This is a genomic window from Polymorphospora sp. NPDC050346, assembly GCF_040655695.1.
Classification (GTDB): Bacteria; Actinomycetota; Actinomycetes; order Mycobacteriales; family Micromonosporaceae; genus Polymorphospora; species Polymorphospora lycopeni.
In genome coordinates, this window is record NZ_JBFAKM010000036.1 from 1 (window position 1) to 57671 (window position 57671).

Sequence of the window (57671 nt, forward strand, 5' to 3'; positions counted from 1 at the left end):
CCCGCCCACACTGGTGGCGGGGGGCCCGGGGGGGGGGGTGGTGCGGCGGGTGGGCGGACGAGGGGCCACGGCCGGCGGCGGGGCGCTGACCTCGATCGGGGTCGACTTCGCCGACCCGGTGGTCGAGGCTTCGGTCCTGCGTGTGCGACATATGGTGCGAGTCGGGCACGCTTTGTCCTCGATCGAGCCTCGTTGGCGTGCGGCGCCGCCCGGGCGAACGGCAGCGGGCCGCGGCTAGGGGCGGAGCAGCGCGGTACGCGGTGACAAAAGGGCTATAAAGGGTGAATGGCATGGTCGTGGTCCTGGCTGACCCACAGTTACCAGGAGCAGATCGTCGCGCCCGGCAAGCAGGCCGTCCTCCTGCTGCTCGTCGGACTCGTCCTCGGCTTCGCCTTCATCCGCACCAGCACCCGACTGATCCGCGCCCAGGTCCGCTGGTGGCCCGGCAACGTGTCGGCCGGCGGGGTGCACCTGCACCACGAACTGTTCGGCGTACTGATCATGCTGGTCGCGGGCACCGTCGGCTTCGCCGTACGCACCGACGGGCCGGCCCGCGACCTGCTCGCGTTCGCCTTCGGGGTCGGTGCGGGGCTGGTGCTCGACGAGTTCGCGCTGCTGCTGCACCTCGAGGACGTCTACTGGACGCGGCAGGGCCGGACCTCGATCGACGCGGTCCTGGTCGCCGTCGCCGGCACCGGCATGCTCCTGGTCGGTGCGGTCCCCTTCGGGCTTTCCGGCATCAGCGACGCGGAGGCCTCGGCCCGCTGGCTCGCCGTGGCGGGTGTCGTGGTCAACCTGAGCCTGAGCGTCGTCACCGCGCTGAAGGGCAAGCCGTGGCTGGCGCTGCTCAGCGTGGCCGTGCCGCTGGCCGGGCTGCTGGGCGCGATCCGGCTGGCCGCGCCCGACAGCCCGTGGGCCCGGCGGTTCTACCGCGACCGGCCGGATCGGCGGCGCCGGGCCACCGTACGGGCGAGGCGGTGGACCCGGCGCAAGAACCGGCTGGTCGACCTGCTCGGCGGCCCGTTGCTGCCGCCCCCTCCCCCGGACCGCCACCCCGACGTCCCGGACTGACCCCGCGGCCGTGAGTGGAGCGCCGGCCGATCACGGAGAAACCGTGCCCGGTCCGCACGATATGTCGCGCAACAACTCCTTGATCAACGCGGCGAGCCGGCAGCCGGGGGCCGGGGCGGTCAGCTTGCTACGCGGCCGCCGGTCACGGCCAGGGTCTCGGCGGTGATGTAGCTGGACTCCTGCGAGGCGAGGAAGACGTACGCCGGCGCCAGTTCGGCGGGCTGCGCGGCCCGGCCGAGCGGGGTCTGCTCGCCGAACGACGCCACCTTGTCCGGCGGCATCGTCGCCGGGATCAGCGGCGTCCACACCGGACCGGGCGCCACCGAGTTGACCCGTACGCCCTGGCCGATGACCTCCTTGGCCAGCGCCCTGGTGAAGTTCACGATCGCCGCCTTGGTGGAGGCGTAGTCGAGCAGGTTCGGCGACGGTTCGAAGCCCTGGATCGACGACGTGTTGATGATCGTGGCGCCGGGCGGCATGTGCGGCAGCGCGGCGCGGCAGAGCCAGAACATGGCGTACACGTTGGTCTTGAAGACCCGGTCGAACTGTTCGGTGGACAGCTCCGCGATCCCGTCGACCGACATCTGGTAGGCGGCGTTGTTGACCAGGATGTCGACGCCGCCGAACTCTTCGACGGCCCGCTCGACGAGCCGGCCGCAGTGCGCCTCGTCGCGTACGTCGCCGGGGACCGGTACCGCGCGCCGGCCGGCGGCCTCGACCAGTTCCACCGTCCGCTTCGCGTCGTCCTCCTCCTCGGGCAGGTACGACAGCAGCACGTCGGCGCCCTCCCGGGCGAACGCGAGCGCGACGGCCCGGCCGATCCCCGAGTCGGCGCCGGTGACGATCGCCTTGCGGTCGGTCAGCCGGCCGCTGCCCCGGTACGTCTCCTCGCCGTGGTCGGCCTCCAGCCGCATCGCCTCGTCGGAGCCGGGTGCGGACTGCTGTTCGGCGCCCTGCGCCTGCGGCCGGGGGTACTGGGTGCGCGGGTCCTGCCGGGTGAACTGGTCGGGCATGCTCCGGATCTCCTCGTCTCGCCGGGCGGTGCCGGACGCACCGCGGTTGATCTTCTTCCTTTCCTGTCCGGACCGGTTCAATCCCCGATCCGTCACGCCGCCTCAATCCGCCGCGCCTTTTCAATCCGCCGCGCTGCCTCGATCCGCCGCCACGAGGTGGTCGAGGGTGTCGCGGCGGCGGGTCGGGGCGCGGCCGGCCGGGGCGGGCGGCTCGGCACCCGGGTCGGCCAGCGGCGGCACCGGCCGGGTCACCGGCGCGGCGCCGGTCACCGTGAGCGGCTCCCCGTGGTGGCACAGGTCGACCGACGCGTCCGGCCCGCCGCCGTCGAGGCGGTACGTCACCGAGCCGGCGGGGCTGCCGGGGCCGGTGCCGGCGGTGACCGCCACCCGCAGCCGCAGCCCGCGCCAGGCGATCGAGAACCTCAGCGCCGGCAGGTGGCTGGGCAGCCGGGGCGCGAACGACAGGCTGCCGTCGTGGTCGCGCAGGCCGCCGAAGCCCATCACCACCGCCGTCCACGCCCCGGCCAGGGACGCCACGTGCAGCCCGTCGCCGGTCTTGTCGCCGAGGTTGCGCAGGTCCTGCAACGCCGACTCGGCCAGGTAGTCGTGGGCGAGTTCGAGGTGGCCCACCTCCGCCGCCAGTACCGCCTGGCTGGACGCCGACAGCGAGGAGTCGCGTACGGTGCGCTGCTCGTAGTAGGCGAAGTTGCGGGCCTTCTCCTCGGGCGTGAACGACTCGCCGCAGCACAGCATCGCGAGGACCACGTCGGCCTGCTTCACCACCTGCTTGCGGTACAGTTCGAAGTACGGGTAGTGCAGCAGCAGCGGATAGTCGTCGGCGTCGGTGCCGGCGAAGTCCCACTCGGCGAGCCGGGTGAACCCGGCCGCCTGCTCGTGCACGCCGAGCTTGTCGTCGTACGGCAGGTGGGTCGCCGCCGCCGCGGCCCGCCAGGCGGCCGTCTCGTGCCGGTCGACGCCGAGTGCGGCGGCCCGGTCCGGGTACCGGTCGGCGGCGTCGGCCGCGGCCCGCAGGTTGCGGCGGGCCATGACGTTGGTGAACAGGTTGTCGTTGACGACCGCGGTGTACTCGTCGGGCCCGGTCACCCCGTCGAGGTGGAAGCCGCCCTCGTCGTCGTAGCGGCCGACGTGCCGCCACAGCCGGGCCGTCTCCACCAGCAGTTCGAGGCCGGGCCCGCGCGCGAACCCGGTGTCGCCGGTCGCGGCGACGTAGCGCAGCACCGCGTCGGCGATGTCGGCGTTGATGTGCAGCGCGGCCGTGCCGGCGGGCCAGTAGCCGGAGCATTCCGGGCCGCCGATGGTCCGCCACGGGAACGCGGCCCCGGCCAGCCGCAGTTCGCGCGCCCGTTCACGGGCGGTCGGCAGGTTGGCGTGCCGCCACCGCAACGCGTCCCGGACCGCGTCCGGGCAGGTGTACGTCAGCACCGGCAGCACGAAACTCTCGGTGTCCCACAGCACGTGGCCGTCGTAGCCGTTGCCGGTCAGGCCCTTGGCGGGGATCGGGGCGACGCCGGCCCGGGCGCCGGACTGCAGCACGTGGAACAGGTCGAACCGGACCGCCTGCTGCACCTCCGGGTCGCCGTCGAGTTCGACGTCGGCGAGGTCCCAGAAGTCGTCGAGCCGGGCCCGCTGCTCGGCGGCCAGCACGTCCCAGCCGGCCCGGCGCGCGTCGTCGACCGCCGCGGTGGCCTCGGCACACAGTGCGTCGACCGGCGCCGTCCCGTCCACCGCGGTGGTGGTCCACGCGTACCCGATCAGTTTGCGGATCCGCAGCGTGCCGCCGGGCGGCAGGTCGGCGGTGACCGTCGTACGCACCAGGTCCGGCCGCGCCGTCGACGTGCAGGTCACGCCGTCCGGGCCGGTGACGTCGTGGTCGACGGCCGACACGACCGGCAGCCGGCTGCGCCGCGTACGGTGCGCCAGCAGCCCGCCGGTGCGTCCGGCCCGGTGCCGTACGGCGCTCAGCGGCGCGGTGAGCGCGGTCGCGGCCCGCGGGTCGTCGCGGTCCCCCGGGGTGTCCTCGTCGGCGAGCAGGTCCGACTCGATCCGCAGCCGGACCGGGCGGTCGACGGCGGTCACCTCGTAGTCGATCGCCGCCACCGACGGCCGGGTCAGCGACACCAGCCGGGTGCTGCGCAGCCGGACGGCCGCACCGGCCGGGCTGACCCACTCCACGGTCCGCCGCAGCGTGCCGGCCCGCAGGTCGAGGACCCGTTCGTGGTGCGACAGCGTCCCGGTGCGTACGTCGAACGGCACCTCGTCCACGTACAGCCGGATCAGCTTGCCGTTCGGCGCGTTGACGACGGTCTGGCCGCGCTCGGGGAAGGCGTAGCCGCTCTCCGGATAGTCGAGGTCGTACTCCTCGTACAGCGAGTTGAGGTAGGTGCCCGGCACGCCGGCCGGATCGCCCTCGTCGAGGTTGCCGCGCAGGCCGACGTGCCCGTTCGACAGCGCGAACGTCGACTCGGCCTCGGCCAGCCAGTCCAGGTCCAGGTCGGGTTCGCGGACCTGCCACGGCTCGACCGGGAAACGCGGCCGCGCCCTCATCGGGCCGCTCCGGGCGCGGCGGAACCGGGCGGCGGGGCTGCTGCGGCGGGACTTGCCATCCGGTGGGGCCTTCCGGTCGGGTGTGATCGGTATGCCCCGGAACATCTCCACTCGCGGGCCGGCTGAATCCCACCGCCGGGCGGGTGACAGGAAACTCCCAGGTTCGCCGGCCGGCGAACCTGGGAGTTCCGGCGCTCAGCCGGCTCAGCCGGGCTTGCGGGCGACCCCGGCCCAGTAGTAGGCGGCGTTCGGGTCGGCCGGCGGTGGGCCGTCCGGCCGCCACGCCAGCACCGGCACCACGCCGGGCTCGACGAGTTCCCAGTCGCCGAAGAACCGCTCCACCTCGGTGCGGGCGCGGGGCACCAGGGTCATGCCGCCGCGGCCGGCCGCCTCGACCACCTTCGCCATCGCCGCCGGGTCGAAGTCCTGGCCGGGGTGGGTGATGACGACGTAGCTGCCGGGCGGCAGGGCGTCCATCAACGCCCGGGACGTGGCCCACGGGTCGTCCTCGTCGGCGATCAGCATCAGCATCGCGACCAGCATCAGGGCCACCGGCCGGTCCAGGTCGAGGGTGCGGGCCAGCACCGGGTCGGCCAGGATCGACGCCGGCTCGCGCAGGTCGGCGTGGATGTATTCGGTCGCGCCGGCACCGGCGTCGCCGATCAGCGCCCGGGAGTGGGCGAGCACGATCGGGTCGTTGTCGACGTAGACCACCCGGGCGTCGGGGACGCTCCGCTGGGCGACCTCGTGCAGGTTGGGGCTGGTCGGGATGCCGCTGCCGATGTCGAGGAACTGCCGTATGCCGGCCTCGCGCACCAGGTGGTCGACGACCCGGTCGAGGAACCGGCGGTTCTCCCGGGCCATCGTGCGGATGTCCGGGATCGCCTCGGCGAAGGCGGCGCCGACCGCCCGGTCGACCGCGAAGTTGTCGGTGCCGCCGAGCCACCAGTCGTACATCCGGGCCGAGTGGGCCACCGTGATGTCGACGCCGGGCGGGGCGATCTCGCGATCGGCCCGGACGTCCCGATCACCGGAGTCGTCCACTGTGGTGTCCCGCGCCGCCACCGCACCGCTGTCCTGAGCCACGATCACGCCTCCCGTCGCATCGCCGTCGATCCAGCCGACCTTAGCCGGCACTCAGTCCCGCCGGCAGCCCCGCCTGCGCACGAGACGGGCGCGGTGCGCGGACGCGGCCCGCCAGGCTAACCGGCATAGTCCCGGGCGAACTCCCTCGCGTCGATGTCCGCGTAGACGTCGTCGCCGTTCTCGTCCAGTTCGCCGACATCGTCGAACCGCCGGCTGAACTCACGGACCACTTCCAGCGGGTGGCCGACGTGGTCCGCCATCATCCGCCAGAGCGCCCTGGTCCGAACCGGATCCACCGAACCCACCCCCGCCGGGGTCACGTACGCGGTGATGCGATCGGAGTGCTCCTCCTTCACCGCCTTGCCCAGGCAGAGGGTCACCCGGCACTCCCAGCAGACCAGCCACGCCGCTTCCGACACTTCGCCATCATCCCGTCCGGGGCCGCACCGCCGGCCCGTGGTCGTCGCATACCCCGCCGTCGCCCACCCACTGCCTCCCACGGTCGCGGCGGTCACCGGATGCCGAGGGCGTCGGAAACTCTATCGGGAAGGTGGGGCGGTCCGGGGGGTCGGCAGGTCCGTTGTGGACCGCCCGGGACCCGGCCGTGTGCCCCGTCCGGGGGCTAGGGTCCAGGGACGCCCGCGACGTCGGCGGGCACTCGGGAAGGGAGACCGCCGGTGACGACGCCCGGTCCACGCACCGACGCCGACGTGCCCGGCTACCTGCGGGGACTCGGCCTGCCCGGGCTGGCCGACGTGCACGTGCACTTCCTGCCCGAGCCGATGCTGCGCAAGGTGTGGGCGTACTTCGACCGGGCCGAGCGGAACTACGGCCTGCCGTGGCCGATCCACTACCGCACCGACGAGGCCGACCGGCTGCGCCGGTTGCGCGCCCTCGGCCTGCACGCGATCCCCGCCCTGTCGTACGCGCACAAGCCCGGGATGGCGCGCTGGCTCAACGACTGGGCCGCGGACTTCGCCGGCCGGGTCCCCGGTGGGCTGCACTGCGCCACCTTCTACCCCGAGCCGGACGTCACCGATGTCGTACGCGACGCGCTGCGGCGTGGGGCGCGACTGTTCAAGGTGCACGTCCAGGTCGGCCGGTTCGCGCCGGACGACCCGTGCCTCGGCGACGCCTGGAGCCTGCTCGAGACGGCCGGGGTGCCGGTCGTGATCCACGCCGGCTCCGCGCCGCTGGCCGGCGAGCACACCGGCACCGCGCCCGTACGCCGGCTGCTCGCCGAGCACCCGCGGCTCACGCTGGTGATCGCCCACCTCGGCATGCCCGAGTACGACGGGTTCGCCGACCTCGTCGAGGCGTACCCGAACGTCCACCTCGACACCACGATGGCCGGCACCGACTTCAGCGACCGGTTCGCCCCGCTGCCGCGCCGGTACGTCGACCGGCTCGCCGGGCTCGGCCACCGCGTCGCGCTCGGCAGCGACTTCCCGAACATCCCCTACCCGTACGCGCACCAGCTCGCGGCGCTGGCCCGGCTGGATCTCGGCGACGACTGGATGCGCGACGTGCTGTGGCACACCGGTGCCCGGCTGCTGCGGCTGCCCGGCTGAGCGCGCCGGGAGTCAGCGTCCGGTCAGGGGTAGCTCGCCGACGGTCTGTCCGCCGCTGGTCTCCCCCGTCGGGCGGAAGCCGAGCCGCAGGTAGAACCCCTCCGGCCCGGAGTCGCCCGGCTCCCAGGTCACCGTCGCCCGGTCCGCGCCGCGCCGGCGTACCTCGTCGCACACCGCGCCGACGGCGAAGCGGCCGTATCCCCGGCCCTGGTGTTCGGCGGCGATGTTCAGCCGCCAGATGCCGGACCGGACGTCGTCCGGGTCGTCCGGGGTCCACGTGACGGCGAGGAATCCCATCACGAAGCCGACGAGCCGGTCGCCGTCGTAGACCAGCCGGGGCCAGGCGACCTCGGGCCGCGCGTACGCCTCGGCCAGCGACCAGGCGACCGGCTCGACGAAACGCTCCTGCCCGGGCCGGATCGTCAGGCGGCAGGCCGCCTCGACGTTGTCCGGGGTGACCTTCTCCAGCCGTAATGACGAAGACATGCCGGCACCGTACAAACCCCACCCCGGTGGGTTCGACGGATTAACCGCCGGGCGGCGGCCCGGGGCGTGCCGGCGGAGGGTCCAGCGGCGGGAGCGGACGGCCACGCAGGACGGCGGCGAACAGCAGACCGAAGCCGAGCGCCATCAGCGGCAGCCCGGGCCCGAACGGCAGCTCGCCGACCCAGTTGCTGCTGCTCCGCTCGGGCATCGCCCCGAGGCTGACCGCGACCACGGCGAGCGCGAGGAACATGCCGGCGACCCCGGCGGTCACCGCCGTCATCGCCGCCGCCACCGAGCGGCCGGCCCACAGGCTGGCCACGACCGCCCCGGCGAGGAAGGGGATGGTCAGCAGCGTCCACCCGCCGCCGGTGCTCAGGGTCGCGTACTCCCATCCCGAGTACCACCACCGGTACGACGGGCCGACCTTGAACCACGGCAGCAGGTAGCCGGCGAGGGCGGCGACGGCGCCGACCAGCATCGCCGCGTCGGGCGCCGGCCGGTAGGGCCGCTCGTGGGCAGTCATCGCGGTCGACGGTAACAGCGCCCGACCAGGCCGCCCGGCGTCGCGGGACCGGTCCGGCGCCGGCCGGCCTACGCGTCGAGGAACTCGTCGACCATCGGGGCCAGCCACCCGGCCCGCTGCGGCAGGCTCGTGTGCGTGGTGCCGGGCAGCACCGCCAGCCGGCACCGCGGCAGCCCCACCAGGTCGCCGGCGACGCCGCCGCCGAGCAGCCGGAACATCTCCACCGCGTGCTCCGGCACGACGATGTCGGAGTCGGCGAGCACGACCATGGTCGGGGCGGCGAGGGCGCGGATCTGGTCGGCGGACCAGCGCGGCGGGTCGGCGTCGAGCCGCTTCACCTTGCCGACCAGGTTCGCCCATCCGGCCGGGTCCGGCGCGGTGCGCAGGTACTCCTCGTGGAACTGCGAGCCGTGCAGGTGCTCGGGCCGCAGGTCCTGGATGCCGTCGAGCAGGCCGGGGTGCAGGCCGGACTCGTCGAAGCTTCCCGAGGCCAGGACGAGGCGGCCGACGCGGCCGGGGTGGTCGGTGCCGAGCCGCAGGGCGACGCCCGCGCCCATGCTCCACCCGAGTACGTCGGCGACGTCGACGCCCAGGTGGTCGAGCAGGCCGACGACATCGGCGGCGAACCTCTCGTACGTCAGCGGCCGGTCGGCGTCGGCGGTGCGGCCGTGCGCCTGGAACTCGACGGCGACGACCCGCCTCGTCTTCGCCAGCAGCGGCAGCAGGGCGCCGAACGAGGTGCCGATCGCGGAGAGCGCGCCGTGGAGCAGGACGAGAGGCCGGCCCTCGGCGGTGCCGTGCTCCTCGTAGTACATGCGCAGGTCGTCGACGGTCGCGTAGCTCATGGCGGGTTCCCCTCGGTGTGGCGGTGCGGGCGACGTCCACACCGTGCGGCACGCCGCTTACGGCCGGCTTCAGCTCGGCTTACCGCTTGTAGGGTGGCCGGCATGCAGTTCGGCGTACTCGGGCCGCTCGCCGTCACCACCGACGCCGGCGGGCCGGTCACCGTACCCGGTGCCAAGGTCCGGGCGCTGCTCGCCGACCTGCTCGCGAACCGCAACCAGGTCGTCTCCGCCGACCGGCTCATCGACGACCTGTGGGGTGACGCCCCGCCCGCGAACGCCGCCGGTGCGCTCCAGGTGCGGGTCTCGCAGCTCCGCAAGGCCCTCGACGACGCCGAACCGGGCGCCCGCGACCTGGTCGAGTCCCGGCCCCCCGGCTACGTCCTGCGGACCACGGCGGTCGACGCGGACCGCTTCGCCGAACTGGCCGGGGCGGGCGACGTCGAGCGGCTGACGGCCGCGCTCGAACTGTGGCGCGGCGAGCCGTACGCCGACATCGCCGACGCGGAGTTCGTCCGCGCCGAGGCGACCGGCCTGGCCGAGCGGCGGCTCGCCGTGCACGAGCGGCTGGCCGACGCCCGGCTCGCCCGCGGCGAGCACGACCTGGTCGCCGCCGACCTCGCCGCGCTGGTCGCCCGCTATCCGCTGCGGGAGGGCCTGCGGGCCCTGCACCTGCGCGCCCTGTACGCCGCCGGTCGCCAGTCCGAGGCCCTGGACAGCTACACCGACCTGCGTGACCGGCTCGCCGACGAGCTGGGTCTCGACCCCGGTCCCGGCCTCGTCGACCTGCACCGCCGGATCCTGGCGCAGGACGCCGGCCTCAGCGCGCCGCCGAAGTCCGCGCCGCCGGCCCCCGCACCGGCGGCGCCCGGGCCGCTCTCGGCCGCCGCACTGGTGATGCCTGGGCCGCCCCCGGCTGCCGCACTGGTGCGGAACAGCATCCCGGCCCGGCTGGACGAACTGGTCGGCCGGGCCGAGGCGCTGACCGAGCTGCGCGTCCTGCTGGCCGGGCGGCGGCTGGTGACGCTCGTCGGGCCGGGCGGCGTCGGCAAGACGCGGCTGGCGACCGAGGCCGCCCGGGAGGCCGGCACCGCGCCGGACGGTGGTGACGGGCCGGTGTTCCCGGACGGGGTCCACCTGGTCGAGCTGGCGGCGCTGCCGACCGGTGACCCGGGCGTCGCCGACCGGGTCCTCGCCGCGCTGGACGTCCACGAGAGCACGGGCGCCGGCGGCGCCGCCGGGGACCGGCTGCTGGCGGCGCTACGGCACCGGCGGCTGCTGCTCGTGCTCGACAACTGCGAGCACGTGGTCGAACCGGCCGCCGACGTGGTCGCCCGGCTGCTGCGCGACGCGCCCGGGGTCACCGTACTGGCGACCAGCCGGGAGCCGCTCGGGCTGACCGGGGAGCTGCTGTGGGACGTACCGCCGCTCGCCGTGCCCGCCGACGACGGCGACGTCGACGCGGTCCGCCGGTCGGCGGCGGCCCGGTTGTTCGCGGCCCGGGCCGCCGCCCGGCAGCGCGACTTCCGCCTCGACGAGCGGACGGCGCCGGCCGTCGCGCGGCTCTGCCGCCGGCTCGACGGCCTGCCGCTGGCCCTGGAGCTGGCGGCGACCCGGGTCCGGTCGCTCGGCCTGGCCGGTGTCGTCGACCGGCTCGACGACCGGTTCGGGCTGCTCGCCACCTCCGCCCGTGACGTGCCGGCCCGGCAGCGGACGCTGACCGCGGTGATCGGCTGGAGCTGGGACCTGCTCGACGACCGGGAACGTGCGGTGCTCGCGCGGCTCGCCGTGTTCGGCGACGGCTGCACCCTGGACGCGGCCCGGGCGGTCTGCGCCGCCGACTCCGACGTGCTGGGCCGGCTGGTCGACCGGTCGCTGTTGGTCCTGGACGAGACGGCCGACGGCCCGCGCTACCGGCTGCTGGAGTCGGTCGCGGCGTTCGCGCTGGAGCGGCTGACCGACGCCGACGCCGTACGGGCCCGGCACGCCTCGTACCACACGGAGCTGGCCGAGCGCGCCGATCCGGCCCTGCGCGGCCCCGAACAGCGGTCGTGGCTGGCCCGGCTCGACGCCGAGGACGCGAACCTGCGGCTGGCGCTCGCGTACGGCGGTGGGTCCCGTCTCGCCGTCGCCCTGACCTGGTACTGGTTTCTGCGCGGGCGGTTCACCGAGGCGGCGCAGGCGCTGTCGGCGGCCGGCGACGACGCCCGGGCGGTCGCCTGGCGGGCCGGCTTCGCACTGTTGCAGGGCGCCCACGTGTCGCCCGCCGAGGCCCGCGCCGCCGTGGCCCGCGCCGGCGACCCGCGGGTCACCTGGTTCGTCGCGTACGCGCTGGTCGACCGCGGCGAGCTGGACCTGGCCGAGGAGCTGCTGTCCGCGGCGGCCGACGCCGGCGACCGCTGGACCGGGGCCGCCGTGCTCAGCTCCCGGGCCAAGCTGGCGCACGCCGCCGGTGACCTGGCCGCCCTCGAGCGCGACGCCACGCGCTGCGCCCGGCTGTTCGCCGAACTCGGCGACCGGTGGGGTCGGCTCCAGGCGACCGACTGGGTCGGTGGCCTCGCCGACCTGCGGGGCGAGTACGACCGTGCCGCCGCGATGCACCACGAGGGCCTGCGGTGGGCACGGGAGCTGGCACTGTGGCCGGAGGTCGGCAGCAAGCTCTCCTGGCTGGCGTGGATCGCCGTGCAGACCCGCGACTACGCCCGGGCCCGCGAGCTGGGCGAGGAGGCCTACCGGCTGGCGGTCGAGCAGGCCGCGCCGGCGGCGATGGTCTTCGCGGAACTGAGCCTGGGCATCGCGGCCCGCCGCGACGGCAAGCTCGACGTGGCGGTCACCCACCTGGAGCACCTGGTGGAGATGGGTCGCCGCGACCCCCAGCCGGCGCTGTTCCTGCCGATGGTCCTGCTGGAGCTGGGCTACGCGGCCGAGCAGGGCGGCGATCCGGCGGCCGCGCTGGCGCTGCACGCCGAGGCGTTCGACCTGGCGTGGGCGATGGCCGCCCAGCGGGACGCGGTCGGCGCGCTGGAGGGCATGGCGTCGGCGGCGGGTGACCCGGGCGTGGCGGCCCGGCTGCTGGGCGCGGCGTGGGCGGCCCGGTCGGCGGCCGACTTCGGGGCGGCGCCGGCCGAGCGTGACGCACTCGACCGGATCACCGCCCGGCTGGTCGCCGCGCTCGGCCGGGCCGAGTTCGACGCCCTGGTCGCGCGGGGGCGCGACCTGGACCCGGCGCAGGCCCGGGCCCTGGTCCGGCCATCGCCGGCTACCGTCCCGCCGGCCGGTACGTCGCGATGATCACGCCGTTCTTCATGACCCGGGTGTCGGCGAGTTCCAGGGTCGCCGCGGCGTCGGCGAGCGGGGACGTGACGGTGGGACCACCGACGAGGACCGGGTGGATCCAGAACACGGCCTCGTCGAGCAGGCCGGCGGCGAGCAGGGTGTGGGCGACCGGGCCGTAGCCGTACATGAGGATGTTCTTCCCGTCCTGGGCCTTGAGCCTGGTGACCTCCTCGACCAGGTCGCCCCGCAGGACCGTGGTGTTGTTCCAGGCCGGGTCGGTCAGGGTGGTCGAGGCGACGTACTTGCGGACGCCGTTCATGTAGCCGGCGCCGTCGGCCTCCGACATCTTCGGCCACGCCTCGGCGAAGCCCTCGTAGGTGGCGCGGCCCATCAGCAGGGCGTCGGCGCCCTTCTGCAACGAGTCGGCGAACGCACCGGCCTCGTCGTCGAAGTACGGCATCGTCCACATCGGGTTCTCGATGACACCGTCGAGGGTGATGTACGTCGACGCGATGATCTTGCGCATTGTTTCCTCCAGGCTGTGCTCCGTTGACACCCGGAACACTGCCCGCTCGCCCTTACGGTTTCCTTCAGGTGGTCTTACCGGTCACCCGGCGCGGGGCGCCGGAAGGTGTCGTACGGCCGTGCCACCGTGTGGGCATGACCGAATTCGTGACCTCGGCGGACGGTACCCGGATCGCCTCCGACATCGAGGGTGACGGGCCGCCGGTCATCCTGATCGGCGGGGCGATGCAGTTCCGCGCCTTCGACCCCGACACCGTCCAGCTCGCCCACCGGCTGGCGGCCCGTGGCTTCACGGTCGTCAACTACGACCGGCGCGGGCGTGGGGAGAGCGGTGCCGGGTCGGTCGGTGCCCTGGAGTCCGAGATCGACGACGTGGCGGCGCTGGTCGCGCGGGTCGGCGGCCGGGCCGCGCTCTACGGGAGTTCGTCGGGCGCGGTCATCGCGTTGTGGGCCGCGCAGGCCGGGGTCGGCGTGACCCGGCTCGCGCTGTGGGAGGCACCGCTGGCGCTGGAGGGGCAGGGCGACGGCGGGGAGACCCTTCGCGGCCTGCGGGAGCGGATCGCGGCCGGTGACCACGAGGGCGCCGTCGAGTTCTTCATGCGTGACATGCCGCCGGAGTGGCTCGCCGGCGCGAAGGCCGGCCCGGCCTGGCCGGTGATGGTGGGGATCGCCCCGTCGCTGGTCGCCGACGCGGCGGCGCTGACGAGGGCGCAGGAGGCGCCGTGGGCGCGGCAGTGGTCGGCGGTGGACGTGCCGGTGCTGGCCATCGTCGGCGAGCGGACCCTGCCGCTCTTCCCGCCGGCCGCCGACGCGCTGGTGACCGCGCTCCCCCACGCCCGGCGGGTGACCGTGCCGGGCACCGACCACGGCTGGGAGCTCGACGCGATGACCGACACCCTCGCCGGATTCCTGACGAACTGAGAAAGCGTCAACTGCCAGTTGACGATCGCACGCCGTCAACCTATGGTTGACGCATGACGAACCCTGTTCAGATGCCCACCGAGGTACGCCTCGACGACCTCATCGAGGGCATCAAGAAGGTCCACACCGACGCGCTCGAGCGGCTCTCCACCGCGGTCATCGCCGCCGACCACCTCGGCGAGATCGCCGACCACCTCATCGGCCACTTCGTCGACCAGGCCCGCCGCTCCGGCGCCTCCTGGACGGACATCGGCCGCAGCATGGGGGTCAGCAAGCAGGCGGCGCAGAAGCGCTTCGTCGCCAAGGCCGGCGACGTGCCGGTCTTCGATCCCAGCCAGGGCTTCAACCGGTTCACCGACCGGGCCCGCAACGTGGTCATGGCCGCGCAGGAGGAGGCCCGGGCCGCCGGCAACGACGAGATCCGTCCAGCACACATGGTGCTCGGACTGCTGGCCGAGCCGGAAGGGCTGGCCGTCAAGGCGATCGCCGCCCAGGGCGTATCACCGGAGCGGGTGCGCGACGTCGCCGCCGCCACCCTGCCGCCGGCCACGGCCGAGGTACCGGAGCTGATCCCGTACGACGCGCAGGCGAAGAAGGCGCTGGAGTTGACGTTCCGGGAGGCGATCAGGCTCGGTCACAACTACATCGGCACCGAGCACATCCTGCTCGCCCTGCTGGAGTTCGAGAACGGCACCGGGGTGCTCGCCGACCTCGGCGTCGACAAGGCCGCCGCCCGCGAGTGGATCGAGACCGTACTGCGCAAGTACCGGGCGTGAGGGTCCGCCGCGGTCAGCTCCCGTCGGCCGCGACGATCTGCCGCAACGCCCGTACGTGGGCCGAGTAGGCCCGGGCACCCTCGGGCGTGAGCGACAGCCACACCCTGCTGCGCAGGTCGCGGGTCGCCCGGTCCTGCCGGACGTAGCCGGCGTCGGCGAGCTGGGTCAGGTGCTTGCTGAGCGCGGACTTGGAGAGTCCGAGGTGGTCCTGCAGGTGCTGGAACTCCACCTTGTGGGCGGCGCTGAGCATGGCGCAGATCCGCAGCCGGTGAGGTGCGTGGATCATCTCGTTGAAGGCGGAGGTCTCAGCGTCCATCGCCGTACGCCCGCCGGTAGACGTGTCCGGTACGCAGGACGATCGCGGCCGCCACGACGCCTCCGACGATCCAGATCCACCAGGCTCCGGTGAGCGCCGAGACGGCCCAGGATCCGAAGAAGGTGGCGAGCATGACGGCCAGGAACGGGGCCATGTCGGTGAACTTCACCGCGGCCCACGACACTCCCTCGCGGTTGAGCCAGTACCTCGCCCCGAGGACGATCGCGACGATGGTCAGGGCGAGGCTCGCCTTGCCCGCGTCGGACGGCGGCAGGAGGCGGACCACATGGAGTCCGGCCACGAGGGCCGCCATCGCGACGAAGAACCAGCGCGGGATCGGCGGGTAGCGGACGGCGTCCTCGTCGTCGGCGAGCTGGCGGAGCATTTCACGGGCCTGCCGGGGCGAAGGGTTCGACTCTGTTTCCATGACGGAAACTGTACGGGTGAGTTTCCACGACGGCAACTCACCCGTACAGCGGGGTTCGGGAAGGTCGGCGACCTGACGGCCGGGGCACCGTGGCCCCGACCGTCACGTCGTCCGGTTCAGCTCCCGGAGCAGGAGGCCACCGGAGCACGGTTGGCCCCGGTCCACGATCCGAGGAAGCCGAAGGTGGTGCTGGCGCCGGCCGCGAGGGTGCCGTTGTAGCTCACGTTGCGGGCGGTCACCGCCGGCCCGTTGCCGGTGACCGTCGCGTTCCACGCGTTGGAGACGGTCTGGCCGTCGGCGAACGTCCAGGTCACCGTCCACTGCCGCAACGCCGTGTTCCCGGCGGTCACCCGCACCTCACCCTGGAACCCGCCCGGCCACTGGTTCAGCACCGTGTACGTGGCGGTGCAGGCACCGGCCGGCGGCGTCGGCGTCGGCGGGGTCGTGGGCGGGGTCGTCGGCGGCGTGGTCGGCGTCGTTCCGCCGAAGATGGTCGCCTCCTGCGCGGTGGCCCGGATGCCGTGCGGGCCGTTGAAGATGCGCTCGCCCCAGGTGGTGAGCCGGGCGGGGTCGAAGCTGGTGGCCATGTCCAGGATCGGGTCGGTGTTGCCGCTCCACGACCACCCGAGGTAGCCGAGGTCGCGGGCGTCCGCCTCGGCGAGCAGGGTTTCGTGGTCGACCTCGCCGGCGTTGAACCGCCAGCCGAACTCGCCGATGACCAGCGGCCAGCCGTTGGCCTCGAAGTGGTCGAGGTAGCCGACGATGCTCGCCGCGGTGTTGTAGACGGCGTACATGTGGATCGACAGCACGGTGTTCCGCCGCACGTCGGCGTCGAGGATCGTCTGCGCGTTGTTCCGCATGACGGACTGCCAGTCCTGGCCCCAGTTCGGGCCGTCAACCATCAGCAGGTGCTGGAAGCCGTTGGCACGCATGCGCTGGATCGCGGCGGCGGTCGCGGCGGTCCACTGGCCGGCGTTCACGTTGCCGATCGGCTCGTTGCCGATGTTGATCACAACGTAGTTCTCCTCGCCCACCAGGGCGCTCTTCTGGCTGATCCAGTAGTCGACGGCCTCGTCCAGGGAGGCGGCCGCGCCCTCCTCGCCGTACCCGGTGGTGTCGTGCACCTCCAGCACGCAGATCAGCTTGTTCTGCTTGCACAGGCCGATCACGGCGGCGACGTCGTTGGACGGGCCCCACCGCTTGCCGGTGCCCAGCACGACGCGCACGGTGTTGGCCCCGAGCGCCTTGACGTCGGCGAACGAGTCGGTCTCGCCGGTGAACCAGACGTGCGGGTGGTTCACCCCACGCATGACGAACGGTTCGCCGTTCGCCTCGACGATGGTGGTCCCGTCGATGTGCAGACCGACCGCGGCGTGGGCCGGTGGCACGAACATCAGGGCGGAGGCGGCGAGCGCGACGATCGCGGCGCCGACGACGGTGAGTGGTCTTCTCATGAGCTGCCTCGAAGGTGAGGGCCGGCCCCGGAGCCGGGGCACGACGGCGTACGCCACGGGCATGGGCCCCCGGCGAGCGCTGCCCCTGCGCTCGCGGACGTGCCCGGCCCGCTGACGTGTGACGATTGTCCCGGCTCGGGGACGAAGGTTACGCGTCGAGGCCGATCGATGCAATGCCGGCGCTCACCGACGCCGGCCGGGTGGGCACCGGGCCGGCTCAGCACCCGGGCTGGTGGATCCACCCCACGCCGACCCCGTGGACGGAGTCGACGGCGCCGATCGCCCGTACGCACTCGACCGGGGCGTAGAGCATGTCGCTCCAGCTCACCGCGCCGGCGACCCAGGGCCGCGTCCAGGTGAACCGGGCTTCCCCGGGCGGCGTGTCGCGGTAGATGTTCGTCGTCATCCCGCCGGGCCATCCGGTCGGCGCCGCGAACCTCGTCCGTACGGAGATCCAGTTGGTCCCGCAGTTCCTGCTGTACCAGAGGTATCCCGTGCCGACACTCGTGGCGGAGAAGGTCACGATGTCGACCGTCTGGAGCAGGACCATGGAGGACGCACACCCGGTGCCGTACGGGTCCTGGTTGTCGTATCCGTATCCGCTGCGCGCGGCGGCCGGGGCGGCGCCGCCGAGGGCCGCGACGACGCCCGCGACCACGGCGACCGCCACCGACGCCGATCGTCCGAATCCCATCCGTCTCTCCGTTCCGGTCCGGCCGATCCGGCGACCCTCCGTCGCCGCGACCGCTCGACCCGGTGTCGACGCTAGGTCCGCGCGGGCCGGCCGGACCGGCCTCGTTGCACGGGCGAAGAATCCTGCAACGGCCGGCATCCGCCGTCCCACCGCCGGTTGCCCCGATCTGGCAGCCTGGGCCCGCTGTCGCCGCGACAACGGATCGGGGAACGGAACACACATGACCGACGTGATGGCCTCACCCAGGGCCGGGAGGGTGCGCGGGGTACGCCGGGACGGGATCGCCAGCTTCCGCGGGATCCCGTACGCGGCGGCACCGGCGGGACCGCTGCGGTTCCGGCCACCGGTCCCCGTACCCGCCTGGGGCGGCGTCCGGGACGCCGGATCGTTCGGCGTCGCGCCGCCACAGCTCCCCCCTGGGCCGGGCGCGCCCTCGGCCTGGCGCCCGGCCGACGGGCTGGACTGCCTGTCTTTGAACGTCTGGACGCCCGATCCCGGGGCGGGCGGGTTGCCGGTCATGGTGTGGCTCTACGGCGGTGCCTTCAAGCACGGCTCCGCCGGCCGCCCGGACTTCGACGCCACCGTGCTGGCCTCGGCCGGCGTCGTGGTCGTCACCCTCAACTACCGCATCGGGTTCGAGGGCTTTGGCCACATCCCCGGCGTGCCCGACAACCGCGGCCTGCGTGACCAGATCGCGGCGCTGGAATGGGTACGGGACAACGTCACCGCCTTCGGTGGCGACCCCGCCAACGTCACCCTCTTCGGACAGTCGGCCGGTGCGGCGTCGACGGCACTGCTGATGACGGCGCCGGCCGCGCGCGGCCTGTTCCGCCGCGCGATCGCCCAGAGCATCCCGGACGCCTGCCTGTCCCCCGCCGAGGCGCGACGGGCCACCGCCGTCCTGGCCGGGGCGGCCGGCGTCGCCGCGACCTGGGAAGACCTCGCCGGCCTGTCGCCCGAGGAGATCCTGCGGCACCAGGACGCGCCGTTGCCCGAACCGGCGACGGGCGGCAGCGCCTTCACCCCGGTCGTCGACGGCGACCTGGTCGGCGGGCCGCCGTGGCGGCGACTGCGCGACGGTGCCGGCCGGGACATCGACCTGATCTGCGGCTTCACCCACGACGAGGCCCGCCTCTACACCTCGGCGGTGCCGGCTGCCGCGATCGACCTGCCGGCCGCCGCCGCTGCCCTGCGGCTGCCCGAACGGGCCGTCGCCGACTATCGCACGGCGTATCCGGACCGCACCGACCCGGAACTACTCACCGTGATGATGTCGGACGCGCTCTTCCGGATGCCGACCACCCGGGTGGCCGAGGCGCACACCGCCGCCGGCGGCCGTACCTGGCTCTACGACCTCACCTGGCAGAGCCCTCGTCTCGGCGCCTGCCACATCCTCGACGTACCGCTGGCCTTCGGCAACGCCGCGTCTCCGCTCGCGGCCCGGTTGCTCGGCACCCCGCCGCCACCGGGCTTCGCCGAACTGTCCGCACAGATCCGTACGGCGTGGACCTCCTTCGCCGCCACCGGCGACCCGGGTTGGCCGCGCTTCGACCGCGAGCGCGGCACGACCCGGTCGTGGAACGTCCCGGCGACCGAAGGTGCGTACCCGCTGCCGGCGTCCCGCCGCATCTGGCTGGACGTCGTACCGACGGAGTAGCGCCGGCTTCCGGGGAGGAGGCAAGCCCTTGTGGGCTGCTCGGGTACCCCGCCCGAGGCCGGCAGGACCGCCGACGTTCGGACGGATGCGATCCGTCAGGCGCGCGGGCGCGGGGCCATGTCGAGTCGCCTGGTGACGGCGTCAAGGTCGGCCACCCGGGGTCGGACATAACGCATTACGGCGCGCGGGTTGCGCCATCGCCCCTTGGCCATGATCGCTTGGGGGTTCACATTGGCCTCCGCGAGGTGGGCGGCGGCGGAGTGACGCAACTGGCGCAGGTCCCAGCCCGGCGTGGCCTCGGTGCGGGTGTAGCGGTCGAGCAGAACACGCGCCCGGTCGTAGCCGAGCCGGGCCCTGCCGGTGTGCGGGCAGATGTCGGCGGAGGGTGGCCGGCGGGCCAGGCCCGGGCGGCGTTCGGAAAGGAAGACCGGCCCTCGGGTACGCCCCCGGATGAGTCCGGGCAACAACTGGGCGGTGCCGGTGGCCCAGTAGATGTGTTCGATGCCACCATCGGCGGCGGGCACGCGTGCACGGCGGGCGTCGAGTTCCAGATCCTCGATGTTCAAGGCGAGGACCTCGGTGGCCCGAGCCGTCGTCTCATAGAGCATGCGCCACAGAGTCTTCTCTCGCAGTGGGATGACGCCGTGGGTCAACAGTCGCTCGATCGCGGGCCGGCTGACGATCGGGGTTTCCTCGCGGCGCTCGGGCTGTCGGCCGGCACCGGCCGGTAGCACCGGTGCCGGGTAACCGTTCCTGGCACACCAGGCAAGAAACGAGCTGATCGCGGCCCGGCGCTGATTCCACGTCGATGGCGCCGTGCCGACACACAACGCCCGGAGCACTTCGGCTATCTCCTCTCCAGTCACCTTGCGCAGCCGGCGGTCGGTGCCGAGTTGCGAGGCGACGTGTTCGAGCGTGCGACCGTAAGAGCGACGCGTGGCGGGTTTGTGGCGACGATCGACAGAGGCGAGAAACCCGTCGACCGCCGCCCGCACGGTCACGGCATTCCTGGCGGCCTTCACGACTTGACCTTGGTGACGGCTCGGACATCGCAAAAGGATCCGACATGGTCGGCACCGAAAAGGGCCGTGATCACGACTCCTGGAACCATGTACCGGATAATAACCGGTTACCCGACTCCGACATCGGCCGGAGAGCGCCTTCGTCACATGCAAAACGGTCGGTCGGCGCGAACGCCTCTCCTGCCGTCCCCACGCATCGCCACAGGTCAGGGCATGCCCGGGAGTGCTGGCCGCAGGCCCGCACGTCTTCCCCGTCATTCTGTCTCATGCCGCCGCCCCCTGCTCGGGCGTCCGATAAAAGTCGGGCCGGACCCGGCTCCTGGATTTCACGTCCAGCGGCCCGCTAGCGTCTGTCCCGTCGTGATGCGACCCAGCACCGCACAGTTCCCCATTCCTCGATGGAGGTCACCTCTGCCACCAGAGGAGACGTGGACATCGCATGACGACGCACATCGACTCGACCGACAAAGGAAGACACGGTATGCAGGAGAATCGGCGCATTCTTTACGTCGCCATAGGTGTGTTCTTTTCCGTACTTGCGCTGGCAGCCTTCGTGGTGCTTCAACTCGACTCCGCCGATCCAGCCGCGACGGCAACGGTAGTCATGGCACTCGCCGCCCTCCTGGGGACCATCGCTCCGATCATCCTGGCACTCCGGGGCCGGTGATCGACAGTGGGAGAAGTGGCAGAGTGGTGGCGAGCGGGCGGCTTCCCATTGGGGAGACTGACCCCATATTCAGCCGGCGGCAGGCGTGAAGAGTTCGCGAAGCACGGCCGCCGGCGGGTGTATCGCCCAGGCGAACTGATCTACCCGCAGACGGGCGTCTACCACGACCGGGACGACATCGTCCTGATGCAGCGCGGGCAGGCGAAAGAGACCCGCACCAACTCGGCCGGGCGGCGCTTCCTCGTATCCATCTACCAACCCGGCGACCTGGTTGGGATCCTCGAGTACCTGTGCCTTCGCAAAGCATGCAAGGTAACGGCGCTGACCGAGGTGCACGCTCTGACCCTTTCCAGCCAGCAGTTCAAAGCCTTCTTGGAACGTAATCCCGACCTATGGGAGGAACTGACCAGAAGCCTGGCCGAGGAGGTGAACAGAAGTCAGGACCGACTCGCCGAGATGGCTTTCGACAAAGCGGAGGTTCGCCTGGCCCGCATCCTGATGGAACTGCGCGACACCGCCGAGCCTCCACTGACCCAATCCGAACTCGCCGACCTACTCGGCGTCAGGCGCGAAACCGTGGAAAAAACCCTCAGTGGCTGGCGGTCCGAGAACATCGTGTCGACCGACCCCCGCAAGGTCAGGGTCGTGCGGCCGGACAGGCTTGCGGAGATCGCCGGCACATCGCTCGCGACACTGGAAGCAAATCGCGAATTCGACAGCGGCGGGGGCTGCTCCCACCCAAGCCACCACCGGTCCCGACTGCGCGACAGCGCATCACGGATGCCGTCCCCCGCCGACGGACCGAACGGGCTCTCCGCATCGAACTAGGCCAGGAGCCGCCTTCGAGAGTCTGACCTCTCGAGGGCGGCTCCCGCCGCCGGTCGCCCGCCACCTCCAGCAGACCTGGACAAGTCGGACACGACCCACCCCTGGCCGAACCTGTCGCACCGACAGCCTCAGGCAAGAAAGTTTCCGAATGTTACGAACGACTGTCAGATATTGACATAGATCTCCCTTCTCAGTCACGCTCTTCGATGCGCTTGATCCCCACCACAAATGGAGGCTCACGAATGTTCAGACGTGCTTCGAAGATGCTGGCGGCGCTCGTCCTCACGGCCGCGGCCACACTGGTCGGCGCCACCGTCGGCGCGTCCCCCGCCTACGCCGACGGCTGCTACACCTGGGGCCGCACCCTCCAGCAGGGCGCCTCGGGTGAGGACGTACGGCAGCTGCAGATCCGGGTCGCGGGCTACCCGGGCTACAACGCCCAGCTCGCCATCGACGGCGTCTTCGGCCCGGCCACCCGCTCGGCCGTCATCCGCTTCCAGCAGGCGTACGGCCTGGCCGCCGACGGCGTCGCCGGACCGAACACGTTCAACCGCATCTACGCGCTGCAGGACAACGACTGCACCCCGGTCAACTTCAGCTACGCCGAACTCAACAAGTGCAACAGCAACTGGTCCGGCGGTGCGGTGTCAGCCGCGACCGCCCGCGCCAACGCACTGGTCAGCATGTGGAAGCTCCAGGCGCTGCGGCACGCGCTCGGCAGCCAGTCGATCCGGGTGACCAGCGGCTTCCGCAGCTACTCGTGCAACAGCGCGGTCGGCGGCGCGAGCAACAGCCGGCACCTCTACGGTGACGGCGTCGACCTCGGCGCCGGACCGCACACCCTGTGCCGCCTCGCCCAGCAGGCCCGCTACCACGGCTTCCGGCAGATCCTCGGCCCCGGCTACCCCGGTCACAACGACCACACCCACGTCGCCGCGGTAGGCGGCTGGTCCGCCCCGTCCTGCGGCATGTAACCCCACTCCCCCGCGATCTTGCACTAGTCACCCGACAAACCCATACAAAGGGGGGAGACAACCGCAAGATCGCGGGGGCTCGGGGCGCCCGGCTCGGGGCGCCCGGGCTCAGGGCTCGGGGGCGATCTGTACGCCCAGGGCGGCGGCGAAGACGTGGGCCAGCTGGATCAGGTCGGCCGCCTCGACGACCGCGCCCCGCCAGCTCGTCACCCCGGCCACGTCCAGCAGCACACAGTCGCGGAACCGGGTGCCGGTCATCGTGGCGTTGTCGAACCGGGCGCCGGTCAGGTCGCAGCCGACGAACGCCGCCCCGCTCAGGTCGGCACCGGTGAAGTCGGCGCCGGTGAGGTTGCAGCCCTCGAAGCGTACGGCCGTGAAGCGGGTGAACCGCCAGCCCGACAGATCCATCCGGCACGCCTCGAACACCACGTCGCGGGCGACCGCGTCGACGAGGGCGAACCCGGTCATCCGCGAGTCGGCGGCCCGCACCCGGAGCAGGGTCGCCGACGGCATCCGCAGGTTGGCCCAGTCGCCGCTCTCGACCAGGCAGTCGGTGAGGCGGGCCCGGGACAGCGTCGTACCGGCCAGCGTGGTGTGGCGCATCCGGCACTGGGTGAACTCGACCGCCTCGGCCCGCCGGCCGGACAGGTCGAGGTCGACGAAGCCGAGCCGCTCGTAGCCGGCCTCGGTGTCGAGGTCGTGGTCGGGCAGCACGGCCGGGTCGAGTGACGCCGGCGGCCGCGGCCGGGCCGGCTCGGCCGGCGCCCGCGCCGGTCGGGTTCGCGGTCGGGACGGGGACACCGGGTCACCCTACGGCAGCGCCGGGACCGGGTCGGCACCTGTGGTGACCGGCGACACGTTCCGGAATGATCAAGCTCTGGACCAGCTTGTACGTCGAATAGACCCTACTTTTCCGGTAGGCGATCGACGACTGTGACGGAGTGACGCGATGACGGCCCTGCCCACCCCACTGGTCTCCACCGACTGGCTCGCCGACCACCTCGACGACCCCGACGTACGGATCCTCGACGCCACCGTGCACCTGGCCGCGCCGGAGCCGGGCAGCACGCAGTGGAGCCAGCGGTCCGGACACGACGAGTACCTCGCCGCCCACATCCCGGGCGCGGCGTTCGCCGACATCATCGACGACCTGTCCGAGCCCGACGGCGGCTGGTTCACCAAGCCGTCCCCGGCCCGGTTCGCCGCCGCCGCCGGCCGCCTCGGTATCGGCCCGGACAGCCGCGTCGTCGTCTACTCGCTCGACCCGTTCTGGGCCACCCGGGTCTGGTGGCTGCTGCGGGCCAACGGCTTCGACAACGTCGCCGTGCTCGACGGCGGCTTCCGCAAGTGGACCGCGGAGGGCCGGCCGACCCGGGCCGGCGCGGAGAGCTACCCGGCGGCCGGGTTCGTCGGCAGCCCACGCCCGCAACTGTTCGCCGAACTCGCCGAGGTCGAGCGGGTCGTCGAGAGCGGGTCCGGGGCGTGCCTGATCAACAGCCTCTCGCCGCAGGACCACCACGCGACGCAGACCAACAGCTACCCCCGCCCCGGCCGGATCCCCGGCAGCGTCAACGTGTTCGTCGGCGCGCTGCTCGACCCGGCCGACGGCACGTTCAAGCCGGTCGACGAGCTGCGCGAGATCTTCGCCGACGTACTGGCCCGGCCGGGCCGCAAGGTCACGTACTGCGGTGGCGGGATCGCGGCGACCGGCGACGCGCTGGCGCTGACCCTGCTCGGCGAGGCCGACGTCGCCGTCTACGACGGCTCGCTGCGCGAGTGGACCAGCGACCCCCGGCTGCCGCTCGAGGTCGGCTGATCCACCCGCGCCCGGGTGTCAGGCCAGGCTGCCGAACGGCGCCCACCCGGCGCTATCGAGCGGACCCGCGCGGAACGGCGCGGTGAGGGCCGCCGGTCTCACGCCGTTGCCGGCCCCGTACTCCGACTCCTCGAGGTCCTCGGCGTAGAGGTCGAGTTCCACCGGGTTCGTCAGCTCCATGACTGCCTCCTTCTGATCGGACCGTCCCGGCCGTGACCGGCCGGGACACCGGGTGAGCGCCCGCTGGGGTCGGCGCTCACCCGGTGGCTGTGGGGTTTCCCAGGGCGACGGCGAACAACGGCTGCCGGCGTACGCCGTCGCAGTGCAACGGCCGGCGTACGGCGGCCGGCACCGGGCCGGCGAAGACGCAGCCGACCAGGTCACGGGCGACCGCGTCGAGCCACATCGCGTACGCGGCGGCGCCGGCGCGGGCCAGCAGCAGCCGGTAGCCGTGCCCGCCGCGCCGGGCGGTGGCCGACCCGATGTCGCCGAGGATCGTGACGATCGCGCCGGCGTCGGCGAACTCCGGGTCAGCGAGCAGGTCCGCGCCGGCGTCCGGGTCGGGCAGCGGCAGCACCGGGGTGACGGTCCGGGTGGCCGCGTCGTAGCGGTGGACACCGGCCCGGAGGCCGTCGACACGCAGCGCGACGACCAGCACCTCCAGCGGGTCGTGGTCGACCTCGGTCGGCCGGTCCCGGCGGTCCGCCGCGATCCCCGCCGCGACGGCCGCCCCGAGTTCGGGCAGCCGCAGCGGGGTGGCCGCGAACCGCCGTACCGCCCGCCGGCGCGACAGCGCGGTGAGCAGGTCGGCCGGCCGGCCGAAGGCGGCCGGTACGGCCACCGGCGGCCCGGCGGCGGGCAGCGCGGGCAGGGCCGGGAGCCCTTCGGCGGGCGGGTGGGTGGCGTCGAAGGAGCGCAGCAGCGCGGGCACGAGGCCGGCGGGCGAGGTCACGCGGGCACCTCCCGGTCTCCCGGGGCGCGCCCGTCCACCGCCCGCTCCACCAGGTCGATCACGGCGGTGACGGGTTCGACGGCGCGGTCGACGCCGAGCACGGCGGCGAGCCGGGCGTCGTCCCACTCCGGGCGGGGCGGCGCGGTCAGGCCCAGCGGACCGGCGGCGGCGCCGGTGGCGGCCTGGGCGCAACCGGCGTCGAACAGCACCAGGCGCAGCGCGGACGCGTCGTACTCGCCGACCGCCCGGCGCAGGTCGGCGGTGAGCACGATCGAGGCGGGCGCGGTTCCGCGTACGCCGTCCGTCAGGTCCGCGAGGCGGGCGAGCGCGTGCCGGTCGGCGACGTAGCCGTAGACGCCCGCGGGCAGGCCGGCGACGTCGCGGGCCACGAGGTGCGCCACGACCGAGCCGAGGTTTCCGGCGGTCGCGGTCCAGCGCAGCACCCGGTCCGGGGTCTCGCCACGCCAGCCGGCACAGACCGTCAGCAGCACCCCGACCGCGGCCAGGTCGACCCGGTTGCCGGTCCGGCCGTCGCGCAGCAGGTCCATCGCGGGCGCGGGCAGCGACGTACGCGGCGCGAGCGGCCACGTCTTCGCGGCGCGGCGGGAGGCCCGCCCGGCCGGCCGGTAGTGCGCCCGGTGCCGCCCGGCGTCGGGGAAGTCCCGGGGCGGGCGGCCGACCGCCGCCTCGTAGCGGGCCGCCGGCGGCGCCTCGCCCGGCTCGCCCGGCGCGGCCGAGCAGTCGGGACAGCCGGGGCGGGTGGCGGCGGCGTGCCGCTCCTGGGTGAGGTCGGTGAGGTCGACGCTGCGCCAGCGCATCGGCAGGGCGACCTGGGTGGCCCGGCTGACCAGCCCGAAGATCTCGTTCGCGGCCAGCGCGGCGGCGAGCGCGAGATCGTCGGGGTCGGGTGGGCCGGCGGGGTCGGCTGGGCTGGCAGGGCCGGCCGGGCACCCGGTGGCGCAGGCGGGGCACGGGGTGAACCGGGAATCGACGTACGGGCCGAGGTGGGCGACGCCGTCGCGGACCGACACCCACAGCAACGGGATGCCGCTCCGCCAGCAGTCGGCGACCGTGTCCGCGTCGTCGTACGGCGCCGTTGCCGCCAGCACGACCAGCGTGGCGCCGCCGGCCGGGAACGGCCCCGCGCCCCGGCTCACCGCGATGTGCGCGCCGAGTTCGGTGGCCAGCGCCGCCGCCAGCGGGCCGTCGCCGCGTACCTCGACGTGCGCGGCCGCGAGCCGGGCGGCGGTCAGCTCCCAGGCGGCGTCGGCGCCCGTCGCGTCGCCGATCCGGGACAGGAAGTCGGCCAGGTGGTCGGGCACCGCGGTCACGTCGGCACCGGCCGGCGCGGCCTCCTCGACGGCTCCGCAGGCCCACAGCAGGGTCACCGCCTGGAACAGTGCCCGGGGCGTGATGCCGAGCGTGGCGGCCAGGGTCGGGTGGTCGCGGCTGCCGTCCATCAACGGCAGCAGGCGCGCGACCAGGTCGACGGCGGCCCCGCCGAGGCGCCTGCGGCGCGCCACGCCGTCGATGACCAGCCCGTCCCCGGCCCGGTACGTCAGCACCCCACGCCGGGTACGCGGCCGTACCGGCACCGCGAACCGCCGGTCGGTCAGCGCCGCCCGCGCCACGAACCCGGCCGTGACGACGCCGCTCATGCCGGGCCCCCGGTCCGCCCGCGGCGGGCCTCCGGCACACCGGGTTCCCCGGGCCGGCGCAGGCGCGCGGCGAGGTCGTCGAGTCGCGCGTGGTCGCGCGGCGGCCGGCAGCGGGGGCAGCGGTCGACCGCCACCACCCCGTGCCGCCCGGTCGTGCCGGTGACCAGGTCGACGGTACGTACCCAGCCGCCGGGCCGCTCGTCGGACGGCGTCCAGGCGTCGCGGACGGCGCGGCGGGCCAGCGCCACCGCAAGCCCGACGTGGTGGTCGGCGTACCCGGGGATCGGCCGTTCGACGGTCCCGGTGTCCGGGCCGCCGTGCTGCCGGCGGCGGCGCTGGAAGCAGTCGTGGCAGGCGGTGCGCCCGGGCACCACGACCGGGCCGCAGCGCAGGTGGGGGTGGTCGAGCAGGACCGGGAACCAGGGCCGGCGGGCGGCGTACGCGGCCCGGTCGACGGCGTCGGCCAGCGCGGGCCGGTCGTGGCCGGCGGCCAGCACCACGATGTCCGCCGCCGGCCGGCTCACCGGCCGGTCGGTGACGGTCGAGCCGGGATGGCCGGCGGCGAGCCGCGCGGCGACCCGGTGCCCGAAGTCGCCGGACGCGACGACCAGCAGCGTCGGGGTGGCCGGCTCAAGCCGGGCACCCCGATCGCGCACGTCTCGCTCGACGGTGGCGTACATCGTGGTCCTCCGTGGTGCGGTTGGTCAGGCGAACGGTTGCGGTACGGGGTTGACGTCGGCCTCGGCGCGCACCGGGTGCCCCATGGCGGCCGGGGCGGCGTAGAGGCGGGGGTGGGCGAGGTAGCGGGCCCGGTACACGAACGACAGCGGCATGAGCCGCGGTACGAGCACCCGGACCACGACCGCGCCGGCCTGCTCGGCCTCGTCGGTGGTCAGGTCGACGACGACGACCTCGCAGCCACCGGCCCGCAGCCGCGCCAGCAGCCAGTGCAGGACGGTGATCGGCTCCCCCGGCGGCGGCGCCGGCAGGTCGGCGAGACGGCGTACCGGGCGGTCGCCGTCGAGCAGGAAGTCGAAGTGGTGCCGCCGGTCGCGGCGGCCGAGCGCGATCGCCCCGTCGACGACGCTGGCGACGTCCGGCCCGGCCGGCGGCGTACGGTCGGCGGCCGCCGCCCGTAGCGCGATCCGCAGGGCGGCGGCCTCGCGGTACACCTTGGCCACCGCCGCGCGCGGATCCGCCACGCAGGCGGCGGCCACGAGCTGGGCGAGGTGCCGGTCGTGGTCGGCGAGCTGCAGGCCGAACAGGACCGGGATGCCGAGGTCGGTCGTCGCGTCGAAGAGCAGCGTGTGCACGTACGGCACCCGGCCCCGGCCGACGAGTTCCCGGGACCGGTCGTCGAGGTCGGCCGGGTCGACGGCCAGCCGGGGCAGCCGGAGACGTTGCAGCCAGGCGAGGCTGACCGCGTCGCGCTCGACGACCTCCAGCAGGCCGGCGACGACGGCCGCGACCGGATCGGTGTGCGCCGCGCAGCCGGTCGAGGTCGGGTTGGTGACCGCCTCCGCCGCCGACTCGGGCGGGTTCTTCAGCCAGACGTGGGCGGCCGGCACGTACACCGGCCGGTCGGCGGTCAGCGACCAGCCGCGTACCCAGCGGCGCGGGGCGGCCCGGTCGGGCGCGACCAGGCCGCAGCGCGGGTCGGCGAGTTCGGTCGGCGAGCAGCGCGGCCACGAGTCGAGGTCGACCGCCTCGGCGCCGAGTTCGTCGGCGCTGGCCCGGATGGTCCGGTCGGGGTCCACGGCGCAGGAGGAGTACCGCTCGACGGCCTCGGCGACGGCCAGGTGTGCCGCGCGGGCGGCGTCGAGGTCGCCGCCCGCGCCGTCGAGGTTGCCGTGCTCGGGGCGGTGCGACCAGCGGCGGTGCGGGTCGAGCACCGGGCCGGGGTCCCCGATCCGGGCGACGAAGGTCGGCAGGTCGGCCTCCCCGTCGGCGGCCGGCACCCGGGTCACGGCGCCGACCAGCCCGTACGGCGAGACGAGGGCACCGAACCGGCGCAGGCCGGTCGGTACGGTCGAAGTGTCGGATAGCGGACGCGATTCGCGGTCGGGTCCGCTGTGGATCCCGGTCACCGCTGGGTTCATCGTCGCCGCCTGTCGTCGTCCACCTCGGATGCCGACCCAGTGTGGGCGGCCCGGCGGCCCCCCGCCTGAGTGCCGGGTACTCAAAAGTCACGGCGCGGCCGGAGAGCGGTTACTCATCCGGACCGGGCCGACCGGCGGCGGCCGGCCGGGGCGGGCGAAGAGGATACGACCCACACGCACCCGCCCCGTTCAGCCGCTAGACGCCGCTGTCTAACTTGCCGGTAAACCGCATGAGTAGCTGGAGGACGCGGGGATGCGAATGGTTGCGGATCGGTTGTCGGTGGACGGCCCGCTGGTCGGGCGCGACGACGAACGGGAGCGGATCGCGGGGGCACTGACCGCCGTACCGGGCTCCGGGGTGCTGCTGGTCGGCCGGCCCGGGGTGGGCAAGAGCCGGCTCGCCGCGGCGGCCCTGGACGACCACGAGCGGGCCGGTGCCGCCGTCGTCCGGCTGGCCGCGACGCCCGGCTGGCGGGAGGTGCCGTTCGGCGCGGTCGTCGACCTGTTACCCGGCGCGGCCCTCGGCGTCACGGACGTGTTCCGTGAGGTGGAGCGCCGCCTGCACGCCATCGCCGCCGGGCGGCCGGTCGTGGTCGGCGTCGACGACCTGCACTTCCTCGACGACGCCTCCGCCGCCCTGCTGGAACGGCTCGTCGTCGGCGGCTCCGTGCACGTGCTGGCCAGCACCCTCGACGCCACCGTCGACGCCCCGCCGGTCGCGCTGCTGCGCCGGGCCGGCGCGCTGGCCCGGGTCGAGGTGGCACCGCTGGCGTTCGCCGACTTCCGCGACCTGGTCTCGGCGCTGCTCGACGGCCCGGCCGACGGGCTCACCCTCGACGCGCTGTGGCGGCTCACACTGGGCAACCCGCTGTTCGTACGGGAGGTGCTGCGGGCCGGTTTCGCCGACGCGGCGCTGCGCCGGGAGAACGGCATGTGGCACTGGCGGCCCGAACACCTGGGCACGCCCGGGCTGCCGGAGGTGGTCGGGCTGACCGTCGGCGCACTGACCGCCGCGGAGTCGTCGGCGCTGGCGTACGTCGCGTACGGCGCCCCGGTCCCGCTGCCGCTGCTCGAACGGCTGGTGCCCGCCGACGTCACCGAGGACCTCGAGGAGCGCGGCCTGATCCGGCTCGGCCAGACCGGCCAGCGCACCGTGGTCCGGCTCGGCCACCCGCTGTACGGCGAGGCGGTGCGGGCCCGTACCGGCACGCTACGGACCCGGCGGATCCTGCGCGAACTGGCCGACGCCCTGGAACCGGAGACGGCCGGCGTCGAGGACCGCATCCAGGTGGTGTCGTGGCGGGTCGAGGCGGGCCTCGAGGTCGACCCGACCGAACTGCTCGGCACCGCGACCGAGGCGCTGCGCCGCGGCGGCGCCGGGCTGGCGCTGCGGCTGGCCGAACGGGTGCCGACCGCCGCCGGGGCGTGGCACGCCGGCCGGGCCCTGGTCGCGCTCGGCCGGCACCAGGAGGCCGACGACCGGCTGCGGCGCGGCTACGCGGAGATGGAGGTGCCCCGCGACCGGGCGCAGGCCGCCGCGCTGCGCGCCCTGAACCTCTTCTGGGGACTGCGCCGCCCCGACGACGCCCTGCGGGTGCTGGCCGACGCCGAGCGGACGCTACCGGACGGGGTGCACCACGAGCTGCTGTCGGCACAGGCCGGGATCGCGGTGTTCTGCGGTCGCGGCCACGAGGCGCTGGCGACGATCGCGACCGCGCTGGAACAGCCGTCGCAGGACCCGCTGCTCGCCACCGCGATCGCGCCGCTACGGCCGTACGTGATGGTCTTCGCCGGGGCGCCGGCCCAGGTCGCCGCCGCGTTCGCGGCCGGCGACCCGGCGCTGCCCGAGGTGTGGCCGACGATGCGGGCCGCCACCCAGACCTGCCACGTGCAGGCGCTGGTGATGGCCGGTCGCATCGTGGAGGCGACCGAGGCCGCGGAACGCTACTACGCCGACGCCGTCGCCCACGGCGCGCCGGACGGGGTGGGGCTGATCGCGATGGCACGCGGCATCTGCGCCGGCGAACGCGGCCAGATCGAGGTGGCGTCCCGCTGGATCGACGAGGCGCTGGCGGTGACCGACCCGGCGACGGTGTTCCCGATCCGGGTGAAGATCCTGGCGATGCAGGCCTGGTGGGCGGCGCACCGGCGCCGGTTCGACGAGGGCTGGGCGGCGCTCGATGAGGTGATCCGGCTGGTCCCGGACGGCAGCTCCGCCGGCGACTACGCCCGGCTGAGCGAGGCGTGGCTGCTGGCGATGTCGGGCGAGCAGACCCGGGCGGTGACGCTGCTGCGGGAGCTGACGGACGCGTTCCTGGCCGGCGGGCAACTGTCGGTGGGGATGGACGCCGTGCACCTGTGGTCGCGGCTGGAGCCGTCGGCGGCCGTCGCCGCCGAGGCCCGCCGGATCGCCGACCTGTGCGACACCCCGCTGTTCGGCTGGTACGCCGACTACGCCGAGGCACTGGCGGCCGGCGACCCACTGCGGCTGGAGGAGATCAGCCAGGAGTGGGAGGAGCACCGGTACGACCTGCTGGCGCTGGAGGCGGCGGTGCAGGCGGCCCGCTGCCAGCCGCCGGACGGCCGTACGGCGAGCCGGCTGGCCCGCCGGGTCGAGCGGCTGCGCCAGGAGTGCGCCGGGTTCTGGCCCGCGTGGCTCGACGAACCGGACCCGGCCGGCCCGCTGACCCCGCGCGAACGGGAGGTGAGCGCGCTGGCGGCGGCCGGGCTGGGCAACCCGGAGATCGCCGAGCGGCTGGTGCTGTCGGTGCGGACCGTCGAGAACCACCTGCAACGGGCGTACGGCAAACTCGGCATCCGGGACCGCCGGGAACTGGCGGCGGCGATCGGCGCTCCCCCGGCGCCGGTCCGTTAGGGGAAGTGGGCCGGGGTACGTGGGCTGTGGGGCGGCCATGGTGCCGCCCCACAGCCCGTGCCCCGCGCCGCCTGTGCCCGCGCCGCCTGTACGGCGCGTACACGCCGCCGGCCGCGTTGCCATCCGCACGCAGAACGGCGCCGTCCGTGTTGCCGCCCGGGCCTTCGGGAGTACGCGCGGGGCGCCGCAGGGCGCCGGTTCGGCGGGTGCGCGACCGTACGCGCGTCGATCGAGGACTTGTTGCCGGATTCCCGCCCGTAATGCCCGGAACATCCCCTCGGTCGGCGCGGCGGGGCCCACCGGAGCAGCCCGCCGCCCGGCCGCATCCGCCGATCGAGGACTCGTTGCCGAAATCGTGCCCCGTAATGCCCGAAGCATCCCCTCGATCGGCGCGACCGGGGCGGTTCGGCCTTGATCGACGCGGCGGTCGGCCTCGCCGCGCCGGCCGGGCGCGCCGATCTAGGACTTGTTGCCGGAACCCTGCCCCGTAATGCCCGAGACATCCCCTTGATCGGCGCGGCCATCCGGAGCGGCGCGGCCATCCGGAGCGGCGGCGCGAGCGGGAGCGCCGCCGGCGGAAGCGGGGGCAGCGGAAGCGGGGGTAGCACCGGGGGCGGCGCCGTCCGGGGCGGCCTGATCGGGGGTGGGGCGGGGGTTCGTGCCGGGGAGGATCAGGCGGCCCAGGGCGGTGTTCGCCACCGTGGCGCAGGCCGCCGAGCCGGTCGCTATCCCCCAGCCGATCGGGCCGAGCGGCGTACACCCGAAGAACTGGCTCAGCCCCGGCGTCTGGATCACCGCCACCAGTGCCCCGGCGGACACCGCCGCGGTCGCCAGGACGGCGGGGCTGGCGCCGCCGGTCAGCACCGTCTGGCCGAGCTGGGTGCCGACCAGGGCGGCGAGGGCGACCGTGCCGGCCCGCTTGCGGCGGCCGGTCGCCCGGGCCAGGGTCCAGCCGGCGGTGGCGCCGAACGTGGTCGCGCCGGCCCGCAGTCCGATCTCCCGGTTGAGGCTGGCGCCGAGCGACGCGTCCGGGCCCTCGGCGAGCAGGTCGACGCCGGCCTCCGGGCGGGGCGGGCGGACCGCGATCGCCATCGCCGGTGCCAGGTCGGTGAGCAGGTTGACCAGCAGGAGTTGGCGGGAGCTCAGCGCGGAACGGCCGGTGACGGCGGCGGTGACGACGCTGAAGGCGATCTCGCCGAGGTTGCCGCCGACCAGGACGCTCAGCGCGTGCCGTACCGACGACCACATGGCCCGCCCCTCGACCAGGGTGGCGATGATCGTCTCGAGCCGGTCGTCGGTGACGACGAGGTCGGCGGCGGCGTGTGCGGCGGGGGTGCCGCGCTGGCCGAGCGCGATCCCGACGTCGGCGAGCCGGATCGCCGGGGCGTCGTTGGCGCCGTCGCCGGTCATCGCGACGGTCCGGCCGGCGCCACGCAGGGCCTGGATGATGCGTACCTTGTGGGCCGGGGTGCAGCGGGCCACGACGTCGGTCGCGGCCAGGCGCTCGGCGAGCGCCGGGTCGTCGAGCGCGTCGAGTTCGGCTCCGGTGGCGACCCGCTGGCCGGGTCCGTCGGTGCTGATGATGGCGGCGATCGCCGCGGCGGTGGCCGGGTGGTCGCCGGTCACCATGATGGTGTGCACGCCGGCCTCCCGGATCCGCCGGACGGCCGGTGCCGCGCTGTCGCGTACGACGTCGGCCAGGGCGACGAAGCCCAGGAACGTCAGCCCTTCGACGTCGCCGTCGGCGACCGACGAGGTGGTGGCGACCGGGCACTCGGCGACGGCGAGGACCCGCTGTCCGGCGGCGGCGTGCCGGGTCAGCAGTTCTTGCAGCGCCGACCGGCCGGCCGCGTCCAGCGGTACGTCGCCGCCGGGGTCGCGCCGCCGGGAACAGCGTGGCAGCACCACCTCCGGGGCGCCCTTGACGCTGAGCAGCAGGGCGCCGTCCGGGCCCCCGACGGTCGCGTGGTAGCCCCGGGACGCCTCGAACGGCAGTGCCGCCGTCAGGTGCCAGCCGGGCGAACCGGTGTCCGGTCCGATCCCGGCGGCGCGGGCACCGGCGAGTACGGCGGCGTCGGTCTGCTGTGGCAGGTCGGCCGGGTCGTCGGCCTCGGGTGTGGCCCGCAGCGCCGCCGCCAGCACCGGGCGCAGTTCGTCGGGCAGTTCGTCGAGGGCGGCGTACCGGCCCGGGTCGCCGACCCCGGCGAGCCGCAACCGGCCCTCGGTCAGGGTGCCGGTCTTGTCGAAGCAGAGCACGTCGACCCGGCCGAGCGCCTCGATGGTGCGCGGGTTGCGGACCAGGGCGCCGTGGTCGGCGAGCCGGCGGGCGGCGGCGAGTTGCGCGGCGGAGACCAGGAACGGCAGGCCCTCGGGTACGGACGCGACGGCCAGGTTGGCGGCGGTCGCCGCGGTCTGGGCCAGCGGTACGCCGTGCAGGAGTCCCGCGCCGGCGACGGCGACCGCCGCACCGGCGGCCAGCGGCAGCGACGAGCTGGTCAGGTGGGTGAGGCGGGCCTCGACGCCGCTGGCCGGGGCGGCGCCGCGGGCGAGTGCCATGCCGCGGCCGGCCTCGGTGTCGGCGCCGGTGGCGACGACGACCGCGGCGCCGTGGCCGGCGGCGACGCTGGTGCCCTGGTAGACCATCGATTTGCGGTCGGCGACCTCGCCGGCGACGACGGCGGCGGTGTCCTTGCCCACCGGCAGCGACTCGCCGGTCAGCGACGACTCGTCGGTCTCCAGGCCGACCGCCTCGATCACCCGGCAGTCGGCGGGTACGGCGTCGCCGGGGCAGAGCAGGACCAGGTCGCCGGGGACGAGGTCGGCGCCGCTGATGGTCTGTTCGGTGCCGCCACGCCGGACCCGTACGGTGACCTCGGCGCGGGCGAAGAGCCGCCCGAGGGCGTGTTCGGTGGCCGCCTGCTGGGCGGCGCCGACCAGGGCCGACATGGCCAGGACCCCGCCGACGAGACCGGCGTCGACGACCGAGCCGACGGCCGCGGACAGGCCGGCGCCGAGTGCCAGCACCGGGGTGAGCGGGTTGGCGAGTTCGTCGACGAAGGCGCGGGCGAAGCCGACGCCGACGGGTGGTTCGCCGCCGGTCTGCCGGACCCGCCGGCCGGCCTCCTCGTCGGTGAGGCCGGCCGGCCCGCTGCCGAGCCGGTCGAAGACGACCGGTACCGGCATGAGGTGCCACGGCGTGGTCGGCGTGGGCGGCGTCGGCGGGTTGCGGGGCAGTTCGTTGGCGCGCCAGACGCCGTTGCCGAGCGCGACGGCGGCCGTGACGTGCAGCGGCGTCTGGGACCGGCCCGGCAGGTCCCCCGGCGGGCTGGTGAGCGCCGTCACCGCCCCGAGGCCGGTGCCGGCGCCGGACAGCACGATGCACTGCTGGATCATGCGCCGGGCTCCGCCGGTGGCCTCGACCACCATGGCGGCGACGTCGATGTCGGTGTCGACGATCAGGTGGGCGCCCCAGGCGGGCAGGCCGTCGGCGCGGGCGGTGCCGATGCCGCAGTCGGCGGCGGCCAGCGCCCGCCGGTCGCCGGAGACGAGCATGACCATCGCCCCGTCGGCCTGGAGGTCCCGTACGGTCGAGGCCAGCGGGACGGTGTCCGGGGTGGCGACGACCAGTCGCAGCCCGGCCCGGCGGGCGGCGTCGGGCAGGACCTGGCTGGCGCGGGCGGGTTCGGCGGTGGCGCCGGCGAGCGCGACGAGCCGTCCGTCGTGCGCGAGCCCGAGCACGGTGTCGACCCGTTTCCGCAGTTCGCCGGCTTGATCGGCGCCGGCGCCGGGGGCGAGGTCGCCGACCGGGGCGAGTTCCCAGCCGTCGGCGGTGTGCCGGCCGGTGGGGTCGTCGGCGTCGAAGAGGGCGAAGGCGCGGGCGACGGTCTCCTGCTCGTCGGGTGCCCGGCCGCCGGGTGCCGGTAGCGGGACCAGGTCGGTGAGCACGGCCCGCGAGGACCGCAGCACCTCGGGGTCGATGACGAGGGTGTCGATCCGGTCGAGTTCGCGCAGCACGTCGCGGTCGACCACGACCACGCCCCGGCGGGCGAGCAGCGCCCCGAGCCGGGCGGCGTAGCCTTCCCGGCCGGCGGCGGCGGCCTTCGGCAGGGTGGACAGGGCGACGGCGGCGGCCCGCTTGGCGCCGCCGAACGGCAGGGTGGCGGCGCCGGCGAGGGCGCCGGCGGCCATTACCCGGACCGCGTACCGCTCGACCGGGCCGTCCGGTTTGGCGACCGGCCGGTCCTGTGCGACGCACGGCGCGGTGGCCCGTTCCGGGGTGCCGGTGAGCCGTGCCTCGGCCTTCTCCCAGGCGGCGAGTTCGGCGCGGGCCTCCTGCCATTCCAGCAGCCGCTTGCCGGTGTCGAGCACGATGCTGGGCCAGCCGCCGGACAGTCCGTGGGCCAGCGACTCGGCCAGCGGCAGCACCGAGTCGGCGCGCGGGGCGCCCTGGAGTCCCTTGCCGGCGAGCATGTGCAGCCTGGGGTGCAGGTCGACGACCTTGAGCAGGCCGGCGAGTTCGCCGGGCAGGGAGGTGAACGGCAGTACCCGGGTCGCGACGGCGAGGCCGAGGCCGAGCGCGTCGGCGGCGAGGGTGGTGACGGCCCGCCCGGTACGCGGCCCCTCCTCCGGCGGGTGCGGCGGGTCGATGTCCGGGTCGGGGGCGTAGCCGTCGTTGCGCTCGATGCCGCTGATCACCGAGATCAGCTGGTCGAGGCTCGGCCCGGGCTGTTCGACGGCGACGACGACGCGGCCGGTCGGCGGGTTGATCCGGGCCCAGGCCACGCCGGGGACCTTGGACAGCGCCACCTCGACCCGTCGGCCCAGCCGGCCGCCGGCCGGTTCGGCGACGCCCCGGACCTCGATGTGGTGGCGGCCGGGCCGGGACCAGACACCCCGCCGGTTGATCCCGGCGGCCCGGGCCAGTCCGGCCACGACGGCGCCGGCGTGCGCGACGGCCGTCCGCCCGACGGCCGCCAGGGGTCGCCACCCCGTCGGAATCATCGATCGCTGTCGGTTGCCGGCGGCTCCGTGCCCCACGCCATGTCGCCTCCCACGCCTGTCGGTAGGCCCGTGGGCTTCCCAGTTCCGGGCGGTCTATTCCGCCGGTCGGGGCGGGGTGCGGCGGGTCAGCCGATGCGCAGGCCGAGGGCCTGGGCGATGACGACGGCCTGATCGGCGTCGATGATGGCGCCGGACAGGCGTACGGCCGACGGGTCGAGCGCGGTGAGGTCGCTGCCGCGCAGGTCGGTGCCGGACAGGTCGGCGCCGGTGAGGGTGGCCGCCGACAGGTCGACGCCGGTCAGGGTGGCGCCGGTGCAGTCGGCGCGGGACAGGTCGACCTCGCGCATGCGTACGTCGGTGAACGTGACCCCGCGCAGGTCGGCGCCGGTCAGCGTGACGAAGGACCAGTCGCCGCCGGTCACCCGCAGCGGGCGGGTGCCGCAGTCGGTGATGGTGCTGCCGGTGAGCTTGCAGCCGGTGAACTCGGCGTCGAAGAGTTCGCTGCGTTCGATGACGCACCGCACCAGGGCGGTGTCGTGGTGGCGGGAGGCGTTGAACCGTACGTTGGCGAAGGTGCATCCGGTGAAGGTGACCCGGCGGGTGGTCGCCTCGGTCAGGTCGACGCGTCGGAAGGTGCATCCGGAGTAGACGCGGTCGACCATGTCCTCGCCGTACCAGTCCTCGTCGGCGAACTCGCGCCCCTCCACCACCAGTTCGGGCATGGCTGACACGGTAGCGCCCGCCGGACGGTGGAGGTGGAGTCGGGGGTTCGTCCGATCCCGACACCGGCTGTTAGGACGAGCAACTTCACTGTAAGGACTACTTACTAATTCACATGCCTCTTACTAGCGTGACTGCCAGCGCGCACGGACCGGTCGCCCGAGCAACCGGATCGCCCGGCCGCGTACGCAGACGAGGGGCTGACATGCTGACCCACCCGGCGCACGCCCGCCACACCCTGATCGAGGTCGCGGACCTGCGGCAGGACCCGCCGCCCCAGGCGGTACGCGGCCACGAGCGGGCGCTGCGCACCGTCGTCGACTGGGCCCGGGAGTACCTGTGCCAACCGCACCCCGACCTCGGGCGCACCGGCAACGTCTGCCCGTACGCCCAGGGTTCGCTGGACCGCGACGTCTTCCACCTGGCGGTGGCCCCCGGCCGCACACACGCCCCCGCCGACCTGGACCGGCTGCTGGTCACCTACCGGGACTGGTTCGTCGACCTCGCCGCGCGTCGCGGATCCGCCGCGCAGTTCTCCACCATCCTGATCGTCTTCCCGGACCTGCTGCCCGACGACGTACCCCTCGTGGTCGACCGCACCCAGGATCGGCTCAAGTCGCGGTTCGTGGCGCACGGGCTGATGCTCGGCGAGTTCCACGACGGCCCGCCGGCCAAGGGCGGGCTGTGGAACCCGGACTTCCCGGCGCTGCGCTGCCCGGTCCCGCTGCTGGCGATCCGGCACATGGTGCCGACCGACTTCCTCTTCCTGCGCGACGACCCGGACCACGTACGCGCCTACCTGGCCCGCCACGCCGGCCAGATCCCGCCGCACCTGCGGGCGACCGTACGCGACGCCGTCGACCGCTTCGGACTCGAGCCCGTCGCCGGCGGTGCCGGTGCGCGCTGAGCCCCCGACGACGGTGCCGGCCCTGCTGGCGGCGCGGGCCGACGACGAGCCGGACCGGGTCGCACTGGTGCTCGACGGGGTGGGGACCCTCACCTTCGGACAGTGGCGGGCCCGCGCCGACGCGGGCGCCCACGAACTGCGCGACCGCGGGGTGGGCCGGGGCGACCGGATCGGGCTCGTCTTCGGCGGGCCGGACTGGCTCGACTTCGCGGTCGGGTACGCCGCGGTGACCGCGGCCGGCGGGGTCGCCGTACCGCTGTCGGACCGGACCCCGGCCGCCGCCGACCTGCTCGCCGGCTGCGGCGCCACCGGCGTGCTGCACGCCGGCACGGCACCGCGGGGTCCATGGTGGACGGTGCACGCGGACGGGCTGGGCCGGACCGCCTCCCCCGGCCCGCCCGACGGCGACGTACGCCCCGGCGACCTGGCCCAGATCGTGCACACCTCGGGCACCACCGGCCGGCCGAAAGGGGTGGCCGCCACCCACGCCAACCTGACGTTCGGCGCCGCCCCGCGCCCGCGGCGCCGGCCACTGGCGCACTCCCGGCACTTCGTGCACGCCTTCCCGATCGGCACCAACGCCGCGCAGACCATGCTGGTCCAGGCGCTGACCGCCCGGCCGGCCGCCGTGGTGGCGCCCCACTTCGACGCCGACGGCTTCGCCGCGCTGGTCGCCCGGCACCGGGCCGGGACCGTCTTCGTGGTGCCGTCGATGGCGATCGACCTCCTGCGCGCCCGCGTGGCCGAGCGGCACGACCTGTCCGACGTACTGCTGGTCGCCTCGACCGGCGCGGCGCTGCCACCCGCGGTGGCCCGCGACCTCACCACCGCCCTGCCCGGCGCCACGGTCGTCAACAACTACACCTCGACCGAGGCCGCCCCGGCCCACACCACCGTCGTCTACGACCCGGACCGGCCGACCGCGCTCGGCCGGCCGGCCGCCGGTGCCGAACTGCGGATCACCGACCAGGACGGGGTGCCGCTGCCGGCCGGCGCGACCGGCGAGGTGTGGCTGCGGGCCGACACCGTGCCCCGGACGTACTTCGGCGACCCGGCGGCCAGTGCCAGGGTCTTCCGCGACGGCTGGGTCCGGATGGGCGACCTCGGCCACCTCGACGCCGACGGCTACCTGCACCTGGTCGACCGGGACGGCGACACCGTCAAGACCGGCGGGTTCAAGGTGTCGACGCTGCACGTCGAGTCGGTGCTCTTCGACCACCCCGACGTCGCCGACGCGGCCGTGGTCGGCCTGCCGCACGCCACGCTGGGCGCGATGGTCGCCGCCGCGGTGGTGCCCGGCCGCCCGGTCACCGCCGACGCGCTACGGGCCCACCTGGCCGAGCGACTCGCCCCGCAGGAACGGCCGCTGCGGCTGCTGCTGGTCGACGCGCTGCCGCGCAACGACGGCGGCAAGGTGGTCCGGGCCGCGCTGCGCGACCTGTTCGCCCGGCGGCCCGACGACGCCGACGGGGCGCCGGTGACGGCGGCGGAACGTACCCTGGCCGCGCTGTGGGGCCGGGTGCTCGGGGTGCCGTCGGCCGGCCGGCACGACGACTTCTTCGCGCTCGGCGGCGACTCGCTCAAGGCCGCCCAGATCGCCACGCTGGCCGCCGCCGAGTTCGGCGTCGCCGTACCGGCCTCGGTGGTGTTCGACCGGCCGGTGCTGGCCGCGCAGGCCGGCTGGCTGGCCGCCGCGACCACCGCCGGGCCGGCGGTGGAGATTGCGGAGACGGCAGCACCGGCGGCGACGGCCGCGCCGGAGACGAACGGCGACGGCGGGCGGGACATGCCGCTCACCGCCCAGCAGGACAACTTCCTGGCCTGGATGTACGCCACCGACGAGCCCCGCGACCCGGGCCCGATCAGCGTCGCGATCCGGATCACCGACGACCTCGACCCGGCCCTGCTGGAGGCGGCGCTGGGCGTGCTGGTGGCCCGGCACGAGGCGCTGCGCACCGTGTTCCGCGCGGCCGGCGGGGCACCTCGCGGCCACCTGCTCGCCGACTGCCCGCCGGCGGTGACGGTCACCGCCGCCGACGACGAGGCACACGCCGCGCAACTGGTGTGCGCCGACCGGGAACTGCGGTTCGGGCTGGATCAGGGGCCGCTGGTACGGGCGGTCGTGGTCCGGCTCGGCGACGCCGACCACGTGCTCGGGCTCGCCGTGCACCACCTGGTCTTCGACGGCTGGTCGATGGGGGTGCTGCTACGCGAACTCGGCCTGGTCTACTCGGCGCTGCGCACCGGCCGCCGGCCCGTCCTGCCGGCGCCGCCGGTGCCGTACGTCGAGGCGGTGGCCTGGACCCGGGCGCAGTGGCCGCGCACCCGCCGCTACTGGCTGGACCGCCTCGACGGGGCGCCGGCCGTCGTCGCGCCGTTCCCGGGCCGGCGGCACGCCGTCCGGCTGCACAGCGACTCGCTGGAGTTCCGGGTCGACGCGGACGCCGCCGGCCGGCTGCGGGCCCTGGCCAGGGACCGGGGCGCCAGCACGGCGATGCTGGTCACGGCGGCGTGGGCGGCGGTGCTGACCGGGTGGAGCGGGGTGCCGGACCTGGTCGTCATGTCCCCGGTCCCGGGGCGCGGCCGGCCGGAGTTCGAGGTGCTGGTCGGCTGCCTGGTGCAGTCGCTGCCGCTGCGGATCGACGCCGGCGGCGACCCGACCTTCGCCGACCTGCTCGACCGGGTACGCGCCACCACGCTCGCCGCCGTCGACCACCAGTACTACCCGTTCGCCGAGTTCTACGCCCGCTTCCCGGCCGCCGCCTGGCTGCGCTTCGAGAGCTGGGGCGGCGACCCGCACTTCCCCGGCCTGATCTCGCAGGGGTTCCCGCTGCCGCGCGCGCTGGACGCCGACTGGCCGACCCCGGACGGGCAGCCGGACCTCGGCGTACCGGAGCTGGCGGTGGTCGAACAGCCGGACGGTTCGCTGTCCGGCTGGCTGCTGTGGAACTCGTACGCCTTCGACCGGTCCACCCCGCGCCGGCTCGCCGCCGGCCTGCTGCGCCTGCTGCACGCGCTGCCGGCCGGCGCCACGACACCGGTGTCGGAGCTGACCGGCGAGCGCTTCCCGGAGACGGAGGTAGTGTGACCACTGTGGACTTACCGCGACTCGGTCCGGCTTCGGCCGCCCAGCACGGGCTGTGGTTCACCGAGCGGATCGGTGCGGCCGGGTCGGCCTACCACATGCCGCTGCCGGTACGGCTGTCCGGCGCGCTCGACGCCGACGCGCTCGCCGACGCCTGCGACGCCGTCGTACGGCGGCATCCGGTGCTGGCGTACGCCTTCGACGACACCGACGGCGAGCTGGCGCTGGTCGCCGCCGGCCCGCCCCGGCTGACCCGGCGGGAGGTGCGGCCCGCCGACGTCGCCGCCGTGGTCCGGGCCGAGACGTTGCGCCCGTTCGACCTCCGGCGCGGCCCGCTGGTCCGGTTCACCCTGCTCGGCCTGGCCCCGACCGAGCACCTGCTGCTCGTCGTCGCCCACCACCTGGTCTTCGACGGCGGGTCCAAGGACGTGCTGCTGCGCGAGCTGGCGGCGGCGTACGGCGCCCGGGTCACCGGCGCGACCGGTGCGCCCATCCCGCCGGTGCCGTACGCCGGGCACGCCGCCGACGAGGCGGCCCGGATCGCCGCCACCCTGCCCGCCGCCCGCGAGTTCTGGGCGGACCGCTGGCGGGAGCCGGCCCCGGTGGTGCTGCCGGGGCTGACCCGCGTGCCGGACGGGGTCGAGCCCGGCGAGGCCGTCGAGTTCGACCTGACCCCGGCCCGGCGGTCGGCGCTGGCCGGCTGCGCCGACCGGTCCGGGCACACCCGCTTCGAGGTGCTGCTCGCCGCCGTGCAGGCCGTCCTGCACCGCTACGGCAACGCCGCGCCGACGGTCGCCGTCGACCTCGGTACGCGTACCGCCGCGACCCGCGACGCGATCGGGCTGTTCGTCAACGAGCTGCCGGTGGCCGTCCACCCCGACCCGGACCGGCCGTTCGCCGACCTGGTCGCCGCCACCCGCGCCGAACTGCGCCGCACCTACCCGGTCCGGGTGGTGCCGCTGGCCCGCGCCGTCGACGGGCTGCGGCCCCGGCCGGCGCTGGCACCGGTGTCGGTCAGCTACCGGCGCCGCACCGGCCCCGACCCGGTCTTCGCCGGGCTGCGCACCGAGGTCCGCTGGACCGCGTTCAACCACGCCGCCCGCAACGCCCTGCACGTGCAGGTGGTCGACGGCCCGGACCGGACCACGGTCAACCTCCAGCACGCCGTCGGCGGCGTCGACCGGGACAGCGTCGACCGGATCGCCGGGCACCTGACCACACTGCTCGACGCGGCGACCGCCGCACCGGACACCCCGCTGCGCGCGCTGCCGGTGCTCGGCGAGCCGGAACGCCGCCTGCTGCTGGCCGGCTGGCAGTCGACGGCCGAGCCGGCCGCGCCGGCCACCGACCGCCTCGCCCCGGCGACCGGCCATCTCGCCCCAGCCACCGGCCGGGCGGCCGGCCCGCTGACGGGGACGGTGCCCGAGCTGGTCGCCGGCTGGGCGGCGGCCACCCCGGACGCGCCCGCGGTCGTCTTCGCCGGTGCGGTGACGACGTACGCCGAACTGGACCGGGCCGCCGCCGCGCTCGCCGGCCGGCTGCGGGCCGCCGGCGCCGGCCCCGGCACCCGGGTCGCGGTCCGGCTGCGGCGGTCGCCGGACCTGCTCGCCGGGCTGCTCGCGGTGCTGCGCACCGGTGCCGCGTACGTGCCGCTGGACCCCGACCACCCGCCGGCCCGGCGGGCGTACGTGCTCGACGACACCACCCCGGCGGTGCTGCTGACCGCCGCCGGCACCGCCGACGACCCGGCCACGCACCGGCCGGTGGTGGTCCACGTCGACGCCCCGTCCGGCCCGGCCACCGGACCGGACGTGCTCGCCGCCGACCCGGACGCGGTCGCGTACGTGGTGCACACCTCCGGCTCCACCGGCCGGCCCAAGGGCGTCGAGGTCACCCACCGGTCGCTGGCGCACCTGCTGGACGCGATGCGCGCCGTCCTCACCAGCGGCCCCGCCGACGGCTGGCTGGCGCTGGCCTCGGCGACGTTCGACATGGCCAAGCCGGAACTGTTCCTGCCGCTGGTCACCGGCGGCCGGATCGTGCTCGCCGCCGGCGACGACACCCGCGACGGCGCCGCCCTGCTCGACCTGGTCCGCCGGCACGGGGTCAGCCACGTGCACGCCACCCCGACGACGTGGCGGCTGCTGCTCGACGCCGGTCTCGCCGAGCCGGTCGTGGCGCTGTGCGGCGCCGAGCCGCTGCCACCCGCGCTCGCCCGCGAGCTGCGGCCCCGGGTGCGCCGGCTGTTCAACCTGTACGGGCCGACCGAGGCCACCGTCTGGGCGACCGTGGCCGAACTGCCCGACCCGGTCGACGCGGTCACCATCGGCCGGCCGCTGCCCGGCGCCCGGGCCTACGTGCTCGACCCGCTGCTGCGGCCGGCCCCGGTCGGCGTACCCGGGGAGATCCACATCGCCGGGACCGGGGTGGCGCGCGGCTACCTGCACCGGCCCGGGCTGACCGCGGCCCGTTTCCGGCCCGACCCGTACGGCCCGCCCGGCTCGCGCCTCTACGCCACCGGTGACCTGGGCCGGTGGCGCCCGGACGGGCGGCTGGAGTTCCTCGGCCGCATCGACCGGCAGGTGAAGGTACGCGGGCACCGGGTCGAGCCGGGCGAGATCGAGGCGACCCTGGACGGGCATCCGGACGTGCACCGCTCCGCGGTCGTGCTCCGCGCCGACGACGGCCGGCCGCGCCTGGTCGCGTACGTCGAGTTCCGGCCCGGCCGGCAGGTGACCGACGCCGACCTGCGCCGGTTCCTGCGCGAGACGCTGCCGGGCTGGATGGTGCCGGAGGTGGTGGTGCCGCTGGCGGCGCTGCCGACCACGCCGAACGGCAAGCTCGACCGGGCCGCGCTGCCGGCCCCGGCCACCGTGCCGGCGCCGGCCGAGGCGGAGCCGGAGCCGGACGGGGCAGAACCGGCGGCGGACGGGGCAGAACCGGAGCCGGACGGGCTGGGCGCCGCCGTCACCGAGATCTGGCGGCAGGTGCTGCGGGTGGACCGGATCAGCCCGCACGACGACCTCTTCGACGACCTGGGCGGGCACTCGCTCAGCGTCACCCAGATCGCCGCCCGGATGCGCCGGCAGCTCGGCGTCGACCTGCCGCTGCACGTCTTCTTCGACACCCCGACGGTCGCCGGCGTCCTCGCCGCCGTCGCCGGGGACGACAGCCTGCCCGACGCCGACGACCCACGACGGCCATGAACGAACACCACTATCACCGAGGAGGCCGTCCCATGCCGACCACCACCACCCCGGCGGGCGCGGACCGACCCGGCCACGGCGGCGTGGCCGCCCTGTCACCGCAGCGCCAGGAACTCCTGGCCCGCAGGCTGGCCCAGCTCGGCCTGGGCAGCGCCGCCGAGCCGGCCATCCCGCGGGTACCCCGCACCGGGGGCGAGCAGAGCTTCGCCTGCTCGTCCGGGCAGCAGCGGATGTGGCTGGCCGCCCAGTACGACCCGGCCGACCCGTCGTTCCACGTCGCCATGTCACAGCGGCTCACCGGCACCCTCGACGTCGGCGCGCTGCGGGCGGCGCTGCGCGACCTGGTCGCCCGGCACGAGGTGCTGCGCACCGTCTACGTCGGCGTCGACGGCGAGCCCCGCCAGGTGGTCCGGCCGACCGGCGACGTCCCGGTGACCGAGGTCGACCTGCGGCACCTGCCGGCCGACGGGCGCGAGGACCGGGCCCGCGAACTGGCCCGGGACGCCTTCGCGGTGCCGTTCGACCTGGCCGCCGGACCGGTGCTGCGGGCATCGCTGTTCCGGCTCGCCGACGACGACCACGTGCTGCTGGCGACCAGCCACCACATCGCGATCGACGGCTGGTCGATCGGCAACGCGTTGCGCGAACTCGCCGCCCTCTACGCGTGGCGGATCGACGGCGGCACCGGCACCCCGCCCCTGCCCGAGCTGCCGGTCCAGTACGCCGACTACGCGCAGTGGCAGCACGACGGCACGGCCGGCGGCGCCCTTTCGCCGGGGCTGGCGTACTGGCGCGAGCACCTGGCGGCGCCCCGGGCCGACGCGCACCTGCCGATCGCCCGCAAGCACGCCGGACCGGCCCGTGCCGGCGGCGCGAAGGTGCACCTGACGATCGGCCCGGACCTGGTCGAGGGGCTGCGTACGGCGGCCGGCGGGGCGCGCGGCACCACCCCGTTCGTCACCCTGCTCACCACGTTCAAGGCGCTGCTGGCCCGCTACACCGGGCAGCGGGACGTCACCGTCGGCACCCTGGTCGCGGCCCGTACCCACGTGGAGCTGGAACCGCTGATCGGCTACTTCGCCAACCCGATCGCGATGCGTACCGACGTCGACCCCGACCTGACGTTCGCGCAGACCGCCGGCCGGGTACGGCGGGCCGTCATCGACGGCTTCGCCCACCAGAACGTGCCGTTCGACACGGTCGTGCAGGACCTGGCGCCGCGCCGGGACGCCGACCGGCACCCGTTCTTCCAGACCGCGGTGATCCTGCACAACTTCACCGGCGGCGGCCCGTCGGCGTGGCCAGGCCTGGCGGTGTCGTGGTGGGACAGCCAGCTCGACGACATGCTCTTCGACCTGACCCTGGTCGGGGTGCCGCAGCCCGACGGCGGGCTGGAACTCACCTTCTCCTACCGCACCGAGGTCTTCGACGCGCCCGACGTCGACCGGTTCGCCGGGCACTTCCGGCAACTGCTCGCCGCCGTGGTCGCCGACCCGGCCCGGCCGCTCGGCGACGTGCCGCTGCTCACCGACGACGAGCGGCGACGCGCCCTGTCCGACTGGCAGGGGCCGGCGCGCGAGATGGCGGCGGCCGGCTTCACCGAGCTGTTCGCCGCCTCGTGCGCCCGCACCCCGGACGCGGTCGCGGTCGGTGACGCCGGGGGCGAGCTGACGTACCGGGAACTCGACGCCCGCGCCGACCGGCTCGCCGCGCTGCTGCGCGGGCGCGGGGTCGGACCGGAGACCCCGGTCGGGATCTGCCTGGACCGGTCGGCGGCGATGCTGGTCGCGATGCTCGGCGTGTGGCGGGCCGGCGGCGCGTACGTGCCGCTGGACCCGGCGTTCCCGGCGGACCGGCTGCGGCTGATGGTCGACGACGCGGGCGTGGACGTGCTGGTGACCCAGCGGTCGGTCCGGGACCGGCTGCCCGACCTGTGCGCCGGCCCCGGCGTGGTCTGCCTCGACGACGGGCCGGACGCCGCCCCCGGTGACGTCGTGCCCACGGGCACGCCGCCGCGCGCCGACCAGCTCGCGTACGTCATCTACACCTCCGGGTCCACCGGCCGGCCCAAGGGCGTCGAGGTCACCCACGGCGCGGTCGCCAACCTGCTGCTGTCGTTCCGCGACGGGCTCGGCCTCACCGGCGACGACCGGCTGCTCGCCGTCACCACGCTGTCGTTCGACATCTCCGTGCTCGAACTGCTGCTGCCGCTGGTCTGCGGGGCCCGGGTGCTGGTCGCCACCTCCACCGAGGTGGTCGACGGGGCGGCGCTGCGGGCGCGGGCCGAACGGGACCGGGCGACGGTGTTGCAGGCCACCCCGGCGACCTGGCGGATGCTGCTGTCCGCCGGCGGGGTGCCGGCCGGCGTACGGCACCGGCTGTGCGGCGGCGAGGCGTTCTCCCGCGACCTGGCCGCGGAGCTGGCCGGCGGCCAGCTGTGGAACGTGTACGGCCCGACCGAGACGACGGTGTGGTCGGCGGCCGGTGTCGTCGAGCCCGGCGACGGGCCGATCGCCATCGGGCCGCCGATCGACAACACCCGCATCCACCTGCTCGACGGCCGGGGCCAGCCGGTGCCGGTCGGCGTCGCCGGCGAGGTCCACATCGGCGGGCTCGGCCTGGCCCGCGGCTACCGGGACCGGCCCGCGCTGACCGCCGAACGCTTCGTGCCGGACCCGTTCGGCGACACGCCGGGCGGCCGCCTGTACGCCACCGGCGACCTGGCCCGCTACCTGCCGGACGGGCGGCTGGAGTTCCTCGGCCGCGGCGACCACCAGGTGAAGGTGCGTGGCTTCCGGGTCGAGCTCGGCGAGATCGAGGTGGCGCTGCGGGCGCAGGACGGCGTCCGCGACGCGGCGGTGACCGCCTGGCACGGCACCGAAGACGGCGACGCCCGCCTGGTCGGGTACGCCGTCGCCGACGACCCCGGCGCCGACCCGGCGGCGCTGTGGACCGCCGTCCAGCCCGGCCTGGCCGCCCGGTTGCCCGGGTACATGGTGCCGGCGACCCTGGTCGTCCTCGACGCGCTGCCACTGACCCCGAACGGCAAGGTCGACCGGCGGGCGCTGCCGGCACCCGACTGGGGCGCGGCCGACGCCACCCCGTACATCGCCCCGCGCGACCTCGTCGAGGCGGCCGTCGTCCGGATCTGGGAGGAGGTCCTCGACGTGCGGCCGATCGGTGTCGACGCCGACTTCTTCGCCCTCGGCGGGCACTCGCTGCTCGCCGAGCGGGTGCTGGCCCGGGTACGGGCGTACTTCCAGCTGGAGGCGCCGACCCGGGCCCTGTTCGAGGCACCGACCGTGGCCGGTCTGGCCGCCGCGCTGGCCGACCTCGAACCGGTGCCCGGCCAGGTCGCGGCGGTCGCCGAACTGCGGGCGCAGATCGAGTCGATGTCGCCCGAGGCAGTGGAACTCATGCTCGCCGAGGAGGGCGGTCGGTGACCGCGTCGACCGACCAGCTGCTGGCCGTCCTGCTCGCCCGGCGCGGTATCGAGGTCGCCGGCACGCAGGCGATCCGGCCCGGTGACCGCGGCGGGGACCTGCCGCTGTCCCCGGCGCAGCAGCGGATCTGGTTCCTCGACCGGCTCGGCGTCGGCGACTCGACCTACCTGATGGGTGGCGCGCACCGGCTCACCGGGCCGGTCGACCCGGACGCGCTGGCCGGGGCGCTGCGGCTGCTGGTGCGCCGGCACGAGCCGCTGCGGACCCGGTTCACCGACCACGACGGCCACCCGGTGCAGCAGATCCTGGCCGCCACCGACCCGCGCGCCGTCGTACCGCTGCCGGTCGTCGACCTGGGCGACCTGCCGGCCGCGACCCGCGACAGCCGGCTGCGCCGGCTGGCCGGGTACGAACTCGGCCGCCCGTTCGACCTGCGGGAGGCGCCGCTGGTGCGGGCCGTCCTGGTCCGGCTGGCCGCCGACGACCACGTGCTGCTGCTCACGTTCCACCACATCGTCTGCGACGACGTGTCGGCCGGGGTGCTGTTCGCCGACCTGATGGCCGGGTACGTCGCCCTGGCCGCCGGCCGCGCCCCGGACCTGCCGCCGCTGCCGGTGCAGTACGCCGACTACGTACGGTGGCTCGGCGAGCGTGACCCGGGTGTCGTCGCCGGCCAGGAGGCGTACTGGCGGGAGCGGCTCGCCGGTGCCCCGGCCCACCTCGACCTGCCGACCGACCGGCCCCGGCCGGACCGGCCACGGTCACCGGCCGGCAGCCACCCGTTCCGGCTGTCCGGCCGGCTCACCGCGGCGGTCGAGGCGCTGCGCCAGCGCGAGGACTGCACCACGTTCACCGTGCTGCTGGCCGCGTTCAAGATCGTGCTGGCCCGGCACAGCGGCCAGGACGACCTCGTCGTCGGCGTACCGGCGGCCAACCGGTCGCTGCCGGAACTCGAGTCGATGGTCGGCATGTTCGTCAACACCCTGGCGCTGCGCACCGACCTGGGTGGCGAACCGACGCTGCGCGAGGTGCTGCGCCGGGTCCGGCAGACCGGCCTCGGCGGGCTCGGGCACCGCGACGTGCCGCTGGAACGCGTCGCCGAACTGGTCCGGCCGGACCGGGGCGCCGGCCGGCAGCCGCTGTTCCAGGTGATGTTCGTGCTCAACGGCGGGCCGGGGGCGAAGCGGCCGCCGGCACCGGGCGGCGGCCTGACCGTGGCGCCGGCCGGGCTCGGCGGCGGCACCGCCCGCTTCGACCTGACGCTGCTGATGGTCGACGGCGCCGGGCCGCTCGCCGGCCAGCTCGACTACGACGCCGAACTGTTCACCCCGGCGACCGTCGCCCGGCTGGCCGCCCACCTGGAGCTGGCCCTGACCGCGCTGGTCGACACCCCCGACCTGCGGCTCGGCGACCTCGCCCTGCACACCCCCGCCGACCTGGAACTGCTGCGCTCCGGGCTGTCCCCGGCGGCCGGCCCCGCGTCCGCCGCCCCGGCCGGATACGTCGACGACCTGATCGCGGCGCAGGCCGGCCGGACCCCGCACGCGCCGGCGGTGACCGGCGACGGCCAGGAGCTGACGTACGGCGACCTGCTGTCGCGGGCCGACCGGCTGGCCCGACGGCTGCGGGCGGCCGGCGTCGGCGGGCGGACGCCGGTCGGGATGGCGTTGCGGGCCGGGCCGGACGGCATCGTCGCGCTGCTGGCGATCCTGCGGGCCGGCGGCGCCTACCTGCCACTCGATCCGGGCCACCCGGTCGACCGGGTCGGCGGGCTGCTCGCCGACGCCGGGGCGACGGTCCTGGTCGGCGACGCGGCCGGCCGGGAGCGGCTGGCCGGGCTGCCGGTCACCTTCGTCGATGTCACGGACACCGGCGGTACGGCCGACGACGCCGGCCCGGAGCGCGAACGGCGGCCGGACGATCTCGCGTACGTCGTCTACACGTCGGGTTCGACCGGCCGGCCCAAGGGCGTGATGGTGACCCACCGTACGCTGACCGCCCTGGCGACCTCGTTCCGCGACGTCCACGCGTTCGGGCCTGGCCAGCGCATCCTGATGATCCCGCCACTGACCTTCGACGCCTCCGTCGGTGACGTGTTCCCGGCCCTGATCAGCGGCGCGGCGCTGCTGGTGCACCCCGACCCGGCGGCGCTCACCGGGCCGGCGCTGCTCGACCTGTGCGTGGCCGAGCGGATCACCGCCGTCGACGCCCCGGCGGCGCTGTGGCAGCGCTGGGTCGACGACCTCGCCGGCCACGAGGTCCCCGCCGACCTGCCGCTGACGGTGATGATGGTCGGCGGCGAGCGGGTGTCGGCCGACAAGCTCGACACCTGGCACCGGCTGACCGGCGGCCGGACCACGTTCTACAACCACTACGGGCCGACCGAGGCGACGGTGTGCGCCACCGTGCTGCGGTCCGCCGGTCCCGCCGACGGGTACGCCCCCGGCGGGCACCTGCCGGTCGGCCGGCCGCTGCCGCACGTGCGGGCGTACGTGCTGGACCGGCGGATGCGGCCGGCGCCGTACGGCGCCCCCGGCGAACTGCACCTCGGCGGCGACTGCCTGGCCCGCGGCTACCTGGGCCGGCCCGACCTGACCGCCACCGCGTTCGTACCCGACCCGTTCTCGGCCGTCCCCGGCGCGCGCCTCTACCGCACCGGTGACCTGGCCCGGGTCGGGCCGGACGGCCAGCTCGAGTTCCTCGGCCGGGTCGACCGGCAGTTGAAGATCCGCGGGCACCGGATCGAACCGGCCGAGATCGAGGCGGTCCTCGACGGGCACCCGGCCGTCGCCCGGTCGGTCGTCGTGGCCCGCGGGCAGCGGCTGGCCGCCTTCGTCGTACCGCGCGGAGCGGCGCCGGACGCCGACGACCTGCGCGCCTTCCTGCGGGCGCGGCTGCCGGAATACCTGGTCCCGGCGACGTTCACCGCACTGCCCCGGCTGCCGCTGACCGCGCACGGCAAGGTCGACCACGACCGGCTGCCCGCCGAGGTCCCGGACGACGGGCCGCCGTACGTCGCCCCGCGCACCCCCGCCGAGGTCACGGTGGCGCGGGTGTGGGCGCGGGCGCTGGGCCGCGACCGGGTCGGGGTCGCCGACGGCTTCTTCGACCTGGGCGGGCACTCGCTGCTGGCGGCGCCGGTGCTCAGCGAGGTGAACCGGCGGTTCGGCACCCGGCTGCCGCTGCGGGCGCTGTTCGAGGCGCCGCGGCTGGACACGTTCGCCGCCCTGGTCGACGCCGCCGTGGCCGACACCGGCGCGGCCGACACCGGCGCGGCCGACACCGGCGCGGTCCCGGCGGCCCCGGCACCGCGGCGGGTCGACCTGCGCGCCGAGGCGGACCTGCCCGACGACATACGCCCCGCCGGCCGGTACGTCCCGGCGGCCGACCCGGCCGGGGTGCTGCTGACCGGCGCGACCGGGTTCCTCGGCGCACACCTGCTCGACGACGTGCTGCGGCACACCACCGCCGACGTGTACTGCCTGGTCCGGGCCGGGTCCGAGGCCGCCGCGGTGGCCCGGATCGAGGCGAACCTGCGCCGGTACGGGCTCTGGCGGCCGGCGTACCCGGCCCGGATCGTCCCGGTCACCGGTGATCTCGCCGCGCCCCGGCTCGGGCTGGGCGCGCGGGACTTCGACGCGCTCGCCGACCGGGTCGACGTGGTGCTGCACAACGGCGGCACCGTCCACTTCGTACAGCCGTACGAGCGGCTGGCGCCGGCCAACGTCGCCGGGACCGTGGAGGTGCTGCGGCTGGCGTCCCGGGGGCGACCGAAGGCGGTGCACCACGTGTCGACGCTCGGCGTCTACCTGTGCCCGGCGTACGCGTCACGGACCGTGACCGAGGCGGTGCCGCCGGACGAGCCGGACGGCCTGCACGGCGGCTACAACGAGAGCAAGTGGGTCGCCGACCGGCTGGTCCGGGCCGCGCGGGAACGGGGCCTGCCGGTGTCGGTGCACCGGCCGGCGCGGATCACCGGCGACAGCCGCACCGGCGCCGGCAACGACGACGACTACTTCAGCCGACTGCTGCGGACCTTCGTCGACGTCGGTGCGGTGCCGGAACTGGGGTACGACGAGGACATGGCACCGGTCGACCTGGTGGCGGCGGCGATCGGCGGACTGTCGCGGCGGCCGGACGCGCTGGCCGGCGACCGGCACTACTACACGCCGGGGCTGTCGTATCCGGCGATCACGGAGGTGCTGCGCGGACTCGGCCGTCCGGTACGGCTGCTGCCGTACCGGCAGTGGCGGGCCGAGGTGGTGCGGGCCGGGGCCGGGGTGGCGCTCGGCCCGTTCGTGCCGACGCTGCCGGAGGAGGACGGTCCACGCGACCACCCGCTGTTCGACTGCACCGACACTCGACGGTCGACGACGGCGGCCGGCATCCCCGCCCCTCCTTCCCCCACCACCCTCCTGAACCGCTACCTCGACACCCTGCAACGGCCGTAGCGGGGGCACGGCCCCCGCCCCGCCGCCCGACCGCCCCGCGCCCGCCGCGCCCCGCCGCGTTGATCAAGGGGATGTAACAGACGAACCCGGTCAAGATCTTGACAACAAGTCCTTGATCAACGCGGCGGGCAACGCCGCGGACCGGCGGGGCGGGGTGGACGGGGCGAGCGAAGCGGCGGGCGGACAGGGTGGGCGGAGCGGCGGACAGGGCGGCGGGGCGGGCGGGGCGGACCGGGTCAGGCGATCGTGGAGCGGCGGACGGTGTCGGTGCCGTTGCCGTTGGAGGTGGTGAACCAGATGGCGTTGGTGCCCGGCACCTTCTCCACCGCGCGGATGCGGCCGTACGTGCCCTGCCAGTACACCGACGACGCGCCGATGCTGGTGCCGCTCAGTTCGAGCCGCCACAGCCGCTGGCCGCGCAGCGCGCCGAGGTAGATCGCGCCGTCGACGATCGCCAGGCCGCTGCACGAGCACTCGGCGGTGCTGCGCTGCCACTTCGGGCTCTCGTACGCCGGGTTGCCGCAGGTTCCCTCACAGACCGGCCAGCCGTAGTTGCGGCCGGGCAGGATCAGGTTGATCTCGTCCCAGGTGTTCTGGCCGAACTCGGCCGCCCACAGCCGGCCGGCGGAGTCCCACGAGATGCCCTGCGGGTTGCGGTGGCCGAGGCTGTAGACCCGGCTGCCGGCGGTCGGGTTGCCGGGGGCGGCGGCGCCGGTACGGGTGATCCGCAGGATCTTGCCGTTGAGCGAGGACGGGTTCTGCGCCAGGTTGGTCTGCTGGGCGTCGCCGGTGGTGACGTAGAGGTTGCCGTCGGGGCCGAACTTGAGCCGGCCGCCGTTGTGGGTCGAGGCGCGGACGATGCCGGTGAGGATCGGCGTCGAGCCGGCGGTCAGGCTGCTGCCGCCGGTGTAGGCCATCCGCACGACCCGGTTGTCGCTGCTGCTGGTGTGCATGAAGAAGACGTCCCGGTCGGTGCCGCCGTTCCAGGTGGGTGACACGGCGCAGCCGAGCAGGCCGCCCTCGCCGCCGGCGAGCACGCCGGGCACGGTGCCGAGCAGGGTCCGTACTCCGGCGGGGGTGAGCCGGTAGACCCGGCCGCTGTTGCGTTCGGTGACCAGCGCCGCCGCGCCGCCGGGGAGCCAGCAGACGTCCCAGGGGATGGTCAGGCCGCTGGTCAGCGTGGTCGGGGTCTGCGGCACGGCCAGGATCGACGCGCCGTGGCCGGGGTCGCGGGCGGGGGCGGCGCTCGCCGGGGCGGCGCTCGCCGGGGCGGCCGACGTGAGCACCATGACGGCGGCCAGCAGGGCGGCCGCGTACGACGTGGTTCGGACGATTCTCATGCCTTCTCCTCGGAGGGTGGGAGATCGGAAAGGCAACCGGATCATCTATCGGCATCCATCGATGCCATCTCGAGGATACGGACAGCTCAACCGGCACGCATCCCGACGATGCCGCTTTTCCGCCGACGACACCCGGGCCGGGACCGCCGGACGGAACAGGCGGCCGACGCGAGCGACGGGTCCACCCGCACGGGACGGAGGGGGATGGTGAGCCACCTGAGTTAATGCGGAGCATTGGGACCAAAGGGGCATTACGGAGAGTTTGCGGGTCCACCATGAAGCGACTCGACCGCGATCAGACCGTTACAGAATGTGACTCATGATCGAGGGAACGAGGTGGAGATCGTGAGAGTACGGCAACGCACCGCAGGGCCGGTGATCGTCGTCGCCGCCGCCCTGCCACTCATCCTGTCGAGTTGCACGAGCCGGACCGAGTCGAAGTCCGCACAGCAGGCACCGCCACCACCACCCACACTGGCCGTCACCCCCGCGGTCGACGCCCGCGACGTCCCGCTCAGTGCCGAGGTCGGCCTGGCGGTCTCCGGCGGGAAGATCACCGGCGTGACGCTCAGCGACAGCAAGGGGGCCGCGGTCGACGGCGCGATGCGTGACGACGGCACGTCCTGGATACCGAACCGCCCGCTGAATCCCAAGCAGGCGTACTCGGTGCAGGTCACGGCCGCCAACGACACCGGGCAGACGAGCACCTGGTCGAGCGCGTTCACCACGATGGCCAAGCCGACCAAGCTCCAGCAGAGCACGCTCTACTTCCAGAACAACATGACGTACGGCGTCGCGATGCCGGTGACGGTGGCGTTCGACCCCGGCATCCCCAAGGAGTCGCGGGCCGACGTACAGAAGCGTCTGTTCGTCACCACCGACCCGCCGCAGCCGGGCGCCTGGCACTGGGACGAGTCCGGCCGGCAGGTCTACTACCGGGCCCCGGACTTCTGGAAGACCGGGACCAAGATCAGCGTACGGTCGGCGCTGACCGGCGTGCCGATGGGCAAGAACGGTCACGGCGACGCCGACCGCACGGCCTCGGCCACCGTCGGCGACCACGTCACGATGGAGATCGACAACGCGACCAAGGAGATGTCGGTCTTCAAGGACAACCAGCTGGTCAAGAAGATCCCGGTGAGCATGGGCAAGCCGAGCACACCGACGTCCAGCGGCAAGATGGTGATCATGGAGAAGTTCGAGACGACGGTCTTCGACACCCGTGGCGACCCGAACGGCGGCTACGTGGTCCAGGTCAACGACGCCCAGCGGCTCACCTGGGGCGGCGAGTTCATCCACGCCGCGCCGTGGTCCGTCGGCGACCAGGGCGAGCGCAACGTCTCGCACGGCTGCACCAACGTCTCCAACGCCAACGCCGACTGGCTCATGAAGAACACCAACGTCGGCGACCTGGTCACCATCAAGGGCACCGAGGTCACACTCGACCCCGGCAACGGCTGGACCGCCTGGAACATGACCTGGGACGAGTACGTCAAGGGCAGCGCGCTTCCGGTGCCACCGGACCTGCGCCCGGCCGGCGAACAGGCGGCCAACCCCGGCGCCCCGGTGGCCGGCGCGCCACCCGCCGGCCCGCCCACCCCGGCCGCCCCGGCGACCCCGACCCCCGCCGGGGTCGGTGACTGAGGGCCGTACCGCACGGCGGCCGCGCTGACGGCGCCGCCCCACCGGCGCCAGGGCCGGGCCCCGGACACCTCCCACACCGATGTGGGAACGGCGTCCGGGGCCCGGCCCACTCACCGGTACGGGGCGAGCAGGTCGAGCACCGCCGCCGGGTCCTCCACGTGCGCGTTGTGCCCCAGCCCGGCCAGGGTCGCGGTGGGGGCGCCGAGCGCGGCGAGTTCGGCGTCGCCGACCATCGGGTCGTGCTCGCCGCGCGCCAGCACCACCGGCGCCCGGCAGCCGGCGAGCAGGGCCGGCATGTCCGGCGCGTCGACGGCGAAGGCGGCCGGGTCCATCGCCAGCCGCCACCGGCCGTCCCGCTCGACCAGGCCGGCGTCGACGGCCGGGCCCGCCTCGTCGACGAGCCCGGCCAGCCCGGAGACCCGCAGGTAACGGGCGGCGGCCTCGGCCCGCGACGGGAACCAGGTGACCGGCCGGTCGGCCAGCGCCGTCATCCGCGCCAGTTCGTCAGGCGTCCAGGTGACCTTCACGCCCAGCGCGACGACGGCCTCGACCCCGACCCCGGCGCCGGCCAGCGCCAGGCCGACCACCCCGCCGTACGAGTGGCCGAGCACGACGACCCGGTCACCGGGTCCGAGCGCGGCGGCGACCTCGGCCGCCACGGCCGGATACGGGTATCCGGAAAGCGGCGCCGCACGACCGTGGCCCGGCAGGTCGGGAGCCAGCCACCGGCCCGGCCACCCGCTCGCCAGCGGCGTACGCCAGCCCTCCCAGACCGCGCCCGTGGCGCCCATCCCGTGCAGCAGCAGGAGCACCCGGTGCCCGCTCCCGCCGCCGCGGACACGTACCTCGTGGACCATGCCGAGCAGTCTGCCACCGCGGGCCGGACCGCGCGCCCGCCGACCGGCGTGTGATCATGGCCGGATGCCGGTACGCAGCGTCCACGACCGCACCGAACTGGCCGGCCTGCTGGCCCGCCACCCCGCCCTGTACGCGTACCAGCTCGGCGACCTCGACGACTTCTTCTGGCCGTACACGACCTGGTACCGGCGGGCCGACGCGGTCGCGCTGGTCTACCACGGCGGCGCGGTGCCGACCGTGCTCGCCCTGCACCCCGACGACGGCACCGACCAGCTCACCGACCTGCTGCACGGGCTGGCGCCGCTGCTCCCGGCGCACTTCGACGCCCACCTGTCCCCCGGCGCCGAGACCGCGCTGCACCCCCGGTTCACCGGCCACGACCACGGCCCGCACCTGAAGATGGCGCTGACCGACCCCGTACGGCTGGCCGAAGCGCGACCGGCCGGCGACGTCCTGACCCGCGCCGACCTGCCCGACCTGACCCGGCTGTACGCGACCGCATACCCGGACAACTGGTTCGACCCGAGGATGCTCGACACCGGCCACTACGTCGGGCTGCGCCGCGACGGCGAACTGCTCGCCGTGGCCGGGGTGCACGTGTGGTCGCCGGTCTACCGGGTCGCCGCCCTGGGCAACGTCACCACCCACCCGCGGGCCCGCGGCACCGGGCTGGCCACCGCGGTCGTCGCGGCGCTCTGCCGCCGGCTGGCCGACTCGGTCGACCACGTCACCCTCAACGTACGGGCCGACAACGCCGCCGCCCGCGCCGTCTACGCCCGGCTCGGCTTCACCGTGGCGGCCCGGTACGCCGAGCACACGTTCACCGCCCGCCGGCCCTGACGCCGGCCAGCCGGGTGTCCCACACCGCCACCCCGGCCAGCACCAGCGTCGCCAGCAACGACAGCGGCAACGGTGGCACCAG

The 57671-nt window shown here is 74.9% G+C and carries 42 protein-coding genes (1 of these 42 running past the window's edge); 18 read left to right on the top strand and 24 right to left on the bottom strand.

Features of this window, described 5'->3' with window-relative positions:
- Positions 1 to 285 precede the first annotated feature (285 nt).
- The gene (locus tag AB0I42_RS28775) at positions 286 to 1071 is read left to right on the top strand and encodes a hypothetical protein (RefSeq protein WP_357542034.1); all 786 of its coding nucleotides are present in this window, start codon (positions 286 to 288) and stop codon (positions 1069 to 1071) included.
- A 119-nt stretch (positions 1072 to 1190) separates the two neighbouring features.
- Here the strand turns inward: AB0I42_RS28775 and AB0I42_RS28780 are convergent, their stop codons facing one another.
- The 4 genes from AB0I42_RS28780 to AB0I42_RS28795 all read right to left on the bottom strand — a co-directional run bounded on the left by AB0I42_RS28780 (position 1191) and on the right by AB0I42_RS28795 (position 6154).
- Entirely contained in the window at positions 1191 to 2084 is an 894-nt protein-coding gene (locus AB0I42_RS28780) for a glucose 1-dehydrogenase (RefSeq protein WP_357542036.1), read from the bottom strand.
- 120 nt (positions 2085 to 2204) lie between these two features.
- Entirely contained in the window at positions 2205 to 4649 is a 2445-nt protein-coding gene (locus AB0I42_RS28785) for a glycosyl hydrolase family 65 protein (protein WP_357542038.1), read from the bottom strand.
- Positions 4650 to 4853: 204 nt separating this feature from the next.
- Entirely contained in the window at positions 4854 to 5651 is a 798-nt protein-coding gene (locus AB0I42_RS28790) for an SAM-dependent methyltransferase (RefSeq protein WP_357542171.1), read from the bottom strand.
- A gap of 200 nt (positions 5652 to 5851) precedes the next feature.
- Positions 5852 to 6154 (bottom strand): hypothetical protein, encoded by a 303-nt coding sequence (locus AB0I42_RS28795; protein WP_357542040.1) that lies wholly within the window; start codon positions 6152 to 6154, stop codon positions 5852 to 5854.
- A gap of 258 nt (positions 6155 to 6412) precedes the next feature.
- Between AB0I42_RS28795 and AB0I42_RS28800 the strand changes: the two genes are divergently transcribed.
- Positions 6413 to 7306 (top strand): amidohydrolase family protein, encoded by an 894-nt coding sequence (locus tag AB0I42_RS28800; protein WP_357542042.1) that lies wholly within the window; start codon positions 6413 to 6415, stop codon positions 7304 to 7306.
- 12 nt (positions 7307 to 7318) lie between these two features.
- On the opposite strand, the gene AB0I42_RS28805 is transcribed toward AB0I42_RS28800, so the two are convergent.
- The 3 genes from AB0I42_RS28805 to AB0I42_RS28815 form a co-directional block, all read right to left on the bottom strand.
- Positions 7319 to 7792 (bottom strand): GNAT family N-acetyltransferase, encoded by a 474-nt coding sequence (locus tag AB0I42_RS28805; protein WP_357542044.1) that lies wholly within the window; start codon positions 7790 to 7792, stop codon positions 7319 to 7321.
- 40 nt (positions 7793 to 7832) lie between these two features.
- Positions 7833 to 8315: a hypothetical protein gene (locus tag AB0I42_RS28810; RefSeq protein WP_357542046.1), complete on the bottom strand. Its 483-nt coding sequence runs from the start codon at positions 8313 to 8315 to the stop codon at positions 7833 to 7835.
- Positions 8316 to 8383: 68 nt separating this feature from the next.
- On the bottom strand, positions 8384 to 9160 hold the full coding sequence (locus AB0I42_RS28815; RefSeq protein WP_357542048.1) for an alpha/beta fold hydrolase: 777 nt from the start codon (positions 9158 to 9160) through the stop codon (positions 8384 to 8386).
- A gap of 102 nt (positions 9161 to 9262) precedes the next feature.
- Between AB0I42_RS28815 and AB0I42_RS28820 the strand changes: the two genes are divergently transcribed.
- Positions 9263 to 12448 (top strand): BTAD domain-containing putative transcriptional regulator, encoded by a 3186-nt coding sequence (locus AB0I42_RS28820; protein WP_357542050.1) that lies wholly within the window; start codon positions 9263 to 9265, stop codon positions 12446 to 12448.
- Here the strand turns inward: AB0I42_RS28820 and AB0I42_RS28825 are convergent.
- The gene (locus tag AB0I42_RS28825; RefSeq protein ID WP_357542052.1) at positions 12417 to 12959 is read right to left on the bottom strand and encodes a dihydrofolate reductase family protein; all 543 of its coding nucleotides are present in this window, start codon (positions 12957 to 12959) and stop codon (positions 12417 to 12419) included. The two genes, AB0I42_RS28820 and AB0I42_RS28825, sit on opposite strands and share 32 nt — an antisense overlap.
- Before the next feature lie 134 nt (positions 12960 to 13093).
- On the opposite strand from AB0I42_RS28825, the gene AB0I42_RS28830 reads away from it, so the two are divergent.
- On the top strand, positions 13094 to 13879 hold the full coding sequence (locus tag AB0I42_RS28830) for an alpha/beta hydrolase (protein WP_357542054.1): 786 nt from the start codon (positions 13094 to 13096) through the stop codon (positions 13877 to 13879).
- A 53-nt stretch (positions 13880 to 13932) separates the two neighbouring features.
- Complete coding sequence (locus AB0I42_RS28835) at positions 13933 to 14655, top strand: Clp protease N-terminal domain-containing protein (protein WP_357542056.1); 723 nt, start codon at positions 13933 to 13935, stop codon at positions 14653 to 14655.
- A gap of 13 nt (positions 14656 to 14668) precedes the next feature.
- Here AB0I42_RS28835 and AB0I42_RS28840 read toward each other — a convergent pair whose 3' ends face one another.
- From AB0I42_RS28840 to AB0I42_RS28855, 4 genes are all read right to left on the bottom strand, one after another.
- Positions 14669 to 14971, bottom strand: a complete 303-nt coding sequence (locus AB0I42_RS28840) for a transcriptional regulator (protein WP_357542058.1) — start codon at positions 14969 to 14971, stop codon at positions 14669 to 14671.
- Entirely contained in the window at positions 14961 to 15398 is a 438-nt protein-coding gene (locus tag AB0I42_RS28845) for a hypothetical protein (protein ID WP_357542060.1), read from the bottom strand. The genes AB0I42_RS28840 and AB0I42_RS28845 overlap by 11 nt, the downstream gene beginning before the upstream one ends.
- A 116-nt stretch (positions 15399 to 15514) precedes the next feature.
- Positions 15515 to 16852 (bottom strand): cellulase family glycosylhydrolase, encoded by a 1338-nt coding sequence (locus tag AB0I42_RS28850; RefSeq protein WP_357542062.1) that lies wholly within the window; start codon positions 16850 to 16852, stop codon positions 15515 to 15517.
- 217 nt (positions 16853 to 17069) lie between these two features.
- Positions 17070 to 17546 carry a hypothetical protein gene (locus tag AB0I42_RS28855; RefSeq protein WP_357542064.1) on the bottom strand — a complete coding sequence of 159 codons (477 nt, stop codon included), beginning with the start codon at positions 17544 to 17546 and terminating at the stop codon, positions 17070 to 17072.
- 220 nt (positions 17547 to 17766) lie between these two features.
- Between AB0I42_RS28855 and AB0I42_RS28860 the strand changes: the two genes are divergently transcribed.
- Positions 17767 to 19203 (top strand): carboxylesterase family protein, encoded by a 1437-nt coding sequence (locus tag AB0I42_RS28860; RefSeq protein WP_357542066.1) that lies wholly within the window; start codon positions 17767 to 17769, stop codon positions 19201 to 19203.
- A gap of 95 nt (positions 19204 to 19298) precedes the next feature.
- Here AB0I42_RS28860 and AB0I42_RS28865 read toward each other — a convergent pair whose 3' ends face one another.
- A complete protein-coding gene (locus AB0I42_RS28865; RefSeq protein WP_357542068.1) occupies positions 19299 to 20225 on the bottom strand; it encodes a site-specific integrase in 927 nt (308 codons plus the stop codon).
- Between the two features lie 439 nt (positions 20226 to 20664).
- On the opposite strand from AB0I42_RS28865, the gene AB0I42_RS28870 reads away from it, so the two are divergent.
- The 3 genes from AB0I42_RS28870 to AB0I42_RS28880 all read left to right on the top strand — a co-directional run bounded on the left by AB0I42_RS28870 (position 20665) and on the right by AB0I42_RS28880 (position 22694).
- On the top strand, positions 20665 to 20892 hold the full coding sequence (locus tag AB0I42_RS28870; RefSeq protein ID WP_357542070.1) for a hypothetical protein: 228 nt from the start codon (positions 20665 to 20667) through the stop codon (positions 20890 to 20892).
- 15 nt (positions 20893 to 20907) lie between these two features.
- Complete coding sequence (locus tag AB0I42_RS28875) at positions 20908 to 21720, top strand: Crp/Fnr family transcriptional regulator (RefSeq protein WP_357542072.1); 813 nt, start codon at positions 20908 to 20910, stop codon at positions 21718 to 21720.
- 242 nt (positions 21721 to 21962) lie between these two features.
- Positions 21963 to 22694, top strand: coding sequence for a D-Ala-D-Ala carboxypeptidase family metallohydrolase (locus tag AB0I42_RS28880; protein WP_357542074.1), 732 nt, complete (start codon positions 21963 to 21965; stop codon positions 22692 to 22694).
- Between the two features lie 108 nt (positions 22695 to 22802).
- Here the strand turns inward: AB0I42_RS28880 and AB0I42_RS28885 are convergent, their stop codons facing one another.
- Positions 22803 to 23495 (bottom strand): pentapeptide repeat-containing protein, encoded by a 693-nt coding sequence (locus AB0I42_RS28885; RefSeq protein ID WP_357542076.1) that lies wholly within the window; start codon positions 23493 to 23495, stop codon positions 22803 to 22805.
- A gap of 148 nt (positions 23496 to 23643) precedes the next feature.
- On the opposite strand from AB0I42_RS28885, the gene AB0I42_RS28890 reads away from it, so the two are divergent.
- The gene (locus AB0I42_RS28890; RefSeq protein ID WP_357542078.1) at positions 23644 to 24510 is read left to right on the top strand and encodes a sulfurtransferase; all 867 of its coding nucleotides are present in this window, start codon (positions 23644 to 23646) and stop codon (positions 24508 to 24510) included.
- Between the two features lie 18 nt (positions 24511 to 24528).
- Here the strand turns inward: AB0I42_RS28890 and AB0I42_RS28895 are convergent, their stop codons facing one another.
- The 5 genes from AB0I42_RS28895 to AB0I42_RS28915 all read right to left on the bottom strand — a co-directional run bounded on the left by AB0I42_RS28895 (position 24529) and on the right by AB0I42_RS28915 (position 29219).
- Complete coding sequence (locus AB0I42_RS28895; RefSeq protein WP_357542080.1) at positions 24529 to 24690, bottom strand: hypothetical protein; 162 nt, start codon at positions 24688 to 24690, stop codon at positions 24529 to 24531.
- 76 nt (positions 24691 to 24766) lie between these two features.
- A complete protein-coding gene (locus AB0I42_RS28900; protein ID WP_357542082.1) occupies positions 24767 to 25462 on the bottom strand; it encodes a nitroreductase family protein in 696 nt (231 codons plus the stop codon).
- Entirely contained in the window at positions 25459 to 27120 is a 1662-nt protein-coding gene (locus tag AB0I42_RS28905; protein WP_357542084.1) for a tpaE, read from the bottom strand. The genes AB0I42_RS28900 and AB0I42_RS28905 overlap by 4 nt, the downstream gene beginning before the upstream one ends.
- A complete protein-coding gene (locus tag AB0I42_RS28910) occupies positions 27117 to 27800 on the bottom strand; it encodes a TOMM precursor leader peptide-binding protein (protein ID WP_357542086.1) in 684 nt (227 codons plus the stop codon). Before AB0I42_RS28910 ends, AB0I42_RS28905 begins: the two co-directional genes overlap by 4 nt.
- Positions 27801 to 27824: 24 nt before the next feature.
- On the bottom strand, positions 27825 to 29219 hold the full coding sequence (locus AB0I42_RS28915) for a YcaO-like family protein (protein ID WP_357542088.1): 1395 nt from the start codon (positions 29217 to 29219) through the stop codon (positions 27825 to 27827).
- Positions 29220 to 29472: 253 nt separating this feature from the next.
- Here AB0I42_RS28915 and AB0I42_RS28920 point away from each other — a divergent pair, with 253 nt between their 5' ends.
- Positions 29473 to 32094, top strand: a complete 2622-nt coding sequence (locus AB0I42_RS28920) for an AAA family ATPase (RefSeq protein ID WP_357542090.1) — start codon at positions 29473 to 29475, stop codon at positions 32092 to 32094.
- Positions 32095 to 32553: 459 nt separating this feature from the next.
- Here AB0I42_RS28920 and AB0I42_RS28925 read toward each other — a convergent pair whose 3' ends face one another.
- Positions 32554 to 37095: a cation-translocating P-type ATPase gene (locus AB0I42_RS28925; protein ID WP_357542092.1), complete on the bottom strand. Its 4542-nt coding sequence runs from the start codon at positions 37093 to 37095 to the stop codon at positions 32554 to 32556.
- Between the two features lie 125 nt (positions 37096 to 37220).
- Positions 37221 to 37817, bottom strand: a complete 597-nt coding sequence (locus AB0I42_RS28930) for a pentapeptide repeat-containing protein (protein WP_357542094.1) — start codon at positions 37815 to 37817, stop codon at positions 37221 to 37223.
- Between the two features lie 203 nt (positions 37818 to 38020).
- Here AB0I42_RS28930 and AB0I42_RS28935 point away from each other — a divergent pair, with 203 nt between their 5' ends.
- Genes AB0I42_RS28935 through AB0I42_RS28955 form a run of 5 tightly spaced genes read left to right on the top strand, consistent with a single transcriptional unit; the run spans position 38021 to position 52907 of the window.
- Positions 38021 to 38722: a DUF6875 domain-containing protein gene (locus AB0I42_RS28935; RefSeq protein WP_357542096.1), complete on the top strand. Its 702-nt coding sequence runs from the start codon at positions 38021 to 38023 to the stop codon at positions 38720 to 38722.
- Positions 38712 to 41810 (top strand): condensation domain-containing protein, encoded by a 3099-nt coding sequence (locus AB0I42_RS28940; protein ID WP_357542098.1) that lies wholly within the window; start codon positions 38712 to 38714, stop codon positions 41808 to 41810. Before AB0I42_RS28935 ends, AB0I42_RS28940 begins: the two co-directional genes overlap by 11 nt.
- A 5-nt stretch (positions 41811 to 41815) precedes the next feature.
- Entirely contained in the window at positions 41816 to 45013 is a 3198-nt protein-coding gene (locus AB0I42_RS28945) for an amino acid adenylation domain-containing protein (protein ID WP_357542100.1), read from the top strand.
- Positions 45014 to 45045: 32 nt separating this feature from the next.
- Positions 45046 to 48456: an amino acid adenylation domain-containing protein gene (locus tag AB0I42_RS28950; protein WP_357542102.1), complete on the top strand. Its 3411-nt coding sequence runs from the start codon at positions 45046 to 45048 to the stop codon at positions 48454 to 48456.
- A complete protein-coding gene (locus AB0I42_RS28955; protein ID WP_357542104.1) occupies positions 48453 to 52907 on the top strand; it encodes an amino acid adenylation domain-containing protein in 4455 nt (1484 codons plus the stop codon). Before AB0I42_RS28950 ends, AB0I42_RS28955 begins: the two co-directional genes overlap by 4 nt.
- A gap of 236 nt (positions 52908 to 53143) precedes the next feature.
- Here AB0I42_RS28955 and AB0I42_RS28960 read toward each other — a convergent pair whose 3' ends face one another.
- Positions 53144 to 54247: a PQQ-dependent sugar dehydrogenase gene (locus AB0I42_RS28960; RefSeq protein ID WP_357542106.1), complete on the bottom strand. Its 1104-nt coding sequence runs from the start codon at positions 54245 to 54247 to the stop codon at positions 53144 to 53146.
- Between the two features lie 396 nt (positions 54248 to 54643).
- On the opposite strand from AB0I42_RS28960, the gene AB0I42_RS28965 reads away from it, so the two are divergent.
- Positions 54644 to 55891, top strand: a complete 1248-nt coding sequence (locus AB0I42_RS28965; protein ID WP_357542173.1) for an Ig-like domain-containing protein — start codon at positions 54644 to 54646, stop codon at positions 55889 to 55891.
- Between the two features lie 110 nt (positions 55892 to 56001).
- On the opposite strand, the gene AB0I42_RS28970 is transcribed toward AB0I42_RS28965, so the two are convergent.
- On the bottom strand, positions 56002 to 56748 hold the full coding sequence (locus tag AB0I42_RS28970) for an alpha/beta hydrolase (RefSeq protein ID WP_357542108.1): 747 nt from the start codon (positions 56746 to 56748) through the stop codon (positions 56002 to 56004).
- A 64-nt stretch (positions 56749 to 56812) separates the two neighbouring features.
- Here AB0I42_RS28970 and AB0I42_RS28975 point away from each other — a divergent pair, with 64 nt between their 5' ends.
- Positions 56813 to 57589 carry a GNAT family N-acetyltransferase gene (locus tag AB0I42_RS28975; protein ID WP_357542110.1) on the top strand — a complete coding sequence of 259 codons (777 nt, stop codon included), beginning with the start codon at positions 56813 to 56815 and terminating at the stop codon, positions 57587 to 57589.
- Here AB0I42_RS28975 and AB0I42_RS28980 read toward each other — a convergent pair.
- A protein-coding gene (locus AB0I42_RS28980; RefSeq protein ID WP_357542112.1) for a low temperature requirement protein A crosses the window boundary here: on the bottom strand, positions 57570 to 57671 show its end. The gene runs 1008 nt beyond the window's last position; 102 of the gene's 1110 nt are visible here — the last part of the coding sequence; the start codon falls outside the window, past its right edge; the stop codon is at positions 57570 to 57572. The genes AB0I42_RS28975 and AB0I42_RS28980 overlap by 20 nt on opposite strands.

Bases quoted from the DNA above. Each gene is read 5' to 3' on its own strand.
- AB0I42_RS28775 (WP_357542034.1), top strand. From the start codon at position 286: ATGGCATGGTCGTGGTCCTGGCTGACCCACAGTTACCAGGAGCAGATC.
- AB0I42_RS28780 (WP_357542036.1), bottom strand. From the start codon at position 2,084: ATGCCCGACCAGTTCACCCGGCAGGACCCGCGCACCCAGTACCCCCGG.
- AB0I42_RS28785 (WP_357542038.1), bottom strand. From the start codon at position 4,649: ATGAGGGCGCGGCCGCGTTTCCCGGTCGAGCCGTGGCAGGTCCGCGAA.
- AB0I42_RS28805 (WP_357542044.1), bottom strand. From the start codon at position 7,792: ATGTCTTCGTCATTACGGCTGGAGAAGGTCACCCCGGACAACGTCGAG.
- AB0I42_RS28810 (WP_357542046.1), bottom strand. From the start codon at position 8,315: ATGACTGCCCACGAGCGGCCCTACCGGCCGGCGCCCGACGCGGCGATG.
- AB0I42_RS28815 (WP_357542048.1), bottom strand. From the start codon at position 9,160: ATGAGCTACGCGACCGTCGACGACCTGCGCATGTACTACGAGGAGCAC.
- AB0I42_RS28820 (WP_357542050.1), top strand. From the start codon at position 9,263: ATGCAGTTCGGCGTACTCGGGCCGCTCGCCGTCACCACCGACGCCGGC.
- AB0I42_RS28825 (WP_357542052.1), bottom strand. From the start codon at position 12,959: ATGCGCAAGATCATCGCGTCGACGTACATCACCCTCGACGGTGTCATC.
- AB0I42_RS28830 (WP_357542054.1), top strand. From the start codon at position 13,094: ATGACCGAATTCGTGACCTCGGCGGACGGTACCCGGATCGCCTCCGAC.
- AB0I42_RS28835 (WP_357542056.1), top strand. From the start codon at position 13,933: ATGACGAACCCTGTTCAGATGCCCACCGAGGTACGCCTCGACGACCTC.
- AB0I42_RS28840 (WP_357542058.1), bottom strand. From the start codon at position 14,971: ATGGACGCTGAGACCTCCGCCTTCAACGAGATGATCCACGCACCTCAC.
- AB0I42_RS28845 (WP_357542060.1), bottom strand. From the start codon at position 15,398: ATGGAAACAGAGTCGAACCCTTCGCCCCGGCAGGCCCGTGAAATGCTC.
- AB0I42_RS28850 (WP_357542062.1), bottom strand. From the start codon at position 16,852: ATGAGAAGACCACTCACCGTCGTCGGCGCCGCGATCGTCGCGCTCGCC.
- AB0I42_RS28855 (WP_357542064.1), bottom strand. From the start codon at position 17,546: ATGGGATTCGGACGATCGGCGTCGGTGGCGGTCGCCGTGGTCGCGGGC.
- AB0I42_RS28860 (WP_357542066.1), top strand. From the start codon at position 17,767: ATGACCGACGTGATGGCCTCACCCAGGGCCGGGAGGGTGCGCGGGGTA.
- AB0I42_RS28870 (WP_357542070.1), top strand. From the start codon at position 20,665: ATGACGACGCACATCGACTCGACCGACAAAGGAAGACACGGTATGCAG.
- AB0I42_RS28880 (WP_357542074.1), top strand. From the start codon at position 21,963: ATGTTCAGACGTGCTTCGAAGATGCTGGCGGCGCTCGTCCTCACGGCC.
- AB0I42_RS28890 (WP_357542078.1), top strand. From the start codon at position 23,644: ATGACGGCCCTGCCCACCCCACTGGTCTCCACCGACTGGCTCGCCGAC.
- AB0I42_RS28895 (WP_357542080.1), bottom strand. From the start codon at position 24,690: ATGGAGCTGACGAACCCGGTGGAACTCGACCTCTACGCCGAGGACCTC.
- AB0I42_RS28905 (WP_357542084.1), bottom strand. From the start codon at position 27,120: ATGAGCGGCGTCGTCACGGCCGGGTTCGTGGCGCGGGCGGCGCTGACC.
- AB0I42_RS28910 (WP_357542086.1), bottom strand. From the start codon at position 27,800: ATGTACGCCACCGTCGAGCGAGACGTGCGCGATCGGGGTGCCCGGCTT.
- AB0I42_RS28915 (WP_357542088.1), bottom strand. From the start codon at position 29,219: ATGAACCCAGCGGTGACCGGGATCCACAGCGGACCCGACCGCGAATCG.
- AB0I42_RS28920 (WP_357542090.1), top strand. From the start codon at position 29,473: ATGCGAATGGTTGCGGATCGGTTGTCGGTGGACGGCCCGCTGGTCGGG.
- AB0I42_RS28925 (WP_357542092.1), bottom strand. From the start codon at position 37,095: ATGATTCCGACGGGGTGGCGACCCCTGGCGGCCGTCGGGCGGACGGCC.
- AB0I42_RS28930 (WP_357542094.1), bottom strand. From the start codon at position 37,817: ATGCCCGAACTGGTGGTGGAGGGGCGCGAGTTCGCCGACGAGGACTGG.
- AB0I42_RS28935 (WP_357542096.1), top strand. From the start codon at position 38,021: ATGCTGACCCACCCGGCGCACGCCCGCCACACCCTGATCGAGGTCGCG.
- AB0I42_RS28950 (WP_357542102.1), top strand. From the start codon at position 45,046: ATGCCGACCACCACCACCCCGGCGGGCGCGGACCGACCCGGCCACGGC.
- AB0I42_RS28960 (WP_357542106.1), bottom strand. From the start codon at position 54,247: ATGAGAATCGTCCGAACCACGTCGTACGCGGCCGCCCTGCTGGCCGCC.
- AB0I42_RS28970 (WP_357542108.1), bottom strand. From the start codon at position 56,748: ATGGTCCACGAGGTACGTGTCCGCGGCGGCGGGAGCGGGCACCGGGTG.
- AB0I42_RS28975 (WP_357542110.1), top strand. From the start codon at position 56,813: ATGCCGGTACGCAGCGTCCACGACCGCACCGAACTGGCCGGCCTGCTG.